Here is a 56837-nt window from a genome sequence, read left to right on the forward strand (position 1 = left end):
AGACTTCAGGCGCGCCAACGCGCGTAGAAGCGCCTCCGTGTCCGCTGGATGCAGCCCTGCGGACGGCTCATCCAACACATAGACCACTCCGAACAGGTTGGATCGGACCTGCGTCGCAAGGCGAAGTCGCTGCAACTCGCCCGGCGACAAGGTCGGCGTGCTCCGCTCGAGCGTCAGGTAACCGAGACCAAGGTCGAGCAGAACTTCCAAACGGCCGCGCAGGTCGTCGGCGATGCGTTTCAAGACCAGCGCCTTTTCCGGATGATCCCCGGCATCGTGCTTCGCTTTTGCCGGCGACTCTTTCAACAGCTCGTCCAGGCGTTTCAAGGGCAGCCGCGACAATGTGGAGATGTCCAAGCCGGCGAACTTGACCGATAAAGCTTCCGGCTTGAGCCGCTTGCCTTTGCAGACCGGACAGTCCGAACCCGACAGGAATTGCGCCACCCGGCGCTTCATCATTGCGCTCTGGGTCGTCGCATAGGTCTGCAGCACATACTTGCGAGCGCCCGTGAAGGTCCCCTGGTAGCTGGGCTCTTCCTTGCGCTTGAGCGCCCGCCGCGTTTCCGCTGGAGTATATCCTGCATAGACCGGCACCGTCGGCTGCTCATCGGTAAAAAGGATCCAGTCGCGATCCTTCTTCGGCAGTTCGCGCCACGGCTTGTCGACGTCGTAGCCAAGGGTCACCAGGATGTCCCTGAGGTTCTGCCCTTGCCAGGCTGTCGGCCAGGCGGCGATCGCGCGCTCGCGGATGGTCAGCTTATCGTCGGGCACCATGGACCGCTCGCTGACATCATGGATGCGCCCGATGCCATGACAGCGAGGGCAAGCACCTTCCGGCGTGTTCGGCGAAAACGACTCGGCGTATAGCAACGGCTGCCCGCGCGGATAGTCACCCGCTCGGGAATAAAGCATCCGCAGCAGGCTCGAGAGTGTCGTGACACTCCCCACCGAGGACCGCGTCGTCGGCGATCCCCGCTGCTGTTGCAGCGCGACAGCCGGTGGAAGGCCTTCGACCTCATCGACCTCCGGCACGGCCATTTGGTGAAACAGCCGCCTTGCGTAAGGCGAGACCGACTCCAGATACCGGCGCTGCGCCTCGGCGTACAGCGTCCCAAAGGCAAGCGACGACTTTCCGGAGCCGGAGACCCCGGTAAACACGACCAGGGAATCTCTTGGAATGTCGACGTCGACATTCTTCAGATTATGTTCGCGGGCGCCGCGGACCCTCACAAATTCGAATCCAGAGCGGGCAGCCGTCCGGGGAGCGCTGTCGGCCTTTTTGTCCATAGACTCCAACCCACGGGAAGCTCGAACGATCCAGCTCCGATTTGGACGCTGGGTCCTCGCGAATCTCTTTTGGTCGGTTCGGCGTCGCGTGATCAAGGCTTTTGGCGTCGGTTTCGCTCGGCCGCAACAGGGCTGCGGCCCATCGCAGGCCGCGCCTGACGTTTTCGGCAATATCTCGGCCGCCAGACAAGTATGACCGTCATATTTTGGCCATAGGCGGTTTCTTAAAGGCCTGGGCGGGCCACGTTCCCGCCTCTGTTTTGCGTCGCTCGACCCGGTGCGGTCGCTTCGCAACCCAATCGCAGGTCATCGCTGCGCTCCTCCTCCCACTGTCAGGATGGTCTGCCAACAACAAGAGGACTTTGTAATGCGTAAAACTCTTGCGGCTGTCGCCGTGCTCCTGGCCTTTGCTTCATCTGCTGCCGAAGCTCGCGGTCGTCACCATCATCGTCATTATGCGCACGCACACGCGGGTCGCCCGGCGGCCTGGTGCGGCTGGTTCATGCGCACGCAGGTCGGCAGCGATCCGGGTCCGCAATACAATCTGGCGCGTTCCTGGGCGCGCTACGGCACCAATGCCGGCGGCCCCTCGGTCGGCGCGATCGTCGTCTGGCGTCACCACGTCGGCAAGATCGTGGGTCATGAGAACGGCCAGTGGATCGTCACCAGCGGCAACGACGGACACGCCGTGCGCACGCGGCCGCGCTCGCTCGCCGGCGCCATCGCGTTCCGCAACGCCTACGCTTCGTTCTAGGGCATGATCCGGAAAAGTGCGAAGCGGTTTTCGAAAAGATCATGCTCAAGTAACACCCCGAAGCGCGATGACGACCTCATCGCGCTCTGGCGGAACTTTGCTTCTGTGCTGACATTCGAGCGTGCGATGCCGAGCGGTATACGAACCGTTCATCATCGCCGCCTACGCTGCGGCGGGGTTTCGCCCTGAAGCCCTCAGACGGGCGCCGTCACCTGTGTTGACCAGGTGGCGGCGCTTTTTCAAAGGAATGCATCCGCTTGCCCCAGAAACCGAAGAAAGTCGCGGCTGCTTCCAGGAAAGCTCCTTACGAGACTGCGCCTCACAAGAGTGCCTATTGGTCGGCCGCCTATGTCAGTTTCTGCAACGGCATGACCGTGTTCGCAGTGACCAGCGGCGTTCTCGGATTTCTTCTGGTGGCCAAGCTCTATCTGTGAGCGTCAGCGCTTTCCGATGCTCTTCAGATAGGCGCAGAACATGTCGGCCATGGCATCGGCATAGCTCTCGATCTCGGCCCGGCTTCGCGGGCTCTCCGAAAAATCCTTGCCGACCGTGCTCAGCGTCGTCGTGATCAGCTCGCCCGCCATTGCGCGGGCTGCGTCGGATGCCTTCGGCAAGGCCTCGCGCATGAAGACCTCGACGGTGCGCGCGCCCGATGCCCGCACCTCGCGGGCCTCCGGCGCGTCGCGATAGAGCGGCGCGGCGTCGCTCAGCGCGCCGCGCACTGCGGCCTCCTCGCATTCGGAATGGATGAACGCGTGCACCAGCGCGCGCAGCCGCTGCAAGGGCGGCCGCCCGCCATCTTCGAGAATCTCCCGCAGCAGGCCGGTGGTCTGCCGCCACTCGTCGCTCTGCAATCGGAACAGGATCGACGCCTTGTTCGGAAAATACTGGTACAGCGAGCCGACGCTGACGCCGGCCTTCTCGGCCACCCGCGCCGTGGTGAAACGCTGCGCGCCCTCCTTCGTCAAAACCTGAACAGCCGCCTCGAGAATCGCCGCGACGAGTTCGGTCGAGCGCGCCTGTTGCGGCTGTTTTCGCGAGGAAACTGAAGAGCTTCGCCGTTCGGTCATGGACGTCTTATGGGCAATTCGGGGAATGCGATTAGCGAATGCGAATAATTATTCGTATTTCAGGCGAGGCGCAAGAACGCGCCGCTTTTGCACCGGAGACCCACATGACGACCCTCACCTCACCCCAGTTCGCAGGCCTGCTCGACCGCCTGTTCGCGCAAGCCTCCGCAGCGGTGGAAGAAACCCGGCGCGCGGTGGCCGACCTTTCCGACGCGGACCAGGCGCGCCTGATGCGCAGCAAGACCGACTACCGCGCGCTCTACGGCCGCCTCAACAATGTGCCGCTCGCGGTCTCGCGCGAGACCGGTGCGCTGCTCTACATGCTGGCGCGTGGCGCGCGGGCGCGCAACATCGTCGAGTTCGGCACCTCGTTCGGCATCTCGACACTGCACCTCGCCGCTGCGCTGCGCGACAATGGCGGCGGCCGCCTGATCACCAGCGAGTTCGAACCGGCCAAGGTCAAGCGCGCCCGCGACAACCTCATCGCGGGCGGGCTCGACGATCTGGTCGAGATCCGCGAGGGCGACGCGCTCACGACGCTGCGCAGCGATCTGCCCGATACGATCGACCTCGTGCTGCTCGACGGCGCCAAGGGGCTCTATCCCGATATCCTCGATCTGGTGCAGGGGCGGCTCAAGCCCGGCGCCTTCGTGGTCGCCGACAATGCCGACGACAGTCCCGACTATCTGGCGCGGGTGCGCGCGCCGGCAAGCGGCTACATCTCGGTGCCGTTCGCCGAGGACGTCGAGCTGTCGATGCGGCTGCGCTGAGATGGATGCGGGCAGGGCGCGCGATCAGGCCGCCTTGATCTCGGATCGAATTTCGACGTCACCATCCCACCCAATTGAGATAGAGACGCAGAGTTTCCCCACGCGAGATTTCCACGGCATCGCCGGCAAAGCTCGCCCAGACGATGCCGCTCCCTTGGCTGCTTTGCCAAATCAGTGTAACACCATCTAACGAGCACGCTTGTATTGCTACAAAGTCAATTCGTTTGTCGCCAACGGCGATCGGTTGCGCCGCCATTTTGTCGACGCTCCCATAACCTGGGGCAAGATAAAGGGAGCCTTGATCAACCGATTCGATGAGATCAGCGGGCCTGACAATATCAACGGTCGCGATCGGCTCCGTCGAAAGCTTTCGCCGATCCGCTTCCTTGCTACCTTCAATACCCATTGGGCGAGTTGCGCTTTCGACCGCACTGCCTTGTTGATCTTTTCGGCGAAATTCGGCCTGTAGTTGCCCCAAGCGGGCGCGCGCTTCTCCAAGTTCGCGCGTTTCAATATAGGCAAGGGTGTCGCTAGTCAGTTCTCGTATCGCCCTCCATCTAACGCCAGGCATCTGGTGATACCTTGCGAGCGCTTGCTGCAGGAGATCTTTGGACGTAGCAATGTCGCCTCGCTCGAATAGAACGATGGCCAAGTTATTCAATGTTTCGAGCGTCGCTGGATTATCGTCGCCAAACTTCGTGCGCCTTACGTGCAGTACGCTCTCGTACAGAAGCTTAGCCTCGGCGAAGTCTGCACCTGCAAATGCGACTGATGCCAATTGATCGAGCGCCGCCAGCGTTGCTGGATGATCCTCCCCATAACCGTCTGACAAGCGGGCAATGCTGGCGGTCAAGAGCGACTTTGACATTGCAAGCTCACCGAGTTCTTGGCACAACTTGCCGGCGTCCAGCAGCGCCTCGCCTAACATCGATGGATCAATATCGCTGTCAGAGAATATTGCCGATTGCGACCACCCGCGAATCAAGTCAAGCGCCGCGTCGCGATTCTTCTGTCTTGCGGCTCCCGCCGCATCAAGAATCGCCTTGGTCCACCCATCGAATAGCTCCTCGGACGGCTTCCGCTCAATCAAAGAACGGCTGAGCCTAATTGCCTCGTCGACGGATCTTTCCATCAGCTCACGTGTGACCGAGTCACATAGTCGAACGATCTCTCGCTCCTTTCGGACCGCGCCAAGCGAGTGCCACGGAAAGTCCAATTCGATTAGCCGATCTCGAAATGCCAAATAGCTCCGCGCCAATGAAATGCGCGTATCATTGATTGCTAACGCGACCGCGATAGGCTCTCCATACGCATAGTCAGGAATGTGCTGAAGAAGAACTTCAGTGAAATAGCTTTCGAGATCAACTTTCGTATTTGGGTACAAGCCCTCGAATAGCTGCTCAAATACTATTTGATAGCCCCGCAAATCGGGTGGAAGCAGCATGGCTATTGAAGGATCAGCATTATTAATCCCCCTGCGCCAAGCCTTGAAAAGCTGTTCCTGCGCCAGCTCGATTCGGGAGGGAAGGGGAAATATCTTGAGAGGCCTTCCGTCCGGTGAACGGTTGCGATAGGTAACAGCCTCAGCTACGAGATTCTCAATGCCCGTCAAGCTCTGCTGGTTGGGCGTGAACACCACCACCAGCTTGTCAGGAAGCAGTGTTGTACAAATTCCGCTGGTATCAGTAATTCCGGTTCGGGAATCGATCAGAACATAATCAAAACGTGAGCGCAGGAAATCTACGAAGCCTGAGAACATCCCCATAGTCGCATGAAACAAGTCATCCCAACGGAACTCGGAAACCCGACGCGGATAAGTGATGTCGAACAGACCAGCCTTCATTAAGTGCAGGCCGGGAAAAGTTGTATCGAGCAAAAACTCAGTAAAGTCCTGGTGACCGAACCAGGTCTTTGCACGCTGTCGATTTGCGACGAAGTCCTCCGGATCATAGTTGGCCTGCTCGCGATCGAACAATTCAAAGAGCTCCAGGCAGCCCTGAGCTGTATCAAATCGCTTTGCTGAGTCTGGCTCGAGATATCGATGAAAGTACCGATGCAGCCCCGGCGCTTCGAAGTCCCAATCAATAGCCAGCACACGCGGCGCCGCAACCTGGACGTCCTCCCCCGCAAGCAAGCAGGCGAGGTTAGCTAACGCCATGGTTCGTCCCGTGCCACCCTTGTAGGAGTAGAATGTAATTATCTGGCCGGCCTGGCGCTCGGTCATTTCATTCCCTCGGTCCATGGTGAAGGGGTAAATTCAATTGGCGAAGTTGCGAGACCTGCGTCAGCCAGCTTAAGATGTCTCCCGTTTCCGGGAACTTGAACTGACGGCAATTCGCGTTACTAAAGACGCCTGCATTGTGCAGAGCGACGTAACGCAAATAGATCTCCTTTGCCAACTTCTTGAACTGCGCCTGACAGACGCGCTTCTTGAAGTCGGATTCGCACAAAACATCGAAGTCTTCATACTGGCGAGTGTGAACGATCTCATGGGGGAGCCAATCAACTTCTCCCCGAAAAACGACAGGGAAGATCAGTCCCTTGTTACCGAGATTCACTACTGTTGAGCGACGACGTTGCTCCTCCAAGCTAAGCATAGCTTTGTACTCGAGCGCACAGTAGGGAGATCGCACATCAAAGTGGAGGGGCGACAAGAACATCACCATACACGCGCTTCTGCAGAGTTGGTACGCCAGCTCAGCATTTAAGTGGTCGCCGACCTTGAGCCCCTCTTCATCAAAAAAGATCGGAACATTGGGCAGAAACCACATCAATTGCTTTCTTAGTTGGCGAACAAAAGCCTTCACAAAGACATGAGCGTCGGGGTCATGCGTATGGCGGTAGCTGATAAAGCAAGCGTTGATATCTTCATTCATGCTAAGGCATGCTCCCTGTTGGGATCATTTCACCCTGGATTGCGGCGACGGCCATGTTGAGATTCCCGAATAGCAATCGGGGCGAACATTTCTTCAGAAGCAATTGAAAGTAACTTTCAGATCTCGTTCGTATCCAGCGTCGTGTCATCGCGCCGACTTTATTTTATCGATCACCGCGGCGAGCCGCGCGCGCGCGTCCACGTCGCTTAGCTGCGCAAGACTGGTTTCAAGGTCAGACAGAATGGTGTCGATCTTCCATGCTACCGTACCTTCGTTCAGCACTTCATCGGCCAGTTGCCCGGCTTTATCAGGCTCACCGAGGTCGAAGGCCGCGGTAAGCAGCGTCGGACGCAGCCATTCGTCGGCCACTTGCAGCCGCTTGGCACGTTCGCAAGCGGCGATCGTCAACCGGAGAGCCGTCTGCGCACGCTCCTCGTCTCCTGCACCTCCCCGCGTGCGATAGAGACGCGGCAGATTGCTGGAGCAATAATAGGCGTTGAGATCGAGCTCCATTCCCTGCTCGTAGCATTCGATTGCCTTTGCGAGTGCCTGCCGCCTCTCGGCGGCGCTGGCCGTTGCCGCCTTGGCAAGCCGCTTGTAGCGACCACCCATCAGGCCAAGGCGTTCCGGCGTCGGCCGTGCCATGTCGATCAGCGTTTCGATCTCGGCAATGGCCTGGATTGCGTCGCCAACCTGGGCCGCCGCAAATGCCCGATTTTCCTTCACTTCGGGTTCGTCCGCAAAACGATCAGGAAGATTCTCGATGTACTGCAGCACGACGTTCCAGTCCGCGGTGGTGTCGACGCAGTCGCGCAGCAGCAGCAGCAGGGCGAGCGCCTTCGCATAGGTCGCGGGTGGATTGCCCTCGGCGGCAATCAAGGCCTGGGCCCGCTTCATGCGCTCGGGCGCTAGCGACGCGCGCACCGCTCGTATCTTGGTCTGGAACGCGGCTTGCTCGGCGAGCTGGCCCCGCATCACCGTCGCCTTGCGCGGATCGACCTTGTCTGGATAGCCCGGGATCGACTGATGCATCGGTGAAATCCCGGTCGCAAGCGCCCTGATGGGCGCCTTGATTGCGGCCTGCATCGCGGCAGCGGTGGCCTCGGTGATCTCTCCTTCGGGCAGCGGATAGCGGACGGTCCGCATCTGCACGACATCGAACAATTGCTTGGACCAGTCCGCCGCAAGCAGGACGCACCCCGTCTTCTGCGATGCGTGACGAATACCGACTTCGTAATAGACATTCCCATTTGGAATGGTCATGTCGGCCAGCACAAGATCGGCGAAATAGAGCCGTTCCAACATTTCGCTGATGATCAGTCCGCTGGTGTCCTGGTCGGCCCGTACCGGCTCATAGCCCAAGTCCTTGATGACGGGAACATAGCCGTGGTCCCAAAGTGCATTGAAATCGATCTCGGCGGGCCCGCGCCCCGTTTCATTTTGCGTCGCCCTTCGGCCGTAAGGCATGATCATGAAGCATGACGGCATTTCTGAAATCTCCTAGTCCCATAATTTTCTCGTGTCGAGCCAGTAGATCCACGTCGTCTTGCGGCCGGCCTCTTCCATCAGGTGCTTCGCGCCGCCCGGACCATCGCCGCCCTCGCCGTTCCACAGGCAGATGAAGGCCATTTTCTCGCCGCCAAAGCGCGCGGCGCGCTGCAGCATCCATTGATTGTCGCGCTCGTAGGCGTTCTCGCCGGCCGGCAACGGCCCGAGTTCGTCGGGCATGACGTGGAGCGTCGCCTGCGATTTGGCGGCGAAATACCGCGCGCGCCAATCGCCTCCGGCGAAATCCACCGAGCCGGCGAGGAAGGTCGGCTCGTCAAACGGAATGTAGATTTCAAGCCGCATGCGCTGCGCGAGCGCGGCTTCCGCAAACAACAGGTCGCCGCCGCAAGCGCCGCCGCAGATTGCAAGATCGCCTTCGCGGACCCCGATCCGCTCCAGCGCGGCGGCAATCGCAGCGGCGGCCTTGGGCGCCTCGTCGGGTGGAAAGCGTGGCGTTTTTCGATCCGGCGCATCGATCATGTGACCGCTGAAGAGAACCACCGTGTTCGGTGACTTGGCGTCTTGCTCGGTAGCCATCGCGACACCTCGACTCATGACCGGATCATTGCGTCCAGGTGCCGAACTTAACTGAAGGCGAAATCCTTGTCGAAGCCGGGATCGGCGTGTCCGCCGCGCCGCGCGGCATCACGCGAGGTCGAAGGCCGGCGGGAAATGGTCCGCGCTGACCTGCTTCTCCGCGGCCTTCGCGCCGATCCCGGCGAGTTCGTCCATGTTCTTCGGATCGTCCATCGCCGCGATCTTCGCCAGCGCGTCCGGCGTCCGCTCGATGCCAAGCGTCTGCTTCAGCGAGGCAGTCTCCAGCAGCACGTTGTAGCGCGCATAGGTCGCGAGCTGCGGCCCGCTCTGGCTGTCCGCAATCATGTCGGTCACCGCGCGATCGATCGACCACGGCGTACGGCAATCGGTCAGCCATTGCAGCATGCCGTGATTGTGCCGGCTGCAATCGTCCATCAACGACTGCAGCGAGCGCACGCCCTGCTCTGCCGCCGGCATGCGGACGATCTGCTCGGTCGAATAGGTGGAGCGGAATTGGCCCGTACCGGCCGAGATCAACAGCAGCCTGTCCTTGCCGGTATGCCAGCGAAAGCCGTGGCCATGGAGCGCCGCGAGCATCAGAAGTTGCAGTGCCGGATCGTTGAACGGGCTGACGCCGCCGTCGACGAAGGCGCCATTGACCGTGTGACCGTCGCGCGCCGAGATCGTAATCTCCTCGGGTTTGAAATAGGTCGGCGCCGCGGTCGAGGCACGAACGACTTGCGTCAGCCGCAATGCGCCGTCCTGCTTCGCAAAAGCCGCGTCCGGATTGTTATGCAGCGGCCAGGGACTGCCGGTGTCGAGCCGCTTGGTCATGATCATCAGGCCGGTGCGGACCCGATCGCCGCCGAGCACGGTATCGGCGCCGAGCTGCGTATCGAGCGCGCGCTGCAACGCGTCGGAGTCGAATTTCGGCGCCAGCAACCCCCGCCGCCAGAATGATTCCTGGAAGATGTCGGTGCCGATCCCGCGATAGAGCGTCTTCAAGGCGTCCACGGTCATGCCGCAGGCAAGTCCGGCCGCGATAATCGATCCCGTCGAGGTGCCGCCGATCAGATCGAAATAGTCGCACAGCAACAGGTCGTTGTTGTTGTGCCGCTTGCGCAACAGTGCCTCCATCGCGGCCAGATATTCGAGCGTCAGAATGCCGCGAATGCCGCCGCCGTCGAGCGCCAGGATTCGCTTCGGTCCGGCATCGCGATCGAGATGCTGCTGCTTGGTCTTCGGCATGGTTGCCCCCGCAGAACAATGAGATTTGCTGATTTCGAAACGACCGACCGGTCGCGGCCGAAGGCCCAATTGGATGCGCTTCCGAGCGCAAACGGCACCAGGTCATGACATGAGCGATGCACCAGATCGATACACCGACTTGTTGACGATTTTATCCATTCGACGCCGGAGCACGGCGATTTTCCCGCGCGCGGCTCCCCGCGACAAACATCATGCACCCCATACACGCTAAGGTATAGTGAGCTAGTTCACTGGCAGGGGGCATTTCTTTTTCTCAGCCAGCGGCCGCAAATTCCAGCAGCGGGCTATCATTCGATCCGTAGCGAGACGCGCAACGAGACCCGGCCCGGCCGTCGCAGCAATTTGATGCAGATCGGATTTTGCCATGCCAAACGATTTCTCGGTGTTCATCAGCCATCGCGCCGAAGACAGATTCCTCGCCCGTCTGTTGAAGGCGCGGCTCGAATATCTCAGCAGCCTGGACGGCCAGCGTCCGATGGAATGCTTCGTCTGCGAGGAAATCCCGGGCGGCTCGGAATGGCGGCAATGGATGATCGACAACACGGCGAAGGCCGATTGCCTGATCTTCATCCACACCAACGCCGAGCACAATTGGACCTGGTGTGCGTCCGAGATTTCGCAGTTCGACGGCTACAAGCGCGCGCTGAAGCTCACCTCGAAGGTGCTGTGGTTCTCGGTCGACGCATCGCCGTCGTTCCCGATGCTGGCGGAAAACGAGTTCTACGGCATCGGCGAGGAAGACGTTCGGCGGTTTCTCGAAGATTTGTTCGTGAAGCCGACCTTCGGCGTCGCCCCGCTCAGGCCGCGGCTGAATGCCAACCACGCCCGCGACTTCAACGAGGCGGCGAAGGATCTGCACGCGCAGTTCATGCAGATCACCCGGCCCGAAGAGCTGTTCCGCCTGCGGCTGCGCATCGTGTTCAGCGACGAGCTGTCGTTCCGGCAGAAGGCCGAGACGCTGAGGACATTGCCGCCGGCGGACCGCGCGCGCGGCTTCCTGAAGGATGCGAAACTCGAGGCCGACGCTGCCACCACCACGCTGCTGTCCGGTCCCGATACGGCCGATCTCGACTGGGAGGATCTGCTCAGCGCGCAAAACCGCTACGACAGCGGCGCCTGGCTCGACGAGCTGACGAGCTATGTCGCGAACTCGTTCGCCGACGTGGATATTGCCAGCCGGCGAGGCCGCGAGCAGGTCCTGAGCCCGATCTTCCGCGATCTGAAGCTGTATCAACCGGTGATCGCGCGGCTCGAATATCTCGACAGCACGCCGTTCTCGGTCGTCATCATCTTCGTGCCGATGCCGCCATTCAGCGAGGATCCGAGGCTGATGGTTGCGCAGAACATGCCGAAGGACATCGTCTTCCTCTCGATCCTGCTGCGGCTGGCGCGGCGCTTCCGATGGTCGTTCCTCGAGCCGCTGTACAACGCCGTCGAGGACCTCGACGAGGACGTCACCGCCAAGCGATGGGACGACCTGCTCGCGCGCTACCACGAATGCCTGGAGAACCTGGATTCGATCCTGCGGCAGGGCAACATGCGCGAACTGGAAACCGTCGGCGACATCAAATCGGCGATCAACATCTCCGACGATGCTCTCTTGAAGGAGATGTTCAAGGATTGGGGGACGTTTCAGACCCGGCTGGCGCAGGCCATCGAGAAGAGGTCGCCCGGCGATGTCAGGCAGACGCTGGAGCCCTGGCTGAAGCGCAACAAGGATTTCATGAAGCAGCTGCTGGTCGAAACCCAGAGCAAGGTCGAGAAGCTGCGGCCGCTGGAGGCGCGCGCGGGATAGAGGAACGCAGGTTCGGTTCGATCCGAACCCTGCGCTCAGATCATCGAGGCGACGCGCTCGAGGCCGATCAGGCGCGCCAGCGAGCGGACCTCGTTCTTCTGGTCCTCGCGCAGCTGGAACAATAGCGGCATCGCCGCCGATTTCAGCTGCTGGACCTCCTCGGAGTCCGGATCGATCGGCATGGTGCCCGAAGCGGGATCGCCCTGGCGCTTGGCGTGGATCTTGCGGGCGACGGCGCGCAGCGCGGTCTCGACCGCCGGCCAGTAATATTCCTGCGACGACGAGAGCTTGAGCCGGTCCTTGATGCCGGCGATCTGGGCATCACTGAGCAGCGCATAGTTTTTCTGCGGCGCCGGCTTGGCGGCCGCCTTGGCCTTCGGCGGCGCTGCGGGCGCGACCGGCGCGGGCTCGGCGACCTTCGGCTGCGCGGCATCGACGGGATCGTTGAGCTTCGGCAGGCCTATATCGGCGGGCTCGGCCGACGCGTAAGCCTGGCGCACCGTATCGGCTGCACCCGGTATCGCGGCTTGCGCGCGCAGCAATAGCGGCGACGGGCCGGCGGGAGGATCGGCCGGTTTGGTGGGCACGTCAAAGGAGGCCGCGGCAAGCGTCGTGACCGCGAGCTTGTCCTGCTTGCTGGCACGGTTGGCGACCGGACCGACGTCGGCCTGCGCCGCCGGAAGGCTGTCACGGCCCAAAATGGCTGTGATCGCGGCGCCGGCGAGCAGGAAGCAGGTCAGGGCGACGATGGTGATGGCTCTGGTCAAAAATTACTCCATTGCCGGCCGGTGTCACCGCAAACTGCGCGCGAAATGCGGCGTTAGCGTGCCGCGACGGCGCCAAATAGGTGAAATCGTCCCGAAACGGCCCGAAAAATCAGGCTGCCGCATCAAGCTCATAGGCTTCCTGGATGTCGGCGACGATCTCGTGCGCCGTCCAGAGCGCGCCGGGCTGGACCGAATGCATGCTGACGGTCCAGTTGGTGCGGCGGGTCCGCGGCGTGCTGACGATGTCGAATTCAACCTGACGGCACAGCGGATGCCGCTGCAGGGCGTAGAACACCCGGGTCCGGAGTTCGTCGAGCGAGGCCGGGGTCTTGGAGAGCGCCTGAAGAGCCATGTCGCATTCCCACAACTGCCGGGCGGCCGGCCGTGGCGGCGGACCATCCCGTGACGCATAGTTGGGACTGGCATGGTTAATGCCGCGTTAAGCGGACAGGCGGCACTTGAATGATCAGGCGAGCCGCACCCGCGCGCTCGCCGCCTCGTATTCCGCGACCGTCCGCGCCACGAGTTCGTCGACGCCGAGCACCCCGGTCACCCCCGAAGTGGAGTGGCCACCGCTCCAGATGTCGCGCCAGCGTTTCGGCCGGCTTTCACGGGCGCCGATGTCGATGTCCTTGCCGATGTCGATCGCGCCGCGCGCCGGCAGGTCGTCGGGATCGAGACCGGCGGCCTCGATCGAGGGCCGCAGCATATTGGTCTGCAGACCCGTGAACGCCGTCGTCAGCAGGATGTCGTCGGCGGTCGCCGCGACCAGCATCTGCTTGTATCTCGCATCCGCCATGCTCTCGTGCGTCGCGATGAACTTGGTGCCCATATAGGCCAGCTCGCAGCCGAGCGCCTCCGCGGCGCGCAGCGCGTGGCCGTCGCTGATGCCGCCGGCGAGCACGATCGGGCCGTCGAAGAAGCCGCGCACCGCGCGGACGAACACGAACGGATTGAGCCAGCCGGTCTGCCCGCCGGCACCCGCGGTGAGCAGCACCAGCCCGTCGGCACCGACTGCTGCCGCGCGTTCGGCATGGCGGATCGAGGCAACGTCGGCGAACACCAGCGCGCCGGCATCGTGCAGGGGGCCAAGCACCGGCGCCGGCGAGCCGACCGAGGTGATCACGAGCTCCGGCTTGTGCCGCAGCAGCACGGCGAGATCCTGCTGCAGCCGCGCGTTGGAACGATGCACGATCAGGTTCGGGCAGATCGGCGCCGCCGCTTGGCCGCTCGCATCTTCATGCGACCGCAAGCGCCCCTCGATGTCACCGAGCCACGCATCGAGCTGTTCCGTCTCACGGCAATTCACGGTCGGAAACGAACCGATCACGCCGTTGCGGCAGGCGGCTACCACCAGTTCGACACCGGAGACCAGAAACATCGGCGCCGCAATCAGCGGCAACCGAAGGCGATCGCGAAAACGCGCGAGAGGATCAGCGGACAATTGCTTCTTCCCATCATCATTGTGTTAGCTTGTCGCCAACATTGGCACGCAAGAGGCCAAAGACAAAGCGGGAGGAGGCCACGACATGAGCAATCCGCTCTATGCATTTCCGGCGGTATGCGAACAAACCTTGCGGGCACTGGCGCGCTATCCGTCACGCACCGCCTTCGCATGGCCGGGCGGCTCGCTCAGCTATCAAGGCGCGACCGACCTGATCGGACGGATGCAAAGCGTGTTCATGCGGCTCGGCTTTGCGCCGGGCACCCGCGTCGCGATGCTCACCGCCAACCGTGCCGACAGCTGGTGCGCCGGCGTCGCTGCGCAATTGTCGCGGCTCGCGATCACCTGGCTGCATCCGCTCGGCTCGCTCGACGACCAGTTGTTCCAGATCGAGGATTCCGAAGCCGAGATGCTGATCATCGACGGCATCACGTTTCGCGACCGCGGCGGCGAGCTCGCGGCGAAAGCGCAGGGCCTGAAGACGGTGTTCACGCTCGGCCCGGCGGATTACGGGGCCGACCTGTTGCGCGTGGTCGAGGATGCCGGCAGCGCGACTGCGAAGAACTTCGCCCGCGACGACGACATCTCGACCTTGAACTACACCGGCGGCACGACCGGCAAATCCAAGGGTGCGCTGCGCACTCACCGCGAATATGGCGGCTTCGCCGCAGCCATCCTCGCCGACTTCGAGATCCCCGAGACGCCGCGCTACCTCACGGTGGCCCCAATCAGCCATGTCGCGGGGACAAAAGTGCTGCCGACGCTGATGCGCGGCGGCACCGTGCACATGCTGAAGGGGTTCGATCCGGACGCGGTGTTTGCGACCATCGAACGCGAGAAGATCAACTTCACGCTGTTCGTGCCGACCATGATCTATGTGATGCTGGATCATCCCGCGCTGCCGAAAACCGACCTCTCCTCGCTCGAGCTCCTGCTCTACGGCGCGTCCGCGATGTCGCCGAGCCGGCTGGTCGAGGGTATCGAGCGGATCGGCCCGGTGTTCTCGCAGCTCTACGGCCAGACCGAATGCTATCCAGTCTCGGTGCTGCGCAAGGCCGACCATGATCCGAAGACGCCGGACCTGTTCCTGTCCTGCGGCTTCCCGATCGCCGCCTGCCAGGTCAAGATCCTCGACCAGGACGACCAGGAGGTTGCAACAGGCGACGCCGGCGAGATCTGCGTCCGCGCCACCCACGTGATGGCCGAATACTGGAAGCGGCCCGACATCACGGCGGAGACGCTGAAGAGCGGCTGGCTGCACACCGGCGACATCGCGCGCAAGGACGAACGCGGCTACATGTTCATCCTCGACCGCAAGAAGGACATGATCGTCTCCGGCGGCTTCAACATCTTCCCGCGCGAGGTCGAGGATGTGCTGTCGCAGCACGCCGATGTGGCGATGGTTGCCGTGGTCGGCGTGCCCGACGACAAATGGGGCGAGGCCGTCACCGCCGTCGTGGTGACGCGCGAGGGCGCGGTGCCCAACGCCGACGAGCTGATCGCCCTCGTCAAGGCAAAGAAGGGATCGGCGCACGCGCCGAAACAGATCCAGTTCGTCAACGAGCTGCCGATGACCGGCGTCGGCAAGGTCGACAAGAAGGTGCTGAAGGCCCGCTTCTGGTCCGGCCGCGACCGCATGGTGGGGTGAGATGCTCGTTCCGTCATTGCGAGCGAAGCGAAGCAATCCATCGTCCCGCAAACGGAGAGATGGATCGCTTCGTCGCTAATGCTCCTCGCAATGACGGCGAAGCAAAGCGCGCCGCACCTAGGGCAATGGTGAGAGAGTGGACGGCGCGGCGAGAGTATCCGCGCTGGCATCCGCCGCGGCGGTGTGCTGCCTCGCGTCCTGCCGCAACAGCTGATCGAGCCGCTCGCGCAGCTGATCCTGATGATAGGGTTTGGCCAGCCGCGGCAGGTCGAGCTGGATGCCGTCGGGCAATTCGGCATAGCCGGTGGCGAGCAGCACGAGGAGGTGCGGCCGCAGCTTGCGCGCGGCCGCGGCGAGCTCGACGCCGGTCATGCCGGGCATCACGTGATCGGTCATCATCAGGTCGATCTCCTGATCGGTCCTGAGGATGTCGAGCGCCTGCGCTCCGGAATGGGCGCCGATCACGCGATGACCGAGGTCCTCCAGCATCTCCATGGTCGACATCGCGATCAGCGCATCGTCGTCGACCAGCAGGATCACCGCCGAGCGCTTGACCGTCTGCGGCGCGGGCGCCGCGCTCTCGACCGCCGGCGCCGTTGTCGCGACCGGCAGCACCAGCGCGGCTGTGGTGCCCTTGCCGACCGCGCTCGACAGCTGCAGCGCGCCGCCGAGCTGCACCGCGAGCCCATGCACCATCGAGAGGCCGAGCCCGGTGCCCTTGCCCACCGGCTTCGACGAGAAGAACGGCTCGATCGCCCGCTTCAACACCTCCGGCGACATGCCGGTGCCGCTGTCGACGACCGACAATTTCAGGTACTTGCCCGGCTGCAGCACCGGATCGTTCTTGGCCTGCGAGGCCGCGAGACGGATCTCGATCACACCGCCATCCGGCATCGCGTCGCGCGCATTGATCGCCAGGTTGAGGACCGCAAGCTCGAGCTGGTTGGTATCGACGCAGGCCGGCGGCAGCCCCTCGGGAATGTCGAGCCGCAGCACGATGCGCGGTCCGAGCGAACGCTCCAAGAGGTTGCTCATGTCGCGCACCAGCGTGCCGAGGTCGACCGGCACCGCGCGCAGATCCTGCTGCCGCGCGAACGCCAGCAATCGCTGCGTCAGCGAAGCGCCGCGCTCGGCGCCCTGCAACGCGCCATCGACCAGCCGGCGCAGCCGCGGGTCCTCCGGCATCCGCTTGCGCAGCAGGTCGAGATTGCCCATCACCGCCATCAGGAGATTGTTGAAATCGTGCGCGACGCCGCCCGTGAGCTGGCCGATCGCCTCCATCTTCTGGGCATGGCGGAGCTGCTCCTGCGCCCGCTCGCGCGCGGCGACCTCCTTCATCAGGTCGGCGGTGCGCTGCTCGACCCGCTGCTCCAGCGTCGCGGTGAGTTCGGCCAGCGCGGTGCGCTCGGCGGCGAGCTGCGCCAGCAGCGCCTCGCGCTCGATCTCCGCGGTCTTGCGCGCCGTGATGTCGGAGCAGACGCCGACCAGCGAGCGGATGCTGCCGTCGGGGCGGCGCACCGCACGGGCGCGGACATCGACCCAGTGCTGGGTGCCGTCAGGCCAGATGTTGCGATATTCGATCCGGTAGTCCGCGCCGGTGCGCAGCGTCTGCTCGACGGTTTCGGCGCGGCGGACGCGGTCGTCGGGATGCACCGAACCCAGCAGATCCTGATAGGTGAAGGGATCGCCGGGCCGGCGCCCGAAGAAGGCCTTGCAGGTCGGCGACGCCTCGAGCTCGAAATCAGGGAGATGGACCTCGAGCGCGCCGAGATGGCCGGCGTTGAGCGCGGTCTGCAACAGATCTTCGCTCTCGGTCAGGTCCTCGAGGATCTGGCGGGTCTGGTACTGGCGGCGACGGCCGCGCACTGCGGATGCGACCAGGCTCACCAGCGTGGTCGGGTGAAACGGCCGCTCGATGAAGGTGACGTTGCCGAGCGCGCGGCCGAGCCGCGCCGCTTCCGGATTCCGCTCGGGAGGCCCGGCCTCGCTCATCAGCACGATGGGGAAATCCGACCATGACGGCTGCGCGTTGAGCCAACGCGTCAAGCCGGCGAGGTCGGCGGTCCGGATCGCCTCATCGGCAATGATGGCAAGGCCCGCGCCGCTTGCGACCTGGCGCTCGAGCTCGGCGAGGTCGCCGCAGATATTGGCGTAGTAACCGGCTTCCTTGATCAGATGGGCGGTCTTGACGGCGTCCCGCTCGCTTGCGGCGAGGATGACCGCGCGTTCCGAGGACGGGCCAGGCTTCATCGCGTTCGTCCCTGCGGCACCCAGGCGCAGCGACCGGCCGGCCCAGCACGATGCCGCCAGGCGGCCAATGCGACGATGCCGGCGGCGGGATCGATACGCGTCATGGGGCCCCCCTAACGGGAGCGAAACTCGCTGGTGCGGCCAACCGTTCCCATGAAGGGAGGTTATTTTTGTCGCAGGGCCAGTCGCTTGGCGCGGCCCCCGCAGCGTGAACGCGAATCGGTGAAACAACCCCATGCACAGGAGGCGTGGCCAGTCTTCGCCTTCCCCCTGAAAGGGAGGAAAGGTCGGGATGAGGGTCAGCCGCAGGCTCGGCAGCGCGTGGAGACAGCAGATCCCCACCCGCTTTGCTCTGGCGGGCAAAGCGACCTCCCCTTTTCAAGGGGAGGTTGGAGAAGCGCAGGTCAGCGGCGCTCGATCACCAGGCTCTGGACCGCCCGGCCGAAATAACCCCTGACATCGGCGAGCCGCGACATCGCAAGCCCGGCACCGTCAGGCCCGATCCAGGATTCGCCGTCGAGCAGGATCCAGTCGCCGACCGGCTCGCGCGCCAGGCTCACGGTGAGATCGGCGTTGATGAAGGTCCATTGGTTGAAATCGAGCGCCGGCGAGGTGCCGTTGGAAAAATCCGAGGCGACCACCGCCCGCATCGCCTGCGACACGGCGGCGCCCGCGATCAGCGGCTGATTGACGCGGAACCAGATCGCGCCCGGACCCATCACGCCGAAGCGGCCGCGCGCGGCCCGCATCGAAATGCACTTCACGAACGGACTGTTCGCGAGATTGCCCGGCTCGACCATGCTTTGGTCCGGCCCCGGCAGATCGACCGGAAGGGCTGCGATGTCAGGCGGCAACCCGGCCGCCTGATGCTTGATCTTGAGCACCGTGGCCGAGACCACGAGGACGCCATCGGCGAACAGCCTGACGCCGCAGAGCTGGATCTTGCGGCCGTCGCGCAGGATCTCGCTCGCGACCGTCAGCGGCGCCACCGGCACCGGACGCATCAGGTCGATGGTGACGCGCGCGATCCGCATCGGCACCGGCGTCGCGATCGCTTCGGCGGCCCACACCACCAGCGCCGCCGGCGCGGAGCCGTGCTGCATCCGCGGGTCCCACGGACCCGCGGCGTCGGGGCTGGTGACGACGCGGTCGCCGTCAACGCGAAAGATCGGCTCCATCAAGCAAGCGCCGGATCGACCGCTTCGTCGTATTCCTTCTTGAAGCGGCCGATCAGCTCGGCCGCGGGCACCACCTTGGAGATGCTGCCGACGCCCTGGCCGGAGCCCCAGATCTCCTTCCAGGCCTTCGGCTTGGCGCGCTCGCCCGAGGCATCGGTGCCGAAGCTCATCTTCGAGGGATCGGACGTCGGCAGGTTTTCCGGATCCATTCCGGCTGCGACGATCGACGGCTTCAAGTAATTGCCGTGCACGCCGGTGAACAAATTGGAGTAGACGATGTCCTCGGCGGACGAATTGGTGATCATGCTCTTGTAGCCCTCGACCGCGTTCGCTTCCTTGGTCGCGATGAAGGCGGAGCCGATATAGGCGAAGTCGGCGCCGATGATGCGCGCGGCGCGGATGGCGCGGCCGTTGGCGATGGTGCCCGACAGCGCAATCGGCCCGTCGAACCACTGCCGCGTCTCCGACACGAACGGGAACGGCGACAGCGTGCCGGCATGACCGCCAGCGCCGGCCGCGACCAGGATCAGGCCGTCGGCGCCCTTCTCGATCGCCTTGTGGGCGAACTTCTGGTTGATCACGTCGTGGAACACGATGCCGCCCCAGCCGTGGACGGCCTGATTGAGCTCCTCGCGCGCGCCGAGCGAGGAGATGATCATCGGCACCTTGTGCTTCTCGCACAGCGCCATGTCGTGATCGAGCCGGTTGTTCGACTTGTGCACGATCTGGTTGACCGCGAACGGCGCCGACGGCCGCTCCGGATGCGCCTTGTCATGGGCGGCGAGCTCTTCCTTGATCCGGTACAGCCATTCGTCGAGCAGTTCCGGCGGCCGCGCATTCAGCGCAGGGAACGAGCCGACCACGCCGGCCTTGCACTGGGCGATGACGAGGTCGGGCACCGAGATGATGAACAGCGGTGCCCCGATCACGGGAAGAGACAGGCGGCCCTTGAACAGAGCAGGCATGGACATTGGCGGCGGATCCTAAGGGTTGGTCGTTGGTCCCGAATGCTGACCGTCATACCAACAAGAATCTTTCCAGTGTCAAGTATTGCGTTATGGCGCTGCGAAATGGATGACAAAACTTCATCCAGGCGCGGCATTTTTCGCAGGCGTCTGGCATCCCAGACGTGGTTTTGTCTGCCTCATTGGCAGACTGCCCGTGTCACGAAATTTTCCGCCTTGCAGTCGTTCGGGCCGCGTTTGTGGCCCGGCAGATAGACCAGCGGCGAGCATTTCTCTGACGCGTCGGTGTCGATGCCCTTGCCTTCCTTGAAGCCTTTACTTTGGCACAGCCGGTCGGCGCCGATCTTGCAATCCGGCGCGCCGTTCGAGGCAACCACGCAGGCCGCGCGGCCGGTCACCACCGTCGAGGGCCGCGCGATGTTCGTGAGGTCGTTGAGGGTCTCGCCGGGGCTCTTGAGCGGCGGCAGCGCCGATTTCGACTTCTCGAACAGCTTGCCAATTTCGTTGATCAGCCCGGGGTTCTCGCGCTCGACCGGCGCGGCCGGCAGCTCGATCTGTTGCGGCTGCTGAGGCTCGACAGACTGCTGCGCCGGCGACTGGACACCAGGCGCGGGTGACGCACTCTGCGCCCATCCCCTATCGATCGCTGGCAGCGCCATCGACAGCGCAAGGCCCGCCATCGCAGCGCGTGTCTTGGCGGGATTGAGTCTTGCGGGATTCACCGGTCGTCGATTCCATCGGCCATCGCAGCGAGCGTAGTCCGAAGCCGTCCGTGGGCAAAGACGCTGACGACTAGAACTTTGGTCAGATCAGCTTGAATGCGACAACGAAGCCCAGCACCAGCACGATGGCGCCGATCGCAACCCACAGGCCGAGCCGCTTCTCGAGCTCGGCGCGGATGACATCGCCATAGCGGTTGAGCAGCACCGCGACGAAGAAGAAGCGGCCGCCGCGTGCGACGATCGAGCACAGGATGAACAGCCAGATGTTGTAGCCGGCAAAGCCTGAGGTGATGGTGACGAGCTTGTAGGGGATCGGCGTCAGCCCCTTCACCAGGATGATCACGGCGCCCCACTCGGCATAGGAGGCACGGAACCCGTCGACCTTGTCGGAGAGGCCGTAGAGATGGATCAGCCACTGCCCGAGCGAGTCGTAGAGCAGCGCGCCGATCGCGTAGCCGAGCACGCCGCCGGCAACCGACGCCACGGTGCAGACCGCCGCGAACCACCAGGCCCGCTTCGGCCGCGCCAGCGACATCGGCAGCAGCATGATGTCGGGAGGAATCGGGAAGAAGGAGCTCTCGGCGAACGCGACCGCCGCGAGAATCCAGAGTGCGTAGGGCTTGTCGGCCGCGTCGACGCACCAGTCGTAAATCCGTTTCAACATAGGCGCGATGAACCATCATGGAGCCGATTTGTCCATGCCGGGATTGGGCCGAATAGGGTCGATTTCAATCGGTCACCAGCCGGGCCGTGCATCCTTCGAGACGCGCGCAAGAGCGCGCTCCTCAGAGGGTGTGATTTTTTTGGGGTTTCAGCGAGCATTATAGCCGAAAGCCGGCGCGGTGTGATTCTCTGGCGATGACGGATTCGCGGGAGGTGATGTTGGCTGCCGATGAGTTGTTTGGGGACCTGCCGGAGCAGGCGAAGCCACCAGCCGAAGCGGGCTTGCCCGGCGCTCCGCGGCTGCGTGAGCCCCAGCGCGACCAGATTGCGCTGCGAGCGGTTGATATTGAGAGCCTGATCGGGGAAGACCATCCGGTGCGGCTGATCTGGTCTTATGTCGAAGAGCTTGATCTGAGTGAGTTGGAGGACCGGATCAAGGCTCGCGGCGATCGTCCCGGTCACCCCGCGACCTCGCCCCGGCTTTTGCTGGCGCTGTGGCTCTATGCCGCCAGCGAAGGCGTTGGCAGCGCGCGGGCGTTGGAGCGGCTGTGCGAGAGCCACGATGCCTATCGCTGGCTGTGCGGCGGGGTGTCGGTGAACTATCACCTGCTGGCGGACTTCCGGGTCGGCAACGCCGATCTGCTTGACCGACTGCTCAGTGAGCATCTGGCAGCGTTGGCAAAGGCCGGTCTCGTCGATCTGGAGACCTTGGCGCAGGATGGCATGCGGGTCCGGGCCAGCGCCGGGGCCGCCTCGTTCCGGCGCGAGGCGACGTTGGATAAGCATTTGGCGCAGGCTGAGGCCGTGGTGGAAGACCTCAAGCGCGAGGTCGACACACGCTCGGACGCCAGCAATAAGCGTGCCCGGGCAGCCAAGGAGCGGGCCGCGCGGGAACGCAGCGCGCGGGTGAAGGCGGCGCAGACGGCGCTCGCCGAGATCAAGCAGCAGCGCAAGGAGCGCGAAGAAAATCGCGGCAACGGCAAGACGCCGAAGGAGCCGCGGGCCTCCACGACGGACGCCTATGCACGGGTCATGAAGATGGCGAACGGCGGCTTCCGCCCCGCCTACAACGTGCAGGTGACGAGCGTGGCCGGCGAGCAGATCGTCGTCGACACCAGAATTTGCAACGTCGGATCCGATCGCGGCCTGATGCGCCCCATGCTGGAGCGGCAGCGTGCGCGGCCCGGAGGGTTGCCCAAGGACCATCTCGTCGATGGCGGCTTTGGCAGTGCCGAGGACATCGAATGGGCCTATGCCGAGGGCATCGATATCTTTTGTCCGCCCACTCAATCCAAGCACGGTACCGATCCCTATCTACCGCGGCGCGGCGACGGTCCGGGGGTGTTGGCCTGGCGTGCGCGAATGGCGAGCGAAGAGGGCAAGGCCCGATACAGGTCCCGGTCGATCTGCGAGTGCATCCATGCCCGCTGGCGCAATTGGGACCTGCGGCAATTGACCGTGCGCGGCATCGAAAAGGTCCGTGCCGTCGTGCTCTGGTACGCCCTCGTCAACAACATCCTGCAAGGCAACCGCCTCTCCAGAGCCTAAACAACGGGTCATCGCCGAACTCGAACTCAAACCTGCCAATTGCTGCGACGAACAGCCGCCAAAAACTCCGCAGGAGCCGAATCCGTCACAAGCTCTCAGGATGACGGGGCATGGGGTGTTCCAGCCTTTCCGGTTGGGTTTACGGCTACCGTTTGCGCAGCCGGTTCTCCAGCGCGACAATTCGACGCCGGACCACCGGGACCGGCGCGGTCTTGGACAGGCTCTTGGAGACCTTGACCGGTGACTTCGGCAGCTTCTCGGCGAGCCCGAGCAGCCGTTCGCGTCGCTCCATCTCGCGCCAGACATCCTCGGGCCTCACGCCGGCGGACGCCCAGAGCACCGTGAGATTGTAGAGCAGGTCCGCGCTCTCGCGAACCACGGCGTCCGGCTTGCCGCTGATGGCGTCGATCACGACCTCGACCGCTTCCTCGGCAAGCTTCTTGGCCATCTTGGCCGGCCCGCGCTGGAACAGCCGTGCCGTGCGCGACGTGGCCGGATCAAGATCCTTGGCCGCGATCACCGCCTGGTAAAGCCGCTCGATCGAATCACCCATCGTTCGAGCCTAATCGAAACGCGTCGCCGGCGTGTTAACGGCGCAATGGACGACAAAAAATCCACCGGCCTCGCAGCCGGTGGATTGGATCGATTGTGACAGTTTCGAGAACCGCCCGTGTCAGTAGGGCGTATAGGGCAGCGTGGAGCGGCGCCCGTAATAGGGGCGATAACCATAATACGGTCCGCCGCCGTAATAGGCCGGGCCGCCATAATAGGCAGGACCACCACCGTAGTAACCGGGGCCACCGTAGTAGCCGTAGGAGTCGTAATAGTCGCGGCGGCTCTGGGCTGCGGCGATCGCCAGACCCGTGCCGACGATGCCGGCGAACATGGCCGCAGCAGCCGCGCCACCACCGCCACCGCGATAGTAACGACGGCGCGCACTGATGTCGGTCGCACCGCTCGTGCCTTGTGACGTTGTCACTGTGGCCGCCTTGCCCGCCGGAGTTGAGCCTGCGAACGCCATCGTCGGCTCAACGGCCGTCAACGCCACCGCGGCAACCGTTGCCAACGTGGCTGCGCGGCCAATGGACGAAAAAACACCCTTTCGCGCAAACATTGCAGTCATCCTTAATGGAAGCCGGCCCGACGGGCCTTGGTTAGCTAACCACCACCTCTAGATTAGGTTCCCCAAACCGAATGCAAGCTCAACAACCCTAACGTGAAAACAGCTTAGATCCTGCCAGTCATCGGCCGTTCACTTTGCCCAGGGCAAAATGGCTGCAAATAACGCCTGAAATTGACGCTTGAACTGCAGCTTTCGTTGGCGCATTCGATGTCGTGAAACAGGCGCGCAGCCGGCGCGGCACTTTGTCTCGCCTCCCGGATGGCATGATGCAGGTAAGTCGGACCACCGTTCTCCGCTGGATGCTGGCCGGCATGATCGGCCTTTCGGGCGGCGTGTGGCCGGCCTTGACGACGCTGTACGCCGGCGATCCGCCGCAGCCGCTCTCGATCCAGTTCACGCTCGACCGTCCGCTCGATGCTGTCGCCGCACCTTTCGTGATGGCGTCGACCGGCGGCTTGTTCGGCGCCGAGGGCCTCAACGTCGGCACCAATGTCGCGACCAGCTCGGCGGATGCCATCGCGCGCGTCGCCGACGGTGCGAGCGATTTCGCCCTCGTCGACCTCAACGCGCTGATCCGCTTTCGCGACAAGCCGGGTGCCGCGCCCGTCAAGGCGGTGTTCGTGCTGTTCAACCAGGCGCCCTACGCGATCATTGCCCGCAAGAGCCGCGGCATCAACACGCTGACCGACATGGAGGGCAAGAACCTCGGCGTCGCCGAGGGCGACCTCTCGATCCGGCTGTGGCCCGCGGTCGCCAAGCAGAACGGCATCAAGCTTGCGAGCGTCAAGCAGAACACGATCAGCGCCGCGGTGCGCGAGCCGATGCTGTCGGCCGGCCAGGTCGATGCCGTGACCGGCTTCTCCTATCTCTCCGCGATCAATCTGCGGGATCGCGGCGTGCCGGCCGACGATCTCGCGGTGCTGCGCTTCGCCGACTATGGCTGCGTGGCCTATGGCTTCGCCGTGATCGTCAGCCCGCGGCTAGCAGCGGCGAAACCGGACGTGGTGAAAGGGTTCGTGCGCGCGGTGATCGGCGGTACCAACCTCACCGTCAAGGACCCTGCCCGTGCCGCGGGCGAGGTGGTGAGCCGGATGGACGGCGGCTCGCGCGATCTCGAGCTCGAGCGGCTCGGCGCCATCCTCCGCGACAACATCCTGACCACTGAAGTCAAGCGCAACGGCCTCGGCGGCATCGAGCCGGAGCGCTTCGAGCGCTTGGTCGACCAGCTCGCGGAGGACTTCAAATTCCAGCAGCGGCCGCACGCCGCCGACATCTTCGACGACCAATTCCTGCCGCCGATCGACAGCCGGCTGGTGAATTGAGCCCTCATCCTATCCACGTCATTGCGAGCGAAGCGAAGCAATCCATTGTCGCCGGGCGCGTGGAAGCATGGATTGCTTCGTCGCTGTCGCTCCTCGCAACGACGGGCGACGGAATTGGATAACGCAGCAGGGGGGCCATCACCCGCTGGCCCTGCATCGCGAACCCTGATTAGATTGCATCCCGCCTGATCGGGCGTCCACCGCTTACGAGTCCCGCCGGCATGTCCATGCTCCGCCTCTATACCCGCGTCCTCGAACTGCTCGGCAAGGAGGCACGGCTCGGCTGGATCCTCGCCGCCGCCAACATGCTGCTCGCCGCCGCGCAATTCGCCGAGCCGGTGCTGTTCGGCAAGATCGTCGACGTGCTGTCGGGCCGGCCGGTCACCGGGCTGTTCGCGACCTCCTCGGCCTGGCCGCTGCTGGTGGCCTGGGCGGCGTTCGGCCTGTTCACGATCGGCTGCAGCGCGATCGTGGCGCTCCAGGCCGACCGGCTGGCGCACCGCCAGCGCCAGGCGGTGCTGACGGATTATTTCGAGCACATCCTGCAGCTGCCGCTGACCTTCCACTCCGGCACCCATTCCGGACGGCTGATGAAGGTGATGCTGAACGGCACCGATGCACTGTGGCGGCTCTGGCTCGCCTTCTTCCGCGAGCATTTCGCCGCGATCATGTCGCTGATCGTGCTGCTGCCGCTCGCGCTCTACATCAACTGGCGGCTGGCGATCCTGCTGTTCGTGCTGTGCGTCGTGTTCACCGTGCTGACCACGCTGGTGGTGCGCAAGACCTACGGCATGCAGAGCGAGGTCGAGGCGTATTACAGCGACCTGTCGGCGCGCGCCTCCGACGCGCTCGGCAATGTCGCGCTGGTGCAGAGCTTCGTGCGGATCGATTCCGAGGTACAGGGCCTGCGCTTCGTCGCCGACAAGCTGCTCGCGGTGCAGATGCCGGTGCTGTCCTGGTGGGCGCTGGTCACCGTGATCACGCGCGCCTCGACCACCATCACGGTGCTGGCGATCTTCACGGTCGGCATCGCGCTCCATAATGAAGGCCTCACCACGGTCGGCGAGATCGTGATGTTCGTCTCGTTCGCCACCATGCTGATCCAGAAGCTCGAACAGGTGGTGAGCTTCATCAACAACGTCTTCATGGAGGCGCCGCGCCTGCAGGAGTTCTTCGACGTGCTCGACGCGGTGCCGGCGGTGCGCGACCGGCCCGGCGCGATCGATCCCGGACGGCTGTCGGGCCTCGTCGAATTCAACGACGTCTCGTTCTCTTATGACGGCAAGCGGCCGGCGATCGAGGACCTCTCCTTCACCGCATTGCCGGGCCAGACCATCGCGCTGGTCGGCTCGACCGGCGCCGGCAAGTCCACCGCGATCGCACTGCTGCATCGCGCGTTCGATCCGCAATCCGGCCTCATCAAGATCGATGGGATGGACATCCGCGCGATGAAGCTGATGGCGCTGCGGCGGAACATCGGCGTGGTATTCCAGGAGGCGCTGCTGTTCAACCGGTCGCTCGCCGAGAACCTGCGCGTCGGCAAGCCCGATGCAACCGATGAGGAGCTGCGTACCGCCGCGGCGCGCGCGCAGGCGCTGGACTTCATCGAGCGCAGCGACAAGAAGTTCGAGACCCATGCCGGCGAGCGCGGCCGCATGCTCTCGGGCGGCGAACGTCAGCGGCTGTCGATCGCGCGTGCGCTCTTGAAGGACCCGCCGATCCTGATCCTCGACGAGGCGACCAGCGCGCTCGACGCCGTCACCGAGGCCAAGGTGAACGCCGCTCTCGACGAAGTGATGAAGGGGCGCACCACTTTCGTGATCGCGCACCGCCTCTCGACCATCCGCCACGCCACCCGCATCCTGCTGTTCGAGCAGGGACGGGTGATCGAAAGCGGAACTTTCGATGAACTGGTGGCAAAAGGCGGCCGTTTTGCCGATCTCGCGCGGGCCCAGTTCATGATCCAGGAGCAGGCGCGCGCCGGCATCGAGGCACCATAATTCTCACCTTTCCAATTGAGGCGGCTGCCGAAATTCAGCCGATTTCGTCCACGATATAATTCGCCGGCCTCTGTTCTCTGCTGGCAAGCCGGTATAGGGTTTGCGTCGCCGCAACGCGGCGCCGGACACGCTTGAAACCCGTACGTCGCAATCGCAAGACCTCCTTTTTTGAAGGCGGGTCTCAAAGGACCGGAACCGGATTCGTGCATTTTCCTCGCCCGCTGCGCCCATCGTTGAAATGGATTCTGGCCGTCGCGATGTTCGCCATCGCAACGCCGCAGATCGCACAAGCCGAAGCGCTGCTGGTCGTCGAGGCCGATACTGGAAAGGTGCTGCAGGCCGACAACGCGACGATGCCGTGGTATCCGGCTTCGCTCAGCAAGTTGATGACCGCCTATGTGACGCTGAAGGCGGTCAAGGACGGCCGCGTCTCGCTCGACACGCTGCTCACGGTGTCGCCGAACGCCGCCTCGCAGTCGCCCTCGAAGATGGGCCTGCGGCCCGGAACCCAGGTCACCGTCGACAACGCGCTGAAGATGATGCTGGTGAAGTCGGCGAACGACATGGCCGTGGTGCTGGCCGAAGGCATCGGCGGTTCGATCGACGGCTTTGCCGGGATGATGAACGATGCCGCGCACAAGCTCGGCATGACGCAGACCAGCTACGTCAACCCGAACGGCCTGCCGGCCGACGGCCAGATCACCTCGGCGCGCGACATGGCGATCCTCGCCCGCGCCATCATCCGCGACCTGCCGGAATACGAGTATTTCGTCCACATCCCCTCGATCCGGTTCGGCCGCCGCATCACCCAGAACTTCAACAAGCTGATCGGCCGCTATCCCGGCGCCGACGGCTTCAAGACCGGCTTCATCTGCGCCTCCGGCTACAATCTGGTGGCCTCGGCGACGCGCGACGGCAAGCGGCTGATCGCCGTGGTGCTCGGCGCCTCCTCCGGCCGCATGCGCGCGATCCGCGCCGCGCAGCTTTTGGATCGCGGCTTTGCCAATAACGGGCTGGCGTGGCTGCGGCCCTCGCTCGGCACCGTCGACAATCTGGTGCCGATCGATTCCACGCCGCCGAACCTGCGCGAGGAGATGTGCGGCCCCAAACACAAGCGGCCAGCCAGCGACGAGGACGGCGAAGACACCATCGCCAGCGCCGGAGGCGCGAGCACCAATGGCGACGGCGGCGTGAGCTTCTTCGCGTCGGGCCTGCAAGCCGCGATGCCGACCAAACCGGCCGACCTGCTGGCACAGCCGGCGGCGGCCTCCGAGCCGGTCGTGGTCTATACCGGGCCGACCAAGACCGGCGCTGCGCTGATCGCCGCGGTCGAGGCCGACACCGAGAAGCTGCAGCCGGCGGTCAAGCGCGGCAAGGGCAAGCACAGTCGCGTCGCGGGCAAGAAGCCCGATGCGGCCGATGACGCGAAGGGCGACGCCAAGAGCGCGGCCAAATCGGACAGCAAGCCGGCGGCCAAGCCCGTGCGCCACGCCAACGCCAAGTCCGATACCAAGCCCGATGCCGCAGCTGCGAAGCCGGCCGTGGACAAGCCTGCCGCCGCAAAGCCTGCCGGCAAGCCGGCGGCGGCAAAGCCTGCTGCGAAGCCGAAAGCTGCCGACAAGCCGAAAGCCGACGCCAAGCCGGCGGGTTAGCAGGGCGTCGCCCCCTCCGATCTCCCAATGCGTCGATAGCGCGCAGCGGCTTGCCATCGGCCGCGGCATCGCTCAATACTGCCTGAAATACCGCGACCAAGAATAATACGGCCGAGGGTCGAGAAACCCGGAAACAATCCGGGACATCAGCCAATTTGAGAGAGGGGATAGACCAACATGGAGCGCATCTGGCTCAAGCATTATCCGGCCGGCGTGCCTGCCGATATCGACGTCACGCAATATTCGTCGCTGGTCGAATTGCTGGAAGAGAGCTTCAAGAAGTTCGCCGATCGCAAGGCGTTCATCTGCATGGACAAGGCGATCACCTATCGCGAGCTCGACGAGATGTCGACGGCGCTCGGCGCCTATCTGCAAAGCAAGGGCCTGCAAAAGGGCGCGCGGGTCGCGCTGATGATGCCGAACGTGCTGCAATATCCGGTCGCGACCGCTGCCGTGCTGCGCGCCGGCTATGCCGTGGTCAACGTCAATCCGCTCTACACGCCGCGCGAGCTCGAGCACCAGCTGAAGGATTCCGGCGCCGAGGCGATCATCGTGCTGGAGAACTTCGCCACCACGGTGCAGAAGGTGCTTCCCAACACCTCGGTCAAGCTCGTCATCGTCGGCAGCATGGGCGACCTGCTCGGCTTCAAGGGCGTGATCGTCAACCTGGTGGTGCGCCGGGTGAAGAAGATGGTGCCGGCCTGGTCGATACCAGGCGTCGTCGGCTTCAACGAGGCGCTATCGGCCGGCCGCGCGGCCAGGCTCAACAAGCCTGTGCTGACGCTCGATGATGTCGCCTTCCTGCAATATACCGGCGGCACCACCGGCGTTTCCAAGGGCGCGACCCTGCTCCACCGCAACATCCTGGCCAACGTGCTGCAGAACGACGCCTGGCTGCAACCGGCGCTGGCGAAGCCGCCGATCGTCGAGCAGATGGTCATCGTCTGCGCGCTGCCGCTCTATCACGTCTTCGCGCTCACCGCCTGCTATCTGCTCGGCATGCGGGCCGGCGGCACCAATCTGCTGATTCCGAATCCGCGCGACATGGCGGGCTTCGTCAAAGAACTGTCGAAGTACCAGGTCAGCTTCTTCCCGGCGGTCAACACCCTCTACAATGGCCTGTTGAACACGCCCGGATTCGACAAGCTCGACTTCTCCAAGCTGAAGATCGCCAATGGCGGCGGCATGGCGACGCAGAGGCCGGTCGCCGAGAAATGGCTGAAGGTCACGGGCATCGCGTTGTCGGAAGGCTATGGCCTGTCGGAGACGTCGCCGACCCTGACGTGCAATCCCGCCACGATCGAGGAATTCTCCGGAACGATCGGCCTTCCGGTCCCGTCGACCTGGCTCTCGATCCGCGACGACGACGGCAACGAGCTGCCGATCGGCGAGGCCGGCGAGATCTGCGCCAAGGGCCCGCAGGTGATGTCAGGCTACTGGAACAGGCCGGACGAGACCGCGCGCGTGATGACCGCGGACGGCTATTTCCGCACCGGCGACATCGGCGTGATGGACGAGAAGGGCTATACCAAGATCGTCGACCGCAAGAAGGACATGATCCTGGTCTCCGGCTTCAACGTCTATCCGAACGAGATCGAGGAAGTGATCGCGAGCCATCCGGGCGTGCTGGAATGCGCCGTGATCGGCGTGCCCGATGCCAAGTCCGGCGAGGCGGTGAAGGCGTTCGTGGTCAAGAAGGATCCGAACGTCACGGCGGAGGACATCATCAAGTTCAGCGCCACCCAGCTCACCGCCTACAAGGTGCCGAAGCAGATCGAGTTCAGGACCGATTTGCCGAAGACCAATGTCGGCAAGATCCTGCGCCGCGAATTGCGCGACGAGAAGAAGGCTGCGGCCTAGAGCATGATCCGGAAGAGTGCGAAGCGGTTTTCCGGATAGGATCATGCTCAAACAAGAGTCAGGTATGGCGAGCGTTGGACGGACATGACTGACGCCGGCATCGCGACGCCTGCCGAAATCATCGCGTTCTGGCGAGACGCCGGCCGCGACCGCTGGTACACCCGCGACGACGCCTTCGACGCCGACATCCGCAGCCGCTTTCTCGCCACCTGGCAGAAGGCGGCTGGCGGCGGATTGTCGTCATGGGAGACGAGCGACCAGGGCACGCTCGCGTTGACCATCGTGCTCGACCAGTTTCCGCGCAACCTGTTTCGCGGCGACGCCAGGACCTTCTCAAGCGATGCTCTGGCGCGCGAGGTGGCAAGCCGCGCCATCGACCGCGGCGTCGATGCGCGGACCGACCCGGTGCTGCGGGAATTCCTCTATCTGCCGTTCGAGCATTCGGAGGAGCTCGCTGACCAGGAGCGCTGCGTGGCGCTGTTCCGGCAATACGACTGCCATCCCGATAATCTGAAATACGCCGAGGACCACGCCGACATCATCCGCCGGTTCGGACGCTTCCCGCACCGGAATGCCGTCCTGGGCCGGGAAACGACCGCCGAGGAGCGGGCTTTCCTCGATGCCGGCGGGTTTTCCGGCTAAAGCGCGATGAGATCGGGCTGGAACGTCATCGCGCTTTAGATTCTTGTTTGGGCATGATCTTTTCGGAAAACCGCTTCGCACTTTTCCGGATCATGCGCTGATGACGGAACGGTGACCGCGGTTCGGCATTGCCGTTCCCGCAGCAGCTCGTATTGTGCCGTCCGAGCGCCGGGTCTAAGACAGTTCCGCTTCACCGAGGGAGAATGACGATGACGATCAATGTTGGCGACAAGCTGCCGGAAACCAAGTTTCGCGTGATGACCGCCGAGGGTCCGCAGGTCAAAACCACCGACGACATTTTCAAGGGCAAGAAGGTCGCCCTGTTCGCGGTGCCCGGCGCCTACACCGGCACCTGCCACAAGATGCACCTGCCGAGCATCTTCCTCAACGCCTATGCCATCAAGAACAAGGGCGTCGACACCATCGCGATCGTCTCGGTCAACGACGCCTTCGTGATGAACGCCTGGAAGCGCGACACCGACCAGCGCGACGAGGCGGTTTTCCTGGCCGACGGCAATGCCGACTTCACCAAGGCGATCGGCATGGAGCTCGACGCCTCCGGCAACGGCCTCGGCATCCGTTCCCACCGCTACTCGATGCTGGTCGAGGACGGCGTGGTGAAGAAGCTCAACAAGGAGCCGGCTCCGGGCAAGGTCGAAGTCTCCGGCGGCGACACGCTGCTCGGCCAGCTGTAGTTTTCATCGTCATTCCGGGGCGGTGCGACAGCACCGAACCCGGAATCTCGAGATTCCGGGCCTGGCGCTAGCGCGCCATCCCGGAATGACTGCGCAGAGGTCCTGCGCCTTACGTCTTCAACCTCGCCATCGCCACGCCTTCCCGCGCCAGCTCGTCGGCGCGTTCGTTCTCCGTGTGGCCGGCATGGCCCTTGATCCAGTGCCAGCGCACCTCATGCGGCTTCAGCGCGGCATCGAGGCGCTGCCACAGCTCGACATTCTTGACCGGCTTCTTGTCGGCGGTGCGCCAGCCGTTGCGCTTCCAGCCGTGGATCCAGCCGGTGATGCCCTGACGGACATACTGGCTGTCGGTGGTGAGGTCGACCACGCAGGGCTTCTTCAGGGCTTCCAGCGCCGAGATCGCCGCCATCAGCTCCATGCGGTTGTTGGTGGTGTGCGGCTCGCCGCCCTTCAACTCCTTCTCGACATCGCCGAACCGGAGGATCGCGCCCCAGCCACCCGGGCCGGGATTTCCGGAGCAGGCACCATCGGTGAAGACAGTCACATGCGGCTTGTCGCTCACGCCGCGCATCCCGCGGGCGTGATGCCGTAATCGTTCAGGCTCGCGACATTCTGCTGGAAGCGCAGCTTGCGGACGTATTCCAGCGGATCCTTCGGCTGCACCAGCGCGCCTTCGGGCACGTTGAGGAAGTCGACCAGCCGGGTCAGCAGGAAGCGCATCGCAGCGCCGCGCGCGAGCAGCGGCAGCGCGGCCTCTTCCGCCGCCGACAACGGCCGCTCGCGGCCATAGGCCTTGAGCAGCGTACGCGCCTTGGTGACGTTGAAGGAATGATCCGGCTCGAAGCACCAGGCGTTGAGGCAGATCGCGACGTCGTAGGCCAGGATGTCGTTGCAGGCGAACGGGAAGTCGATCAGGCCCGACAGCCTGTCGCCGAGGAAGAACACGTTGTCCGGAAACAGATCGGCATGGATCACGCCGACCGGCAGATCCGCCGGCCACGAAGCCTCGAGATGATCGAGCTCGCGCGCGATGAAGTCGTGCAGCCCGGCCTGCACGCCGTCGGCCCGCGCAGCTGAGAGCGCGAACAGCGGCCGCCAGCCGGACACCGACAGCGGGTTGGTGCGCACCAGCGGAAAGTCGGCACCGGCGAGATGCATCTTCGCCAGCGCCTCGCCGACGCCGGAGCAATGCACCACGTTCGGCTTGCGCGGCCACACGCCCTCGAGGAAGTTGATGATCGCCGCCGGCCGGCCGGCGAGCCGGCTCGTCACCTCGCCCTTGCGGTTGCGCGCCGGCTGCGGGCACGACACGCCGCGCGCGGCGAGATGCGCCATCAGCGACAGGAAATACGGCAGGTCGTCCTCCGCCACGCGCTTCTCATAGAGCGTGAGGATATAGGCGCCCTGGCTGGTGTGCAGCAGGAAGTTCGAATTCTCGACGCCCTCGGCGATGCCCTTGTAGGAGAGCAGTTCGCCGATGTCGTAGCTCTTGAGGAATTCCGCGAGGTCTTCGGCGGCAACGTCGGTGTAGACCGCCATATGGTCTATTCCGCCGCGGCAGCGTCGGGCCGCAGCGAACGCGGCAGCGGGAAGAACTCGTTCTCTTCCGCGGCCGAGACCGTCTCCACGTGCAGTTCATAACGCTCGGCGAAGGCGCCCATGATCTCCTCGACGATCACCTCCGGGGCAGAAGCGCCCGCGGTGATGCCGAGGCTCGTGATGCCTTCGAAGCGATCCCAGTCGATGTCGCTGGCGCGTTGGGCAAGAATCGCAATCGGGCAGCCCTCGCGCTCGGCGACCTCGCGCAGGCGCTGCGAATTCGACGAGTTCGGCGCGCCGACCACGATCAGGGCATCGACCACCGGCGCCACCTTCTTCACCGCAAGCTGGCGGTTGGTGGTGGCGTAGCAGATGTCTTCCTTGTGCGGGCCGTTGACGTTCGGGAAGCGCTCCTTGAGCAGCGCCACGATCTCCGCGGTGTCGTCGATCGACAGCGTGGTCTGGGTCACGAAGGCGAGGTTGTCGGGGTCCTTCGGCACGAAGGTCTTGGCATCCTCGGCGGTCTCGATCAGGGTCACGGCGCCTTCGGGCAGCTGGCCCAGCGTACCGACCACTTCGGGGTGATGGGAATGCCCGATCAAGAGGATCTCGCGGCCGCGCTTGAAATGGATCGCCGCCTCGCGGTGGACCTTGGTCACCAGCGGGCAGGTCGCATCCAGCGAGAAGAAATTGCGGGATTTGGCCTCGGCCGGAACCGATTTCGGAACGCCATGGGCCGAAAACACCACCGGGGCGTTGGTTTCGTCGGGGATTTCGGACAGTTCCTCGACGAAAATGGCGCCTTTGGTCTTTAGACTGTCCACCACATACTTGTTATGGACGATCTCGTGCCGGACATAGACCGGGGCGCCATAAATGGTGAGCGCCCGTTCGACGGTGTCGATGGCGCGGACCACCCCGGCGCAAAAGCCGCGGGGGGAACAAAGCACGATTTTAAGATCGGGTTTTTTCGCTGACATCGAGCTGGTCTCGGGGCTGTCTTTTGGGGGCAATTTCGGGACCGAATCACCCCTCGTCGGGCGGACGGGGAACGGCCAGTTAGAGTAAGGACTTGGGACTGCTTTCGGGCGCTGTCAAGGCGATTTTGCTGGCCCATTGCGCCATTCCCCCCTGAGGGCTTATATAGGCCCTATAATTCCCGTCATCGCCGATGACTACCAGCTTCGCCTCGACAGAGGTGGGCGAAGCACAAAGGAGATTTGCCATGAGCAACGCACCGCTGATGCCGAAGGCGACTGCCGTGTGGTTGGTCGACAATACCGCCCTGACCTTCGATCAGGTGGCCGATTTTACCAAAATGCACCCCCTTGAGGTCCGCGCCATTGCCGACGGCGACGCCGCCCAGGGCATCAAGGGCATGGACCCGATTTCCAACGGCCAGCTGACCCGCGAGGAGATCGAGCGCGGCGAACGCGACCAGAACTACCGGCTCAAGCTCCAGGAGAGCAAGGTAGTGCTGCCCACCGCCGCCAAGAAGAAGGGCCCGCGCTACACCCCGGTGTCGCGCCGCCATGAGCGGCCGAGCGCGATCCTCTGGCTGGTGCGCAACCACCCCGAGTTGAAGGACGCCCAGATCATGCGGCTGGTCGGCACCACCAAGACCACGATCGCAAGCGTGCGCGACCGCACCCACTGGAACGCCTCGACGCTGACCCCGATGGATCCGGTGACGCTCGGCCTGTGCTCGCAGATCGAGCTCGATTTCGAGGTGCAGCGCGCTGCCAAGGAGAAGCCGACCACGACCGTCTACGGCGGCGCCACGCTGCTGCCGGCCTCCGAGACCACGCGCAAGGACGAGCTGGACGATCAGCCAATCGAGCGGCACGACGATCTCAACGTCGACGCCGTGTTCGCCAAGCTGAAGACGATCGGCGGCAAGAAGCCCGACGACGACGAAGAATAAGCGCGGACTGCGCTGTTCGAAGAGCGGACTACGAAACGCGGCGGGGCGAACCCGCCGCGTTTTGTTTTCGCTAGTTGAACGAGAAGCGCCGGTGCGCGAAGTCGAGCAGCGGCCGCTCGAAATAGCGGTAGCTCAGCGCACACAGCCCAAACGTCAGGACAAGCGCGGCGAAGGTCAGCGAGATGCCGGCGACGCTTTCGATCGTTCGCGGCCGATGCAGCACGGCGAACAGCAGGTACACGACGACGGGATGGATGAGGTACGCGGCATAGGACGTTCTGGCGAAGAAGTTCGCGACCGAGCTGCGCAGGATCGCGAGTTGCGGCGAGCCGCGATGCTCCAGCACGACGAACAGCAGAGCCCCGAAGAAGATCTCGACCTGGGTGTGCGAGAACGCCACCGACCAGCGCTTCCATCCGAACAGCCACAGCAGCGGCAGCGCCATGCTCGACCATTTGAGGATGCGGACAACAAGGCCGGAGATTTCGGCGTCCGGCTTGCGGTAGAGGCGCCACCAGGCGATCAGGGCGCCGATCGCCAGCGAATCGATCCTGAACTGCGGCAGCACGTACCAGCCATAGGCGTCTGGCATTGCGCTATCGATCAGCCGCCCGATCGGGCAGATCAGGATCGGCACCAGCAGGATCGCGAACAGCCGCTCGGGCGGGATGTTGCGGATCAGCAGCGGAAACAGCAGATAGAACTGCTCCTCGATCGCAAGCGACCAGGTCACGGCCAGGAAGTAGGCGCCGTCAGTCTGGGCCCTGGCCATACCGAAATTCTGCAAGCCGAACAGATAGAGCCAGCCGGGCACCCCCCTGGTGTCGAACAGGTCAGGGCTGAACGACAAAGACCAGCCGATCAGCGCGCCGGCGCACATCAGATAATAGAGCGGCCAGATGCGGAACGCCCGCCTGCCGTAGAACGCCGAATAGTATCGCTCGGCCGTGCGGTGCCGCAGCAGGATGTCCGTGATGAGATAGCCGGACAGGATGAAGAACAGGTCGACGCCGAAGCGGCCGACATGAAGCAGTCTCCACGGCCAGCCTTGCGGCCCGTCCGGGGTGCCGAAATAATGCCAGATGACGACGATCAGCAGCGCGATCGCGCGCAGCCCGTCGAGCTCCCCGATCCTGTCACGTTGCAACGCGAGCTCGCCGTCCACAAGCACAGGACCTGATCTCATCCAAAAGCGCCGCGCATGATCGCACGGCGGCGCACCGATAGCTTAAGCGAATTCGGCCCGGCGCCTAATGCACGTCGGGATGGTTCATCATATATTCGCCGAGATCGCGCTGCCTTCGGTCGGAGCGGACTTCAGCGTTCTGGCGCTGGACGTCGCGATCCCTGCGGCAGGCGACATATTCGGCCGAGCCGACCGCGACCTTGCCGCCGGCCTGGCAGTATTGGTCGTCGTCGCCCATGCTCTCCGCGATCGGCGATCGGCCGCGCTCGAGGCAGCCGGCCAGCAGCGGCAAGGCGAGCAGCAATGCAAGGGGCGCGCGTGCGGAAATGGATCGCATCCGTGGGTCCGTATCTCGTGGCAAATGAGGTGTCGACGGCCGGGATGACCCGGCAATCCATCAAAATCAAGGCCGTTTTGCTTCGAAATGCGTTTCGGAGGGGCGCCGGCTGATTGGCGGTTCGCGCCCTGATCGATCATCTCGCCCGGGGCCACCCCTCTCCCCACCCTCCCCCTCTTGTCCGCCGAAGCCGCTTGACGAAGGCGGATGCGGGGAGGGCCAGGGAAAGGGGTTCACACGGGTGGTCTATCCGGAAGCCGGCAAAGCACACCACCAACGCGCATTACGTCTTCTCCTTCAGCGCCTCGCCGATCTCGTCGAGCACCTTCGGGTCCTCGATCGTCGCCGGCATGGTCCAGGGCTCTCCGTCGGCGATCTTCTTGATGGTGCCGCGCAGGATCTTGCCGGAGCGGGTCTTCGGCAGCCGCGCCACAGTGATCGCGAGCTTGAAGGCGGCGACCGGGCCGAGCTTCTCGCGCACCAGCGCCACGACCTCCTTCTCGACCTGGTCCGGCGCCTTGGTCACGCCGGCCTTCAGCACCAGGAAGCCGCAGGGCACCTCGCCCTTGATCGCATCCTTGACGCCGAGCACGGCGCATTCGGCGACATCGGGATGCGAGGCGAGGATCTCCTCCATGCCGCCGGTGGAGAGCCGGTGACCGGCGACGTTGATGATGTCGTCGGTGCGGCCCATCACCCAGACATAGCCGTCCGCATCCTTGTAGCCGGCGTCCGAGGTCTTGTAGTAGCCGGGGAATTCCGAGAGATAGGCGTCGCGGAAGCGATCGTCCTGCTGCCACAGCGTCGGCAGGCAGGCCGGCGGCATCGGCAGCTTGATCACGATCGAGCCCATGGTGCCGGCAGGCACCGGCTTTGCCGCCTCGTCGACGATGTCGACCTGATAGCCCGGCATCGGCACCGTCGGCGAGCCGTGCCTGACCGGCAGCATGCCCAAGCCCACCGGATTGCCGGCGATGCACCAGCCGGTCTCGGTCTGCCACCAGTGATCGATCACAGGCACCTTGAGCTGCTGCTCGGCCCATTCCACCGTCGGCGGATCGGCGCGCTCGCCGGCGAGGAACAGGGTGCGGAAGCGCGAGAGGTCGTAACTCTTCAGCAGCTTGCCTTCCGGGTCTTCCTTCTTGATCGCGCGGAACGCGGTCGGCGCAGTGAAGAACGCGACCGCCTTGTGCTCCGAGATCACGCGCCAGAACGCGCTGGCATCCGGCGTGCCGACCGGCTTGCCCTCATACATGATGGTGGTGGCGCCATGGATCAGCGGGCCATAGACGATGTAGGAGTGGCCGACCACCCAGCCGATGTCGGAGCCGCACCACCAGATCTCGCCGGGCTTGACGCCGTAGAGATTTTCCATCGACCATTTCAGCGCGACGAGATGGCCGCCATTGTCGCGCACCACGCCCTTCGGGATGCCTGTCGTGCCCGAGGTGTAGAGGATGTAGAGCGGATCGGTGGCGGCGACCGGCACGCAGGGCGCGGCCTTGCCGGCGTCGAGCGCGACGCGGCGCAAGCTCGCCCAATCATGATCGCGGCACGCGGTGAGTTCGCACGCCTGCTGCGGCCGCTGCAGGATGATGCAGGTCTCGGGCTTGGCGCCGGCAAGCCGGATCGCCTCGTCGAGCAGCGGCTTGTACTGCACGATGCGGCCGGGCTCGATGCCGCAGCTCGCCGAGAAGATTAGCTTCGGCCTGGCGTCGTCGATCCGGGTGGCGAGCTCCTTCGCCGCGAAGCCGCCGAACACCACGCTGTGCACAGCACCGATCCGCGCGCAGGCGAGCATCGCGACCACGGCCTCCGGCACCATCGGCATATAGAGGATGACGCGATCGCCCCTGGTGACGCCGAAATCCTGCATCACAGCGGCGAGCGTCTGCACCTCCTTCAAGAGCTCGGAATAGGTGAATTTGGTGATCGAATTGGTGAGCGGGGAATCGTGGATCAGCGCAACCTGGTCGGCGCGGCCGCCCGCAACATGGCGATCCAGCGCGTTGTAGCAGGTGTTGACCACGGCGCCGGTGAACCAGCGTCCATAGGCGCCTATGGAGGGATCGAATATCTTCTTGGCCGGCTCGATCCAGTCGATCTCGCGCGCTGCCTCGGCCCAAAAATCGTCGGGGTCCCGAAGCGAGCGGGCATACACCTCATGATACCGGCTCTGCTGGACGTTCATCGCGTTTCTCCCTCGCGCGGTCGCGCGTCGTTTGCCGACCATTGTCACGGGAAGTGGCGCCGATTCAAGCCGAAATGACCGCGACCTTCGGCCGGGTCGACCCGTAGTTTTCGAGCGAAATGGGTTACCAGTTCGCGCGAAGAAAACGCGTCAAAGCAAGAATCTAGTATCCGTCAACCCCATTGATCCGTTGCAGCCGCTCGCGCATCGCCTTCCCCAGGTCGTAGCCCGGCTTGCCGAATTCGGCATTGCGGCGGGCGACGAACTGATCCTGATCGCGCTGCAGCTCGCGCGCCTGGCGCGGGTCCTTTGCCTCGCGCACCGCGCGGAAGGTCGACGCGCCGATCTCGCGATCGAGATCGGCAAGCGCGGGATCGGCACAAATCGCCTTCTCCACCGGCCGACGCGCCTTGCGGCAATCGAAGCTCGGCTTGCCGGCGACCGCCATCATGGCGCCGATCCGCTCCAGCTCCAGCGACAGCGATTTGTAGTTGGCCTTGGCGGCAGCATGATCGGGGTTGAGCTTGACGGCGGCGCCGAAATCCATGATCGCCTTCGGCCGGTCGCCCTTGCGACGCCACAGCTCGCCGCGCGCATTGTGGGCATCGGCAAGCGACGGATCCAACTTGAGCACAGTGTCGTAATCGGCGATGGCGCGATCGATCATCTGCTTGCGGTCATAGGCGCCCGCGCGCGCCACAAGCGCCTTGATGCGATCCGGCTTCGTCGCCTTCTCATTGTCGATCAGCGCGCCGCAGGCCTCGATGATCTTGTCGTCATCGGTCGCGGCAGCCGCATTGCACGGGCCAGGATCGACCTGCACATCCTTGCCGGGCTCGCTGCCGGTCGCGTGCGCAACGCCTGATGCGACCGACAGGCATGCGCAGATCAGCGCGATAGCCAGATTTGGAGAGTTGCGTCGCATTCCCATCACCGACAAGACATCCCGCGCCTGAACCGCCAGCCTCCGATGTCCGGCAGCAATTGCCGCCAAACCACACGCTGGATTATACGTCAATTGCGATGATCGGCTGCAGGTCGCGCGCCGCACTTTGGGGGTTCGTCTTGCTCACGTTCGAATGGATCATCGGCCTGTTGCTCGCAGCGGTGGCGCTGTCGGCGCTGGCGCGGCGGATCAAGGTGCCCTACCCGACCTTCCTGGCGATCGGCGGCGTGCTGTTGACATTGCTGCCATGGGCGCCGACCTGGGCGCTGGAACCGGAATTGGCGCTGGCGCTGTTCGTGGCGCCCGTGCTGCTCGATGCCGCGTTCGACACCTCGCTGCGCGATCTCCGCAACAACTGGCTGCCGGTCTCGACGCTGGTGGTGGTCGCGGTCGGCGTCACGACGGCGGCGGTCGCCGTGGCCGCGCATTGGCTGCGCCCGGATATGCCCTGGCCGGTCGCAATCGCGCTCGGCGCCATCGTGGCGCCGCCGGACGCGGCCGCGGCCACAGCGATCCTGCGCCAGGTCACCCTGCCGTACCGGATCCAGAAGATCCTCGAGGGCGAGAGCCTGCTCAACGATGCCACCTCGCTGTTGATCTATCGGGTTGCGGTCGGCCTGGTCGCCGCCGAGCACATGAAGATCCGCGAGTTCGTGCCGTCGATCGCGGTCGCACTGGTCGGCAGCCTCGCCGCCGGCTATTTGTTCGCGCGGGTCTGGATGATGATCACCCGCCGCATCACCGAGGCGCCGAGCGCGATCATCACGCAGTTCGGCGGCACCTTCATGGTGTGGATCACAGCCGAGCATCTCGGGCTGTCCGGCATTCTCACCATCATCGCCTATGCGATCACCATCGCCCGCACCGCGCCGGCCCGCACCTCGGCGCGGCTGCGCGTGTCCTCCTATGCGGTGTGGGAAACCGTGGTGTTCGTGCTCAACGTGCTGGCCTTTATGCTGATCGGCCTGCAACTGCGCCCGATCTGGTCCGATCTCGACGCCGAGGTGCGGTGGAAATATTGCAGCTTTGCCGCCGCGATCCTCGCCGTCGTGATCCTCGCCCGCATCGTCTGGGTGATGCCCTATGGCGCGCTTCTGCGCGCGCTGAAGGCACGCGACTGGCTGCCGGCGCATGTGGTGGACGCGGTGCCGACCCCGAAGCGCGGCTTCATCGTATCGTGGTGCGGCATGCGCGGCATCGTCACGCTGGCAGCGGCGTTTGCGCTGCCCGAATGGTTTCCGTATCGCGACCTGATCCTGCTCACGGCATTTGCCGTGGTGCTCGGCACGCTGGTGATCCAAGGCCTGACCCTGCGACCGCTGATCCTGGCGTTAAATTTCGAGGATGACGATCCGGTCGGACGCGAGGCGGCCCTTGCCCGCGGCGTGGTGTTTCGCGCCGCGCTCGAGGAGATCGACGGGGATCCGTCGGAAGAGGCCGAGATCCTGCGACTCGAATACCGCGCCGTGCTGATGCGCGCCGAGAGCGATCCTGACGGCGGCCTATTCTCGCGCGAGTTGCCGGCCGATCCGCTGCGCCGCCGCGCCATCGCGGCCGCGCGCCAGGCGCTGCTCAAGCTGCGCGGCACCGAGACCATCGGCGACGACGCGTTCCATCTGGTCGAGGAAGAGCTCGACCGCGCCGAACTCAGCGTCGAGGCGTAAAGCGCGATGAGGTTAGGAACTGCCGCCGCGACAGCACTGCGCTCCCTCTCCCCGTTCTTTACGGGGAGAGGGTTGGGGTAAGGGGCTGTCTCCGCGCAACCGGCGATAGTTGCATTTGCGGAGACTCCCCCTCACCCGGAATGCATCTAGCGATGCATTCCGACCTCTCCCCGCACGCGGGGCGAGGTGAAGCAAGGTTCGCTGCTCAGGCACCCGACTTGCAGGTGATGCCGCCGTCGACCACAAGCTCGATGCCGGTCACGTATTTCGATTCGTCCGAGGCGAGGAACAGCGCGGCATTGGCGACATCCCAGGCGTCGCCCATGTGCCCCATCGGCACCTGCGCGTCGCGGGCGCGCCACATCGCCTCGACATCGCCCTTGGCGTAGCTCTGCGCCAGCCCCGCCGAATGCGCGACCATCGGCGTCTTCATCAGCCCGGGCAGGATCGCGTTGACGCGGACATGCCTGGCGGCGAACTCGACCGCGGTCGAGCGCGTCATCTGGTTCATCGCCGCCTTGCTGGCATTGTAGCTGACATAGGAAATGCCGACATGGCGGATCGAGGCGATCGAGGAGATGTTGATGATCGAGCCGCCTCCCTGCTTGATCATGACCGGAATGACGTGCTTCATCGACAGATAGGCGCTCTTGAGATTGACCGCGAACACGCGATCCCACTCGGCTTCTGCCACCTCGACCACGCTGCCGACCTCGGCGATGCCGACATTGTTGTCGAGCACGTCGATGCGGCCATAGGTCTTCAGACAGGCCGCGACCATCGCCTCGACCTCGCTGGCGCGCGAGACGTCGGCAGTGAAGGCCGTCGCCTTGCCGCCCTCTTCGGTGATGATCTTGACCGTCTCCTCGGCCGCCGCTCCATTGCGATCGACGCAGAACACGTCGGCGCCGTCGCGCGCGAAGGTGACGGCGGTCGCCTTGCCATTGCCCCAGCCGGGCCCGATCGAGCCCGCGCCGACCACCATCGCAACCTTGCCCTTGAGCCGATCCATCGATCTTTCTCCCGTTTGTTGTTGTTCTTGTAGCCCGGATGGAGCGAAGCGCAATCCGGGAACAGCGTCCCCGGCTTACGCGGACTTGTCATCGGGCGCTCATTCGCGCGACCCGTTGGCTCCATCCGGGCTACGGATCGCGACACACACTCATCGTGGTGACATTAGCACCGATCGGATGTCCGAAAATCTCCGATAGCGTCTGGCAGCGTCCCGCATGGCATAAGTGCCATTCGCCGGCGGCGCCGGAATTGCCGAGCACGACCGCCGGCCTCGGCACCGGCCGCGGCGACCATTGAAACCAGCCGTCGACGAGGCGCGCCTCCGGCGGCGGCTCCATGCCGGCGCCGGTGCCTTTGATGCGTGCCTGCTGCAGCACGAGCCCGGCCCGCGTGACGTGCCAGTCTTCCTGCCAGGCGGTCTTCTCGATCGAATGCGTCCAGGCCAGCGTGAAGGCCGCAATCGACAGCGTCTTCACGACACCGGCGGACGCCAGGCAGAGGCTCAAGCCGCCGCCACTGCATCGCGCGGACGCTGCCGCCATTGCCACAGCACGACCGCCGCCGCGAGCGTGAAGCCCGCGGTGTCCGAGAAGCGGAAATCGCCGAGCAGGCAGAGCGCGGCGCCGAATGCAGCCACGATCTCGATCAAGCTCAGTCGCGTGAACAGGAAGCCGATCGCGACGATGCCGAACAATCCGATCGCCACCAGCGCCTTGAAGGTCGCCAGCGCCACCGCGCCGTAGAAGCCGAGCTGGGCGGCCATCGGATCATTGGCCTGCAACATCAGCGCCGGCGAATAGACGAAGATGAAGGGAATGACGTAGCCGGCCAGCGCGATCCGCATCGCCTCCCAGCCGATCTTGTCCGGATTCTCCCTGGCGATCGGCGCAGCCGCGAGGGCTGCGAGGGCCACCGGCGGCGAGAGGTCGGCCATGATGCCGTAGTAGAACGCAAACATGTGGCTTGCGATCAAGGGGACGCCGAGCTTGGCGAGCGCAGGCGCGGCCAGCGCCGCGGTGATGATGTAGGTCGGGATCGTCGGGATGCCGGTGCCGAGCAGGATCGACAGCAGCATGGTCATGATCAGCGCCAGGAACAGGCTCTTGGCGCCGAGCCCGATGATCCAGCTGCCGAAGATGGTGCCGACGCCGGTCTGCGTCATCATGCCGATGATGGTGCCGACGATGGCGCAGGCCATGCCGACGGTCAGCGCCGACTTGGCGCTGTCGGCAAGCGAGTCACGGCAGGCCCGGAGCGTGGCCCGGCCGCCGCGCGTGATCGCCGCGATCGCGATCAGGCCGGCGACGACGCTCATGACCGGCACGATCTCGAGCCCGTGGCGCGACACCGCGGCCACCACCAGCGCGAGGCCGATCCAGAAGATATAGCGCACGACGGTGTTGGAGAAGCCGAGCGTGATGCTGGCGCCGAGGATCAGCGCGACCGTCAGCGCAAGCCCCATACTGCCGGCATAGAGCGGCGTGAAGCCTTCGAACAGCATGTAGACCAAAGCTGCGAGCGGCAACACCAGGTACCAGCGCGCCACCAGCGCCTTCCAGGCACTCGGGATCTCCGAACGCTTCATGCCGACGAGGCCGTGCTTGCCGGCTTCCAGATGCACCATCCAGAATGCCGAGGCGAAATACAGGATCGCCGGAATCACCGCCGCCTTGACGATCTCGGAATAGGGCACGCCGAGCGTCTCCGCCATGATGAAGGCGACCGCGCCCATCACCGGCGGCATGATCTGGCCGCCCATCGAGGCGGTGGCCTCGACGCCGGCGGCGAACGCACGGCGGTAGCCGAACTTGACCATCAGGGGAATCGTGAACTGGCCGACGGTGACGACGTTGGCGACGCCGGAGCCCGAGATCGTGCCCATCATGCCCGAGGCGAACACCGCGACCTTGGCCGGGCCGCCGCGGGTGCGGCCGAACAGGCCGAGCGAGACGTCGGTGAACAGCTGGATCATGCCGGCCCGCTCGAGGAACGAACCGAACAGGATGAACAGGAAGATGTAGGTCGCCGAGACGTAGATCGGCACGCCGTAGAAGCCCTCGGTGCCGAACGACAGATGCGTGACGATCTGGTCGAAGTCATAGCCGCGATGGTTGAACGGCGACGGCAGGTACTGCCCGAAGAACCAGTAGAGCAGACAGGCGCCGCACATCAGCGGCAGCGCCGCGCCCATCAGCCGCCGCGTGCCCTCGAAGATCAGGATCGCGAGCAGCGTGCCGACCGCGAGGTCCATCTGGGTCGGATCGCCGTCGCGCGCGATCAAATCGGCATAGAAGATCCACTGGTAGAGCCCGCAGAGGAAGCCCGCCGCGCCGACGATCCAGCTCACCGCCCGGCCGAAATCGGTCTTGGCGGTGAAATTGCCGATCAGGCCGAAGGTCAGGAGGATCAGGAAGCCGACATGGACGCCGCGCACCACCTGGCTCGGCAGGTAGTTGAAGGCCGCGACGTAGAGCTGGAACACCGCAAAGGCGAGCCCGATGGCATAGGCCAAACGCCCCCAGCCGCCCGGGCCGAAACCTTCCGGAAAGCCGTGCTCGAAATTGTCGAATTCAACCTTGATGGGCTGCTCGCCCGCAATCTGCTGCTGCATTGAATGAAATCCCCCGCCGTGCCCACGGCGCTTATAGCTACCTGGCCGTTGTCCCGAAACCGAAAAAAACTCGACCACCGGCGCGAAGCACCGCCGGATGACAGGCTCCGCGAAGCAATCATCGTTCGGCACATGCGGAACGAATGGATTGCTTCGTCGCGGAGCCTGTCATCGGGCGCGCATTCGCGCGACCCGTTGGCTCCTCGCAATGACGGTGGAGGTCGGCTTGTCCGGCCTTACTTGATCAATCCCTTTTCCTTGTAGAAGCGGATCGCGCCGGGATGCAGCGGCACCGGGCTGCCGGTCGCGGCGGCCTCGAGCTTGATCTCCTTGCCCGCGGCGTGGGCGTTGGCGAGTTCCGGCAGCGATTCATAGACCAGCTTGGTCATCTGATAGGCGAGATCGTCCGACACCGCGCTCGAGGTGACGAGGTAGTTCACGACCGCAGCCGTCGGCACATCCTTGTCCTGACCGGTATAGGTGTTGGCCGGGATGATCACCGAGACGAAGGGAGGACCGATCTTGTCGACGGTCTCCTTCGGCACGGCGACGACCGTGATCTCGCTCGAGGTCGAGAGATCCTTCAGCGAGGCAACGCCGAGGCCGGCGGATTGTAGCGTGGCGCTGAGCTGGCGGTTCTTCATCAGGTCGACCGATTCGGCGAACGGCAGATACTCGACCTTGCCGAGATCCTTGTAGCTCATGCCGGCGGCCGCGAGGATCGCGCGCGAGTTGAGCTCGGTGCCGGATTTCGGCGCGCCGACCGACAGGCTCTTGCCCTTCAGGTCAGCCAGCGTCTTGATGCCGCTTTCGGCGGTTGCGACGATCTGGATGTAGTTCGGATAGATCGCGCCGATGGTGCGCAGCTTGTCGAGCTTGGTCTTGAAACCGGCTTCAGCGTCGCCTTCCCAGGCCGCTTTCAGCGAATCGCCGAGCGTGAAGGCGATCTCGCCGCGACCCTGCTGCAGCAGCACCAGATTCTCGACCGAGGCCTTGGTCGCCTGCACCTGGGTCTTGGCGCCGGCGATCTTGTCGCCGTAGATCTTTCCGATCGCGACGCCGAGCGGATAGTAGACGCCCGAGGTGCCGCCTGTGAGCACGTTAATGAACTGCTCGGCCTGTGCGACGGGCGCGGACAAAACACTGGCTGCCACGACCGCGGCAGCCATCAACCTTGAATTCATGAGCATTATTCTCCCCTAAGCCGGGCCGGAAATTGGCCGCCCGCCCCCGCCGGGTCAACCCATCCAAATGACGCATGCGCGGCGGAAAACCCTGACGGCAGCATCACCTTACCTGCGCGGGCACTCGCGCCCGGCGAGCGGCTTGAGATGCGCGATCCCGCCCGCGAGGTATCACTTGCAGCCGTCCGGCAATGCGGTGGCCGCGATCGCCGGCGGCACTGCCTTCTGGTTTGGTCCCGTCATGGAGTTCTGGCTGCTCGCGGCGATGGCGCTTGCCAGCATCGCCACGACGCTGTCATCAATCACCAGGTCGCGCGCGGGCTGGACGATGTCGCGGAGGCGCAGGGCACGCGGCATCACCGGCCATCCGGCCTTTGCGCGCTGCTGACGTGCAAGCCGCTGCTGATCTTCGCGGTCACGACCGTGATCTTTCAGTTTGCCGATCGGCTCCTGCGCGTTGATGCCGGAGACGTTGCGAACGCCAACGGCGACGTCATGCTCACCTGCATGCGCATCGCAAGATCTGTGATTCGCCGTCGTTGCTCGGCAGGGACTCACATCGCGCCGCGCGAAGCAATCTGATGTCCAACAATGGTGCAGCTTCGCGCTCATCTCGAAGCGGCAACACAGTGATTAACGGCGTCTCCCATTGGAACACGCGCACGACGCTTCTGTTGTCGCCCCAAGTTCGGCCACGATCACGCTGATGAACGTCAGATGACGCATTTATTGCACGCATGACAGCGGCAAGATGCAGCGATTCCAACGTGATTTGACTCGAATTGAATCCTTTAAGGTTAGCGAGGCAATCAATGTATGAACCAGAAATTTCCATGATTGCCGCCGCTCCAGGATGTACGAGTCAATCCGGGGTAATTACGGACAAGGCGGGCATGAATCACATCAGTCACATCGGACACGCACGAGCCGGCTGGTTCGGACATCGCAAGCTGACCCCTCGCGCATGCATTGCAGACAGCAAAAAACACCTCCGGACCTTCCTCGCGGAGGCGCTGGACGACCTCGGCTTCATCACCAGTGAATGCAGCCAGGCACTGGAACTTGACACCGTGCTGGACGCGGAACGGCCCGATCTTCTGGTGCTCGGGGTGTCCGTGGACGGCATCGAAGTCAGTAAAATTCTCGAGACTTTGGTGAGAAAGGACTACGGCGGCAAGGTCCTCGTGATCGGCCAACCGGACTCCATCATCGTCAAGGCGGTCCGGCAGATCGGCGATGAGTACGGCATCGCCATGCTGCCGGCACTGTCCACCCCGTTCAGCGCCGGAACCCTGCGTGACAGTCTTGCGTCGCTGCTGCCGCTCGAGCCCGCGCCGAGCCCGGCCGTCGACGTCCCCGAAGCGCTCAAGGCCGGCTGGCTCGAGCTGTGGTATCAGCAGAAAATCCATCTCCGGACACTGGTCCCGAGCGGTGCCGAGGCGCTGATCCGGATGCGCCATCCGGCATGGGGCGTGGTGCCGCCGGCCTACTTCATTCCGGATGAAAGCGATCCGCATTTTCATGCGCTGTCCGAATTCGTGATCGCGCGCGCGATCGAGGACTGGCGTTATCTGCTCGAGCAGATCGGGCCGGTCAATCTCTCGATCAACCTGCCGATCTCGTTTCTCGCCGATGACGATGCGGTACGCGAGCTCTGCTACCGGATTCCGGACCATGCGGCCTTCGCCGGCCTCTTGATCGAGATCGACAGCACCGAGGTCATCGACAATCTGGATCTCGCGATCGACGTCGCGCGGCGCGTGCGGCTGCACAATATCGGCATCTCGATCGACAATGTCGGCGCCAACTGGCCGTCCTTGCTGGGACTGCCGAATTTTCCGTTCGTTCAGCTCAAGGTCGATCATCAATACGTCACCGGCTGCGCCGATCAGCGCCTGAAGCAGACGGTGTGCCGGCGTGTCGTCGAGCTCGCCCACGACAGCGGCGCGCAGGTCGTCGCCCAGGGGGTCGAGACCCGCGCGGACTTCCTCGCCGCGCATGAGATGGATTTCGATCAGGTCCAGGGCTACCTGTTCGGCAAGCCGATGGGCGTCAAGAAGTTCGCCCGCTCACGCATGCACTTCTCGGAGAAAGAGCCGGCCTCCTGACCCATGGCGGTTCGACGGCACCACCACGCCGGAAGCGCCCGCATTCACGCGGGCCGCGCCGCCGTTACTGAAACGTCATGTCGAGGCATTTCGAGATATCGGAGCCGAGGCCGGACGAGATCGTGATGCAGCCGCGAATCTTCTGGGTGTTGGCGTCGCTCGCCCAGATCGCATAGCCGCCGGGACCGAAGAACGAGTTGGTGTTCGGCGGCTCGGTCTCGGTGGCGTCGAACGTGTAATTGCCGTCGGTGTCGAAGATGCGCGGCTTCTTGGTGCAGCCGCCGTCGGCCTGGACGTTGATGACCTCCTTGTTGTCCCGCGTCAGCGCCAGCGAGACCTGGCAACGGAAGTATTCGGAGGTCTTGGCGTTGAACAGATAGGCGTAGGACTTGCAGGTCGAGGTGTTGAGCTTGCCCGCGGAGAGGCCGCGGCTGCAGGAGATTCGCTGGTTGTTGGAGAGCTTGAACTCGTCCGCCTGCACGACTGACGCCAGCGTCATGAACGACAGAGCGACACCGATACCGATTTTCATGACGTGGCTCATCCTGATTATCCCCCAGTAACGTTTCTGGCAATCGAAGCGTTTGTAAACGGTAACGCGAAAATAGTCGCCAAGCTTGATACGGGAAATCACAAACTCGATGATCTGCGTAAGCAGCCACGCCGATTGTCGTATTGACGCGCGAATGGCGTTCGTGATTTGTTCAAAGGCGTGGGGACGACGCCGTTTTTCGGCCGGAGGTGGATCATGACGCATTTTTTGACCAAGACCTTTTTTGCGACAGCGACCCTTGCTGCGATGACGACATGCGCATTGGCGCAGGAGGCCGCGCCCTGGGAGCTGAAGACCGACATGGGTTATGCCTATGACAAGGACGGCAAGACCTGGGCCTACAAGATGGGGACCAACAATGCCGGCACCTTGCTGAAGGGCGCCAAGAAGGTGCCGAAGGGGACGCTGTTCTTCATCGGCCACAACGGCCAGCTCTACATGCGCTCCGGGCCTTATCTCGAGGGAGACGGCAAGTTCATGTTCGGCTCGAACTGAGGCTTCCAGCAGACCTCAGAACGCAGCGGCCAATTCCTTGGCGCCGGGCTTGCCGCTGTTGAAGTCCATGCGCTCGTTGGTGACGGCAAGCAGCCTGGCCACGGTGTTGTGACGGATCGCGACCGGGTTGCGCTCATAGCCCGAGCGCTGGAAGAAGTTCGCGGTCGGCACCTGTTCGCGCATCGCCTGCGGCATGGTCACCATGTCGAGCCCGGTGCCGTCGCCGGTCAGGTTCATCATCTCGAGCTCGGCCGCGGTCAGCGGCCGACCGTAGCCCTTGTTGCGCGCGAAGATCACCGAGGTGAGCAGCTTGTGGGTCTGCAGCATCGGGCCGACATCGATGTCGAGCACCATGGCGTGACAGGCCCAGCCCTGCGGCGTGTCGGCAAGGCGTTGATGCGCCGACCAGTCGTCGGGCACGGTGCGCGTGAACGCCACCATCTTCTTCAGCACCGCGAGCTTGTGCTCCATCGCCTTGCGCGCCGGCCCCTGCGTCCGCGCCACCCGCTCGGTCAGGTCCCGCACGAATTCATGGCCCTGCTCGGCCAATAGCTCGACGGTGTTGGTGGTGAGCAGCTGGTTGTAGCCCATCGCCGTGGAGATCGCGCGCTTGCCGCCGTGCTCGATGCCCGCCTGCACGTCGTAATTGCCGGTGCCGCCGGTCTCGAACGAATAGACCCGCACCGCCTGCTCCGGCGTCAGCCCGGCCGCGCGGGCATAGCGGGCATAGGCGCGCTTGAACTCGACCTCGCTGGTCGGCCGCTGCGGCGTGAACTGGAATTGTTCGGCGGCCGCCCTGACCAGATCGGAGACCACCGGAATCGTTTTCGGCGGCCGCGGCGGCTTGCCGCCCTCTTCTTCCGGTGCCGGATTGACCGGCCGCTTCGGGCCCTCATAGACCGGCGGCTGCTGCAGCACGTAATCGTCGAGCCCAATCTGCACGCGGTCGCGGCGTTTGGCATTGCGAGTGCGCCGCTTGTCGGCGATCGCGTTCCAATAGGCGCCGGCGTCCTGCTCGAAGGCAGCGCGCGCCTCCTCGTACTCCTGCAGCTTGCGGCGATAGTCCATGATCGCCTGCGGCGATGCCTGCGCCATCGCATTGGCGACCGACGGCGGCAACGCATCGGCCTCGCCGGCCAAGACACCAGCCAAGACAGACGGCGCGCCGACAGTGAGCGCGAGCGCGACGAGTCCAAGGCAGGGGCGAATCAATTGCGGGCGCATGGCCTCGTTGTAGCAAGCGCGGCCGCGAAGTCAGCCCGGAATTGTCCGGATCGAAGCGGCCGGATGCCGCGATCGGCTCCAGAATTTTCGCCACAATGCGGTATTCCCCGCGCAACGCCGTGCCGACGACGGGGTGATGGCGGTCACTTCCATGCGAACACCGGTTGCTCGAGATCGGCGACACGGGTGCTGCGCCCGGCCAGCACCTCGCGGAACTGATAGATCAACGCGGCGGTCGGCGCATGGATCTGCTGGCCGCCGAGGCGGAAGCGGATCACGCGCCGGGTGCTCTCGGGAATCGTGACGAAGCTGAACGCGTCCTGGAGTTCGATCGCATCGAGGCCGATGCGGTGCACGGAGGCGACCTCGTCCGGATTCGGCGTGATCGCGGCATGCGCACCGGCCCACACCACGACCGGCGTGATCAGATAGCCGGAGCGGGTCGGATAGTCGTCGAGCAGGCCGAGCACATCGCGTTCGGACAGCTTGAGGCCGAGCTCTTCGTGCAATTCGCGCAGCGCGGCTTCAGCCTGGGTCTCACCGGCATCGCAGCGTCCGCCCGGCAGCGCCCATTGCGCGCTGTGCGCCCGCAGGCGCGCGCTGCGGCGGGTCAGCAGGAACGCCGTACCATGGCCATCATCGCCTTCGGTCAGCGCGATCGCGACCGCCGCGCGTTTCAGCGCCGGCGCCGCGTCGGCCGCGGCCTGACGCGCGAATGCGGCACAGAGCTCTGCGATATTCCGCCGGGTGGCATCGTCAAATGTGCGGGCCATTGAGCTTGACTACAACACATCAGCGTTTGATGAAATGAGTCGAACGACATGCCTCCTGCGATCAATCATCTGCAAGCAAGGGATTCCTCCTCATGACGGCCAAGGCCGCGGACCACCTCAAATCCGACGGCTGGAAGATCGCCGAAACCACGGGCTTCCTGACCCTGATCGGCCCGTTGTGGGAACGATTGAAGGACGGCGCGCTCGAGCTCGCGCTGATCACCGAGGATAAGCACCATAATCGTCGCGGGCTGGTGCAGGGCGGCGTGATCATGACCTTTGCCGACCGCGCCTGCGGCATGGCCGCGCGCTTCGTCTCGGGCAAGCCGACGCTTGCGACGGTGCAGCTCGACACCCATTTCGTCGAGGCCGGCAAGATCGGCGAGATCCTGACGACGCGGCCCCGCGTGGTGCGCTCGACCCGCAGCCTGATCTTCATCAGCGCCGAGGTGACCGTCGAGAAGCGCTGCATCGCGATGGCCAACGGCGTGTTCAAGATCCTGAAGAACGAGAGTTGATCATCGTCGTTCCGGGGCGATGCGCCAGCATCGAACCCGGAATCTCGAGATTCCGGGTCGGACCTTCGGACCATCCCGGAATGACATCCGGAGGAACGATCGATGCAATATCGCCAACTCGGCCGCAGCGGCCTGAAGGTATCGCCGATCTGTCTCGGCACGATGATGTTCGGCGGGCCGACCGATGAGGCGACCTCGTCGCGGATCGTGGCCAAGGCGCGCGAGGCCGGCATCAACTTCATCGACAGCGCCGACGCCTATAATGGCGGCAAGTCCGAGGAGGTCGTCGGCCGCGCGATCGCCAACAGCCGCTCCAACTGGGTGCTCGCGACCAAGCTCGCCAATCCGATCGGCGATGATCCCAATCATGGCGGGCTGTCGCGGCGCTGGGTACTGCAGGCCGCCGACGAGAGCCTGAAGCGGCTCGGCACCGACTACATCGACGTCTACTATCTGCACAAGGAAGACCACGCGACGCCGCTCGACGAGACCGTGCGCGCGATCGGCGACCTGATCCGCGCCGGCAAGGTGCGCTATTTCGGCGTCTCCAACTACCGCGCCTGGCGCGTCGCCGAGATCTGCAACATCTGCGATCGGCTCGGCATCGACCGCCCGGTCGCGAGCCAGCCCTATTACAATGCGATGAACCGGATGCCCGAGGTCGAGCATTTTCCGGCCTGCGCCTATTACGGCCTCGGCATCGTGCCCTATAGCCCGCTGGCGCGCGGCGTCCTGACCGGCAAATACGCCCCCGACGCGGCGCCGCCGGCGGACAGCCGCGCGGGGCGCAACGACAAGCGCATGATGCAGACCGAGTGGCGGCCGGAATCGCTCGAGCTCGCCCAGGAGATCAAGCGCCATGCCGAGAGCCGCGGCATCACCGCCGGGCAGTTCGCGGTGTCGTGGGTGCTGAACTCGTCGTTCGTCAGCGCGGTGATCGCAGGCCCGCGCACCGAAGCGCAATGGGACGACTACATCCGCGCGCTCGACTACCGCTTCACCGCCGAGGACGAAGCCCTGATCGACCGCCTCGTCGTGACAGGCCATCCCTCGACGCCGGGCTTCAACGATCCCGCCTATCCGATCGAAGGGCGCCGGGCGCGGAGCGGATAGCCGCTGTAACGGCGACGCACGAATCAGGGTTGGACATTCGATTCCATCCGCCCTCATTGAGCGGGAGCGACGAAGCAATCCATCTCTCCATGCGGCACGATGGATTGCTTCGCGGAGCCTGTCATCCGGCGGCGCTTCGCGCCGAACCGGGTGGCTCGCAATGACGGTGTCCACTCGGCTGCGCCGAAGTTACGTTTCGCAGCTTCCGAATTGCGCGAAGCCCGGGTCGGCTGCAGCATCAGGGCATGACAATGCTGATGCTGGTGCTGCCATGACGGCATCCAATGTACTCGACTGCATCGTGGCGCTCCTCGTGTGCTGGGCGAGCCTGACCGCAATCTTCGAGCCGCGGCGCGACGCCATGCGATGTGACGTGCCTGCCGCGACCGGCAGCGCGCCGCAAGCTTCGCTGGCGCCGCCATCGCAGGCGGAGTTCGAGGAGATGATCCGGGACATGAAGCTGCACGACTGAGCAACGCTGCGGAAAGCCTTTCGTCCCGAACGACGTCCCTGAAATGAAACAGGGCGGCGCCGAAGCGCCGCCCTGCCCTGATGGCCATTGCCGGCCGCTTACTTCACGAGGTCGAAGCGATCGGCGTTCATCACCTTGGCCCAGGCCGCGACGAAGTCCTTCACGAACTGTTCCTTCGAGTCGGACTGGCCGTAGACCTCGGCGAATGCCCGCAGCTGCGAGTGCGAACCGAAGATCAGGTCGACGCGGGTGCCGGTCCACTTCACCGCCTTGGTCTTACGGTCGCGGCCTTCATAGACGCCGTGGCCGACATGGCTCCACTCGGTGGACATATCGAGCAGGTTGAGGAAGAAGTCGTTGGTCAGCGTCCCGGGCTTGCCGGTGAAGACGCCGTGCTTGGACTTCCCGGCATTGGCGCCGAGAACGCGCAGTCCGCCGACGAGGACGGTCATTTCCGGCCCCGTCAGCTTCAGCAGCTGCGCACGATCCACCAACGCTTCTTCCGGCATCATGAACTGATGCTTGCCGCTGACGTAATTGCGGAAACCGTCAGCCCGCGGCTCCAGCGGAGCGAAGGATTGGACGTCGGTCTGATCCTGCGACGCGTCCATGCGGCCGGGCGTGAACGGAACCTTCACGCTGATGCCGCCGTCCTTGGCCGCCTTCTCGATCGCGGCCGCACCGCCGAGCACGATCAGGTCGGCCAGTGAGACCTTCTTGCCGCCGGTGCTGAACTCCTTCTGGATGGCCTCGAGCTTGGAGAGCACCGTCTTGAGCTGCGCCGGCTCGTTGACCTCCCAGTCCTTCTGCGGAGCAAGACGGATGCGCGCACCGTTGGCGCCGCCGCGTTTGTCGGAGCCGCGGAAGGTCGAGGCCGAAGCCCAGGCGGTCGACACCAGCTCGGACACCGACAGACCCGAGGCAAGGATCTTCGCCTTGAGCGCCTCGATATCCTTGTCGCCGATCACTTCATGATCGAGCGCCGGGATCGGGTCCTGCCAGATCAGCGTCTCCTTCGGCACCAGCGGGCCGAGGTAGCGCACGATCGGACCCATGTCGCGGTGGGTGAGCTTGAACCAGGCGCGGGCGAACGCGTCCGCGAACTGATCGGGATGCTCCAGAAAGCGGCGCGAGATCTTCTCATAGGCGGGATCGAAGCGCAGCGAGAGGTCCGTGGTCAGCATCGTCGGCTTGCGCTTCTTCGACGGATCGAACGGATCCGGGATGATCGCGTCGGCTCCCTTGGCTTCCCACTGCTGGGCGCCGCCGGGGCTCTTCGTCAGCTCCCATTCATACTTGAACAGGTTCTCGAAGAAGTAGTTGCTCCACTTGGTCGGCGTCTGGGTCCAGACCACCTCGAGGCCGGAGGTGATCGCATCAGTGCCCACGCCGCTGGCATGGCTGCTCTTCCAGCCGAGACCCTGGTCCTCGAGCGCGCCAGCTTCCGGCTCCGGACCGACCAGCGACGGATCGCCCGCGCCATGGGTCTTGCCGAAGGTGTGACCGCCGGCGATCAGCGCGACGGTCTCCTCATCGTTCATCGCCATGCGGAAGAACGTCTCGCGGATGTCCTTCGCGGCAGCGACCGGATCCGGCTTGCCGTTCGGACCTTCCGGATTGACGTAGATCAGGCCCATCTGCACGGCGCCGAGCGGCTCGGAGAGCTGACGCTCGCCGCTGTAACGCTCGTCGCCGAGCCAGGTGCCCTCCGGGCCCCAGTACAGCTCTTCCGGTTCCCACACGTCGGCGCGGCCGCCCGCAAAGCCGAACGTCTTGAAGCCCATCGATTCCAGCGCGACATTGCCGGCAAGGATCATCAGGTCGGCCCAGGAGATCTTCTTGCCGTACTTCTGCTTGATCGGCCAAAGCAGCCGGCGCGCCTTGTCGAGGCTGGCATTGTCGGGCCAGCTGTTGAGCGGAGCAAAACGCTGCTGACCGGCGCCGGCGCCGCCGCGGCCGTCGGTGATGCGGTAGGTGCCCGCCGAGTGCCAGGCCATGCGGATCATCAGACCGCCGTAGTGACCGTAGTCGGCCGGCCACCATTCCTGCGACTCGGTCATCAAGGCCGTCAGGTCCTTGATGACCGCGTTGAGATCGAGGGTCTTGAATTCCTTGGCGTAGTCGAAGGTCTTTCCCATCGGATCGGACAGATCCGAATTCCGATGCAGCACCTGAATGTCGAGTCCTTGCGGCCACCAGTCACGATTCGTGCGTGCGCGGGGGCTTGCGCCGAATGGGCATTTGCCCGCGCCTTCGTCGGTTTTTGCGTCCATGTTTCTTCTCCGAGGTGATGGATTCTGGAATGTGCTGGAGCTCTTCCAAGAAAGATTCTACGCGCCCCAATCTATCAGGTGAAATTGACTTTAGTGATCACGCCGATAAGATTATCTGATGATAAATGTCACACTCCGGCAATTGAGGTATTTCGATGCGCTGGCCCGCCACGGGCATTTCGGACGCGCCGCGGACGCCTGCGCGGTGTCGCAGCCGGCGCTGTCGATGCAGATCCGCGAGATGGAACAGGCGGTCGGCGGCGTGCTGATCGAGCGCAGCGCGCGGCAGGTGACGTTGACGGCGTTCGGCGAGGAGCTGCTGCGCCG

At 64.2% G+C, this 56837-nt stretch carries 53 protein-coding genes (2 of these 53 cut by a window edge); 20 read left to right on the plus strand and 33 right to left on the minus strand.

The features are described 5' to 3' along the window. Positions 1-1287, minus strand: partial view of an excinuclease ABC subunit UvrA gene (locus ACVMB0_RS03365; protein ID WP_461345312.1) — the 5' portion only. 1242 nt of this gene lie to the left of the window's left edge; only the first 1287 of its 2529 coding nucleotides appear in the window; it begins with the start codon at positions 1285-1287; the stop codon falls past the left edge of the window. 502 nt (positions 1288-1789) lie between these two features. Between ACVMB0_RS03365 and ACVMB0_RS03370 the strand changes: the two genes are divergently transcribed. Beyond that, entirely contained in the window at positions 1790-2041 is a 252-nt protein-coding gene (locus ACVMB0_RS03370; RefSeq protein ID WP_456752173.1) for a C40 family peptidase, read from the plus strand. 257 nt (positions 2042-2298) lie between these two features. Further along, positions 2299-2475: a hypothetical protein gene (locus ACVMB0_RS03375; protein ID WP_456752172.1), complete on the plus strand. Its 177-nt coding sequence runs from the start codon at positions 2299-2301 to the stop codon at positions 2473-2475. A gap of 3 nt (positions 2476-2478) precedes the next feature. Here ACVMB0_RS03375 and ACVMB0_RS03380 read toward each other — a convergent pair whose 3' ends face one another. Beyond that, positions 2479-3111, minus strand: coding sequence for a TetR family transcriptional regulator (locus tag ACVMB0_RS03380; protein ID WP_461345313.1), 633 nt, complete (start codon positions 3109-3111; stop codon positions 2479-2481). Positions 3112-3215: 104 nt separating this feature from the next. Here ACVMB0_RS03380 and ACVMB0_RS03385 point away from each other — a divergent pair, with 104 nt between their 5' ends. Beyond that, entirely contained in the window at positions 3216-3881 is a 666-nt protein-coding gene (locus tag ACVMB0_RS03385) for an O-methyltransferase (protein ID WP_461345314.1), read from the plus strand. Between the two features lie 58 nt (positions 3882-3939). Here the strand turns inward: ACVMB0_RS03385 and ACVMB0_RS03390 are convergent, their stop codons facing one another. The 5 genes from ACVMB0_RS03390 to ACVMB0_RS03410 form a co-directional block, all read right to left on the minus strand. Then, positions 3940-6105 (minus strand): KGGVGR-motif variant AAA ATPase, encoded by a 2166-nt coding sequence (locus ACVMB0_RS03390; protein WP_461345315.1) that lies wholly within the window; start codon positions 6103-6105, stop codon positions 3940-3942. Between the two features lies 1 nt (position 6106). Further along, a complete protein-coding gene (locus tag ACVMB0_RS03395; protein WP_461345316.1) occupies positions 6107-6757 on the minus strand; it encodes a toll/interleukin-1 receptor domain-containing protein in 651 nt (216 codons plus the stop codon). 144 nt (positions 6758-6901) lie between these two features. Beyond that, the gene (locus ACVMB0_RS03400; RefSeq protein WP_461345317.1) at positions 6902-8245 is read right to left on the minus strand and encodes a TRAFs-binding domain-containing protein; all 1344 of its coding nucleotides are present in this window, start codon (positions 8243-8245) and stop codon (positions 6902-6904) included. Between the two features lie 12 nt (positions 8246-8257). Then, entirely contained in the window at positions 8258-8842 is a 585-nt protein-coding gene (locus ACVMB0_RS03405) for a hypothetical protein (protein ID WP_456752168.1), read from the minus strand. Positions 8843-8950: 108 nt separating this feature from the next. Then, positions 8951-10090, minus strand: coding sequence for a patatin-like phospholipase family protein (locus tag ACVMB0_RS03410; RefSeq protein ID WP_461345318.1), 1140 nt, complete (start codon positions 10088-10090; stop codon positions 8951-8953). A gap of 385 nt (positions 10091-10475) precedes the next feature. Between ACVMB0_RS03410 and ACVMB0_RS03415 the strand changes: the two genes are divergently transcribed. Further along, the gene (locus ACVMB0_RS03415) at positions 10476-11906 is read left to right on the plus strand and encodes a toll/interleukin-1 receptor domain-containing protein (protein WP_461345319.1); all 1431 of its coding nucleotides are present in this window, start codon (positions 10476-10478) and stop codon (positions 11904-11906) included. 35 nt (positions 11907-11941) lie between these two features. Here ACVMB0_RS03415 and ACVMB0_RS03420 read toward each other — a convergent pair whose 3' ends face one another. The 3 genes from ACVMB0_RS03420 to ACVMB0_RS03430 form a co-directional block, all read right to left on the minus strand. Next, the gene (locus ACVMB0_RS03420) at positions 11942-12673 is read right to left on the minus strand and encodes a hypothetical protein (protein ID WP_461345320.1); all 732 of its coding nucleotides are present in this window, start codon (positions 12671-12673) and stop codon (positions 11942-11944) included. A gap of 109 nt (positions 12674-12782) precedes the next feature. Next, positions 12783-13025 (minus strand): hypothetical protein, encoded by a 243-nt coding sequence (locus ACVMB0_RS03425; protein WP_456752164.1) that lies wholly within the window; start codon positions 13023-13025, stop codon positions 12783-12785. 114 nt (positions 13026-13139) lie between these two features. Further along, entirely contained in the window at positions 13140-14117 is a 978-nt protein-coding gene (locus ACVMB0_RS03430) for an NAD(P)H-dependent flavin oxidoreductase (RefSeq protein WP_461345321.1), read from the minus strand. Positions 14118-14202: 85 nt separating this feature from the next. Here ACVMB0_RS03430 and ACVMB0_RS03435 point away from each other — a divergent pair, with 85 nt between their 5' ends. Then, a complete protein-coding gene (locus ACVMB0_RS03435) occupies positions 14203-15765 on the plus strand; it encodes an AMP-binding protein (protein WP_461345322.1) in 1563 nt (520 codons plus the stop codon). 117 nt (positions 15766-15882) lie between these two features. Here ACVMB0_RS03435 and ACVMB0_RS03440 read toward each other — a convergent pair whose 3' ends face one another. The 5 genes from ACVMB0_RS03440 to ACVMB0_RS03460 form a co-directional block, all read right to left on the minus strand. Continuing rightward, positions 15883-18015: an ATP-binding protein gene (locus tag ACVMB0_RS03440; RefSeq protein WP_461345323.1), complete on the minus strand. Its 2133-nt coding sequence runs from the start codon at positions 18013-18015 to the stop codon at positions 15883-15885. A gap of 404 nt (positions 18016-18419) precedes the next feature. Then, a complete protein-coding gene (locus ACVMB0_RS03445; RefSeq protein WP_461345324.1) occupies positions 18420-19193 on the minus strand; it encodes a thioesterase family protein in 774 nt (257 codons plus the stop codon). Continuing rightward, on the minus strand, positions 19193-20164 hold the full coding sequence (locus tag ACVMB0_RS03450; RefSeq protein ID WP_456752159.1) for an NAD(P)H-dependent flavin oxidoreductase: 972 nt from the start codon (positions 20162-20164) through the stop codon (positions 19193-19195). Before ACVMB0_RS03450 ends, ACVMB0_RS03445 begins: the two co-directional genes overlap by 1 nt. Before the next feature lie 173 nt (positions 20165-20337). Further along, the gene (locus ACVMB0_RS03455) at positions 20338-20880 is read right to left on the minus strand and encodes a hypothetical protein (protein ID WP_461345325.1); all 543 of its coding nucleotides are present in this window, start codon (positions 20878-20880) and stop codon (positions 20338-20340) included. A gap of 82 nt (positions 20881-20962) precedes the next feature. Beyond that, positions 20963-21544, minus strand: a complete 582-nt coding sequence (locus ACVMB0_RS03460; protein ID WP_461345326.1) for a YqaA family protein — start codon at positions 21542-21544, stop codon at positions 20963-20965. Positions 21545-21759: 215 nt separating this feature from the next. Between ACVMB0_RS03460 and ACVMB0_RS03465 the strand changes: the two genes are divergently transcribed. Further along, the gene (locus ACVMB0_RS03465; RefSeq protein WP_461349582.1) at positions 21760-23091 is read left to right on the plus strand and encodes an IS1182 family transposase; all 1332 of its coding nucleotides are present in this window, start codon (positions 21760-21762) and stop codon (positions 23089-23091) included. Positions 23092-23236: 145 nt separating this feature from the next. Here the strand turns inward: ACVMB0_RS03465 and hisE are convergent, their stop codons facing one another. Then, on the minus strand, positions 23237-23644 hold the full coding sequence (hisE, locus tag ACVMB0_RS03470; RefSeq protein ID WP_456752157.1) for a phosphoribosyl-ATP diphosphatase: 408 nt from the start codon (positions 23642-23644) through the stop codon (positions 23237-23239). Between the two features lie 120 nt (positions 23645-23764). Beyond that, positions 23765-24205: a hypothetical protein gene (locus ACVMB0_RS03475; RefSeq protein ID WP_461349583.1), complete on the minus strand. Its 441-nt coding sequence runs from the start codon at positions 24203-24205 to the stop codon at positions 23765-23767. Between the two features lie 275 nt (positions 24206-24480). Here ACVMB0_RS03475 and ACVMB0_RS03480 point away from each other — a divergent pair, with 275 nt between their 5' ends. The 6 genes from ACVMB0_RS03480 (at position 24481) to ACVMB0_RS03505 (ending at position 32385) form a co-directional block, all read left to right on the plus strand. Next, positions 24481-25536 carry an ABC transporter substrate-binding protein gene (locus ACVMB0_RS03480; protein WP_461345327.1) on the plus strand — a complete coding sequence of 352 codons (1056 nt, stop codon included), beginning with the start codon at positions 24481-24483 and terminating at the stop codon, positions 25534-25536. A 221-nt stretch (positions 25537-25757) separates the two neighbouring features. Next, positions 25758-27536: a glucan ABC transporter ATP-binding protein/ permease gene (locus ACVMB0_RS03485; protein ID WP_461345328.1), complete on the plus strand. Its 1779-nt coding sequence runs from the start codon at positions 25758-25760 to the stop codon at positions 27534-27536. 203 nt (positions 27537-27739) lie between these two features. Continuing rightward, on the plus strand, positions 27740-29188 hold the full coding sequence (locus ACVMB0_RS03490; RefSeq protein WP_461345329.1) for a D-alanyl-D-alanine carboxypeptidase family protein: 1449 nt from the start codon (positions 27740-27742) through the stop codon (positions 29186-29188). Between the two features lie 177 nt (positions 29189-29365). Further along, positions 29366-31048 carry a long-chain-fatty-acid--CoA ligase gene (locus tag ACVMB0_RS03495; RefSeq protein ID WP_461345330.1) on the plus strand — a complete coding sequence of 561 codons (1683 nt, stop codon included), beginning with the start codon at positions 29366-29368 and terminating at the stop codon, positions 31046-31048. Between the two features lie 84 nt (positions 31049-31132). After that, a complete protein-coding gene (locus ACVMB0_RS03500; RefSeq protein WP_456752151.1) occupies positions 31133-31690 on the plus strand; it encodes a DUF924 family protein in 558 nt (185 codons plus the stop codon). Positions 31691-31899: 209 nt separating this feature from the next. Then, positions 31900-32385 carry a peroxiredoxin gene (locus tag ACVMB0_RS03505; RefSeq protein ID WP_456752150.1) on the plus strand — a complete coding sequence of 162 codons (486 nt, stop codon included), beginning with the start codon at positions 31900-31902 and terminating at the stop codon, positions 32383-32385. Between the two features lie 109 nt (positions 32386-32494). Here ACVMB0_RS03505 and rnhA read toward each other — a convergent pair whose 3' ends face one another. Genes rnhA through ispH form a run of 3 tightly spaced genes read right to left on the minus strand, consistent with a single transcriptional unit; the run spans position 32495 to position 34904 of the window. Then, entirely contained in the window at positions 32495-32956 is a 462-nt protein-coding gene (gene rnhA, locus ACVMB0_RS03510) for a ribonuclease HI (protein ID WP_456752149.1), read from the minus strand. Beyond that, positions 32944-33924: a homoserine kinase gene (locus ACVMB0_RS03515; protein ID WP_456752148.1), complete on the minus strand. Its 981-nt coding sequence runs from the start codon at positions 33922-33924 to the stop codon at positions 32944-32946. The genes rnhA and ACVMB0_RS03515 overlap by 13 nt, the downstream gene beginning before the upstream one ends. A gap of 5 nt (positions 33925-33929) precedes the next feature. Further along, positions 33930-34904 carry a 4-hydroxy-3-methylbut-2-enyl diphosphate reductase gene (ispH, locus tag ACVMB0_RS03520; RefSeq protein WP_456752147.1) on the minus strand — a complete coding sequence of 325 codons (975 nt, stop codon included), beginning with the start codon at positions 34902-34904 and terminating at the stop codon, positions 33930-33932. Positions 34905-35149: 245 nt separating this feature from the next. Between ispH and ACVMB0_RS03525 the strand changes: the two genes are divergently transcribed. Further along, positions 35150-35848 (plus strand): DUF1013 domain-containing protein, encoded by a 699-nt coding sequence (locus tag ACVMB0_RS03525; protein ID WP_456752146.1) that lies wholly within the window; start codon positions 35150-35152, stop codon positions 35846-35848. A 70-nt stretch (positions 35849-35918) separates the two neighbouring features. Here the strand turns inward: ACVMB0_RS03525 and ACVMB0_RS03530 are convergent, their stop codons facing one another. The 4 genes from ACVMB0_RS03530 to ACVMB0_RS03545 form a co-directional block, all read right to left on the minus strand. Beyond that, the gene (locus ACVMB0_RS03530; protein WP_461345331.1) at positions 35919-36995 is read right to left on the minus strand and encodes an acyltransferase family protein; all 1077 of its coding nucleotides are present in this window, start codon (positions 36993-36995) and stop codon (positions 35919-35921) included. Positions 36996-37098: 103 nt separating this feature from the next. After that, positions 37099-37371: a hypothetical protein gene (locus tag ACVMB0_RS03535; protein WP_456752144.1), complete on the minus strand. Its 273-nt coding sequence runs from the start codon at positions 37369-37371 to the stop codon at positions 37099-37101. Between the two features lie 283 nt (positions 37372-37654). Then, positions 37655-39562, minus strand: a complete 1908-nt coding sequence (locus ACVMB0_RS03540; RefSeq protein WP_461345332.1) for a propionyl-CoA synthetase — start codon at positions 39560-39562, stop codon at positions 37655-37657. A gap of 163 nt (positions 39563-39725) precedes the next feature. Further along, positions 39726-40487, minus strand: coding sequence for a hypothetical protein (locus ACVMB0_RS03545; protein WP_456752142.1), 762 nt, complete (start codon positions 40485-40487; stop codon positions 39726-39728). A 140-nt stretch (positions 40488-40627) separates the two neighbouring features. Here ACVMB0_RS03545 and ACVMB0_RS03550 point away from each other — a divergent pair, with 140 nt between their 5' ends. Then, positions 40628-42172, plus strand: a complete 1545-nt coding sequence (locus ACVMB0_RS03550) for a cation:proton antiporter (RefSeq protein WP_456797168.1) — start codon at positions 40628-40630, stop codon at positions 42170-42172. Positions 42173-42377: 205 nt separating this feature from the next. On the opposite strand, the gene ACVMB0_RS03555 is transcribed toward ACVMB0_RS03550, so the two are convergent. The 5 genes from ACVMB0_RS03555 to ACVMB0_RS03575 all read right to left on the minus strand — a co-directional run bounded on the left by ACVMB0_RS03555 (position 42378) and on the right by ACVMB0_RS03575 (position 47593). Continuing rightward, the gene (locus ACVMB0_RS03555; protein WP_456797167.1) at positions 42378-43184 is read right to left on the minus strand and encodes an SDR family NAD(P)-dependent oxidoreductase; all 807 of its coding nucleotides are present in this window, start codon (positions 43182-43184) and stop codon (positions 42378-42380) included. A gap of 130 nt (positions 43185-43314) precedes the next feature. Further along, a complete protein-coding gene (locus ACVMB0_RS03560) occupies positions 43315-43728 on the minus strand; it encodes a DUF1850 domain-containing protein (RefSeq protein ID WP_456797166.1) in 414 nt (137 codons plus the stop codon). Next, positions 43689-45797, minus strand: coding sequence for a TRAP transporter permease (locus ACVMB0_RS03565; protein WP_456797165.1), 2109 nt, complete (start codon positions 45795-45797; stop codon positions 43689-43691). The genes ACVMB0_RS03560 and ACVMB0_RS03565 overlap by 40 nt, the downstream gene beginning before the upstream one ends. 236 nt (positions 45798-46033) lie before the next feature. After that, positions 46034-46981, minus strand: coding sequence for a TAXI family TRAP transporter solute-binding subunit (locus ACVMB0_RS03570; protein WP_456752138.1), 948 nt, complete (start codon positions 46979-46981; stop codon positions 46034-46036). A gap of 171 nt (positions 46982-47152) precedes the next feature. Continuing rightward, on the minus strand, positions 47153-47593 hold the full coding sequence (locus tag ACVMB0_RS03575; RefSeq protein WP_456797164.1) for a hypothetical protein: 441 nt from the start codon (positions 47591-47593) through the stop codon (positions 47153-47155). 281 nt (positions 47594-47874) lie between these two features. Here ACVMB0_RS03575 and ACVMB0_RS03580 point away from each other — a divergent pair, with 281 nt between their 5' ends. After that, positions 47875-49089, plus strand: coding sequence for an EAL domain-containing protein (locus ACVMB0_RS03580; RefSeq protein WP_456797163.1), 1215 nt, complete (start codon positions 47875-47877; stop codon positions 49087-49089). 64 nt (positions 49090-49153) lie between these two features. Here the strand turns inward: ACVMB0_RS03580 and ACVMB0_RS03585 are convergent, their stop codons facing one another. Then, positions 49154-49633 carry a hypothetical protein gene (locus ACVMB0_RS03585; protein WP_456752134.1) on the minus strand — a complete coding sequence of 160 codons (480 nt, stop codon included), beginning with the start codon at positions 49631-49633 and terminating at the stop codon, positions 49154-49156. A gap of 204 nt (positions 49634-49837) precedes the next feature. Between ACVMB0_RS03585 and ACVMB0_RS03590 the strand changes: the two genes are divergently transcribed. Continuing rightward, on the plus strand, positions 49838-50137 hold the full coding sequence (locus ACVMB0_RS03590) for a hypothetical protein (RefSeq protein ID WP_461345333.1): 300 nt from the start codon (positions 49838-49840) through the stop codon (positions 50135-50137). A 15-nt stretch (positions 50138-50152) separates the two neighbouring features. On the opposite strand, the gene ACVMB0_RS03595 is transcribed toward ACVMB0_RS03590, so the two are convergent. Together ACVMB0_RS03595 and ACVMB0_RS03600 are read right to left on the minus strand one after the other, a co-directional pair. Continuing rightward, positions 50153-51361 (minus strand): hypothetical protein, encoded by a 1209-nt coding sequence (locus ACVMB0_RS03595; RefSeq protein ID WP_461345334.1) that lies wholly within the window; start codon positions 51359-51361, stop codon positions 50153-50155. A gap of 143 nt (positions 51362-51504) precedes the next feature. After that, a complete protein-coding gene (locus ACVMB0_RS03600) occupies positions 51505-52134 on the minus strand; it encodes an NUDIX hydrolase (RefSeq protein WP_461345335.1) in 630 nt (209 codons plus the stop codon). Between the two features lie 92 nt (positions 52135-52226). On the opposite strand from ACVMB0_RS03600, the gene ACVMB0_RS03605 reads away from it, so the two are divergent. From ACVMB0_RS03605 to ACVMB0_RS03615, 3 genes are all read left to right on the plus strand, one after another. Beyond that, entirely contained in the window at positions 52227-52652 is a 426-nt protein-coding gene (locus tag ACVMB0_RS03605; protein ID WP_456752130.1) for a PaaI family thioesterase, read from the plus strand. 102 nt (positions 52653-52754) lie between these two features. After that, a complete protein-coding gene (locus tag ACVMB0_RS03610) occupies positions 52755-53765 on the plus strand; it encodes an aldo/keto reductase (protein WP_456752129.1) in 1011 nt (336 codons plus the stop codon). A 271-nt stretch (positions 53766-54036) separates the two neighbouring features. After that, positions 54037-54237, plus strand: a complete 201-nt coding sequence (locus ACVMB0_RS03615) for a hypothetical protein (protein WP_456752128.1) — start codon at positions 54037-54039, stop codon at positions 54235-54237. Between the two features lie 98 nt (positions 54238-54335). Here ACVMB0_RS03615 and katG read toward each other — a convergent pair whose 3' ends face one another. Continuing rightward, complete coding sequence (gene katG, locus ACVMB0_RS03620) at positions 54336-56510, minus strand: catalase/peroxidase HPI (protein ID WP_461345336.1); 2175 nt, start codon at positions 56508-56510, stop codon at positions 54336-54338. A 118-nt stretch (positions 56511-56628) separates the two neighbouring features. Between katG and ACVMB0_RS03625 the strand changes: the two genes are divergently transcribed. Continuing rightward, positions 56629-56837, plus strand: partial view of a LysR substrate-binding domain-containing protein gene (locus ACVMB0_RS03625; protein WP_461345337.1) — the beginning only. It continues 745 nt past the right edge of the window; 209 of the gene's 954 nt are visible here — the first part of the coding sequence; the start codon lies at positions 56629-56631; its stop codon lies beyond the right edge, outside the window.

The organism is Bradyrhizobium sp. USDA 4451 (genome assembly GCF_054822585.1).

Bases quoted from the DNA above. Each gene is read 5' to 3' on its own strand.
- ACVMB0_RS03495 (WP_461345330.1), top strand. From the start codon at position 29,366: ATGGAGCGCATCTGGCTCAAGCATTATCCGGCCGGCGTGCCTGCCGAT.
- ACVMB0_RS03615 (WP_456752128.1), top strand. From the start codon at position 54,037: ATGACGGCATCCAATGTACTCGACTGCATCGTGGCGCTCCTCGTGTGC.
- ACVMB0_RS03555 (WP_456797167.1), bottom strand. From the start codon at position 43,184: ATGGATCGGCTCAAGGGCAAGGTTGCGATGGTGGTCGGCGCGGGCTCG.
- ACVMB0_RS03440 (WP_461345323.1), bottom strand. From the start codon at position 18,015: ATGAAGCCTGGCCCGTCCTCGGAACGCGCGGTCATCCTCGCCGCAAGC.
- ACVMB0_RS03385 (WP_461345314.1), top strand. From the start codon at position 3,216: ATGACGACCCTCACCTCACCCCAGTTCGCAGGCCTGCTCGACCGCCTG.
- ACVMB0_RS03415 (WP_461345319.1), top strand. From the start codon at position 10,476: ATGCCAAACGATTTCTCGGTGTTCATCAGCCATCGCGCCGAAGACAGA.
- ACVMB0_RS03560 (WP_456797166.1), bottom strand. From the start codon at position 43,728: ATGGCGGCAGCGTCCGCGCGATGCAGTGGCGGCGGCTTGAGCCTCTGC.
- ACVMB0_RS03395 (WP_461345316.1), bottom strand. From the start codon at position 6,757: ATGAATGAAGATATCAACGCTTGCTTTATCAGCTACCGCCATACGCAT.
- ACVMB0_RS03595 (WP_461345334.1), bottom strand. From the start codon at position 51,361: ATGCGCCCGCAATTGATTCGCCCCTGCCTTGGACTCGTCGCGCTCGCG.
- ACVMB0_RS03565 (WP_456797165.1), bottom strand. From the start codon at position 45,797: ATGCAGCAGCAGATTGCGGGCGAGCAGCCCATCAAGGTTGAATTCGAC.
- ACVMB0_RS03580 (WP_456797163.1), top strand. From the start codon at position 47,875: ATGAATCACATCAGTCACATCGGACACGCACGAGCCGGCTGGTTCGGA.
- hisE (WP_456752157.1), bottom strand. From the start codon at position 23,644: ATGGGTGATTCGATCGAGCGGCTTTACCAGGCGGTGATCGCGGCCAAG.
- katG (WP_461345336.1), bottom strand. From the start codon at position 56,510: ATGGACGCAAAAACCGACGAAGGCGCGGGCAAATGCCCATTCGGCGCA.
- ACVMB0_RS03405 (WP_456752168.1), bottom strand. From the start codon at position 8,842: ATGGCTACCGAGCAAGACGCCAAGTCACCGAACACGGTGGTTCTCTTC.
- ACVMB0_RS03575 (WP_456797164.1), bottom strand. From the start codon at position 47,593: ATGAGCGCGAAGCTGCACCATTGTTGGACATCAGATTGCTTCGCGCGG.
- ACVMB0_RS03585 (WP_456752134.1), bottom strand. From the start codon at position 49,633: ATGAGCCACGTCATGAAAATCGGTATCGGTGTCGCTCTGTCGTTCATG.
- ACVMB0_RS03400 (WP_461345317.1), bottom strand. From the start codon at position 8,245: ATGCCGTCATGCTTCATGATCATGCCTTACGGCCGAAGGGCGACGCAA.
- ACVMB0_RS03570 (WP_456752138.1), bottom strand. From the start codon at position 46,981: ATGAATTCAAGGTTGATGGCTGCCGCGGTCGTGGCAGCCAGTGTTTTG.
- ACVMB0_RS03390 (WP_461345315.1), bottom strand. From the start codon at position 6,105: ATGACCGAGCGCCAGGCCGGCCAGATAATTACATTCTACTCCTACAAG.
- ACVMB0_RS03605 (WP_456752130.1), top strand. From the start codon at position 52,227: ATGACGGCCAAGGCCGCGGACCACCTCAAATCCGACGGCTGGAAGATC.
- ACVMB0_RS03485 (WP_461345328.1), top strand. From the start codon at position 25,758: ATGTCCATGCTCCGCCTCTATACCCGCGTCCTCGAACTGCTCGGCAAG.
- ACVMB0_RS03515 (WP_456752148.1), bottom strand. From the start codon at position 33,924: ATGGCGGTCTACACCGACGTTGCCGCCGAAGACCTCGCGGAATTCCTC.
- ACVMB0_RS03505 (WP_456752150.1), top strand. From the start codon at position 31,900: ATGACGATCAATGTTGGCGACAAGCTGCCGGAAACCAAGTTTCGCGTG.
- ACVMB0_RS03425 (WP_456752164.1), bottom strand. From the start codon at position 13,025: ATGGCTCTTCAGGCGCTCTCCAAGACCCCGGCCTCGCTCGACGAACTC.
- rnhA (WP_456752149.1), bottom strand. From the start codon at position 32,956: ATGCGCGGCGTGAGCGACAAGCCGCATGTGACTGTCTTCACCGATGGT.
- ACVMB0_RS03540 (WP_461345332.1), bottom strand. From the start codon at position 39,562: ATGAACGTCCAGCAGAGCCGGTATCATGAGGTGTATGCCCGCTCGCTT.
- ACVMB0_RS03590 (WP_461345333.1), top strand. From the start codon at position 49,838: ATGACGCATTTTTTGACCAAGACCTTTTTTGCGACAGCGACCCTTGCT.
- ACVMB0_RS03445 (WP_461345324.1), bottom strand. From the start codon at position 19,193: ATGGAGCCGATCTTTCGCGTTGACGGCGACCGCGTCGTCACCAGCCCC.
- ACVMB0_RS03500 (WP_456752151.1), top strand. From the start codon at position 31,133: ATGACTGACGCCGGCATCGCGACGCCTGCCGAAATCATCGCGTTCTGG.
- ACVMB0_RS03545 (WP_456752142.1), bottom strand. From the start codon at position 40,487: ATGCGACGCAACTCTCCAAATCTGGCTATCGCGCTGATCTGCGCATGC.
- ACVMB0_RS03370 (WP_456752173.1), top strand. From the start codon at position 1,790: ATGCGCACGCAGGTCGGCAGCGATCCGGGTCCGCAATACAATCTGGCG.
- ACVMB0_RS03380 (WP_461345313.1), bottom strand. From the start codon at position 3,111: ATGACCGAACGGCGAAGCTCTTCAGTTTCCTCGCGAAAACAGCCGCAA.
- ACVMB0_RS03450 (WP_456752159.1), bottom strand. From the start codon at position 20,164: ATGTCCATGCCTGCTCTGTTCAAGGGCCGCCTGTCTCTTCCCGTGATC.
- ACVMB0_RS03460 (WP_461345326.1), bottom strand. From the start codon at position 21,544: ATGTTGAAACGGATTTACGACTGGTGCGTCGACGCGGCCGACAAGCCC.
- ACVMB0_RS03480 (WP_461345327.1), top strand. From the start codon at position 24,481: ATGCAGGTAAGTCGGACCACCGTTCTCCGCTGGATGCTGGCCGGCATG.
- ACVMB0_RS03535 (WP_456752144.1), bottom strand. From the start codon at position 37,371: ATGCGATCCATTTCCGCACGCGCGCCCCTTGCATTGCTGCTCGCCTTG.
- ACVMB0_RS03435 (WP_461345322.1), top strand. From the start codon at position 14,203: ATGAGCAATCCGCTCTATGCATTTCCGGCGGTATGCGAACAAACCTTG.
- ACVMB0_RS03410 (WP_461345318.1), bottom strand. From the start codon at position 10,090: ATGCCGAAGACCAAGCAGCAGCATCTCGATCGCGATGCCGGACCGAAG.
- ACVMB0_RS03465 (WP_461349582.1), top strand. From the start codon at position 21,760: ATGTTGGCTGCCGATGAGTTGTTTGGGGACCTGCCGGAGCAGGCGAAG.
- ACVMB0_RS03600 (WP_461345335.1), bottom strand. From the start codon at position 52,134: ATGGCCCGCACATTTGACGATGCCACCCGGCGGAATATCGCAGAGCTC.
- ACVMB0_RS03525 (WP_456752146.1), top strand. From the start codon at position 35,150: ATGAGCAACGCACCGCTGATGCCGAAGGCGACTGCCGTGTGGTTGGTC.
- ACVMB0_RS03475 (WP_461349583.1), bottom strand. From the start codon at position 24,205: ATGTTTGCGCGAAAGGGTGTTTTTTCGTCCATTGGCCGCGCAGCCACG.
- ACVMB0_RS03610 (WP_456752129.1), top strand. From the start codon at position 52,755: ATGCAATATCGCCAACTCGGCCGCAGCGGCCTGAAGGTATCGCCGATC.
- ispH (WP_456752147.1), bottom strand. From the start codon at position 34,904: ATGTCAGCGAAAAAACCCGATCTTAAAATCGTGCTTTGTTCCCCCCGC.